This window comes from Planctomycetota bacterium, from assembly GCA_035574235.1.
In the GTDB taxonomy this organism is placed as follows: Bacteria; Planctomycetota; MHYJ01; order MHYJ01; family JACPRB01; genus DATLZA01.
In genome coordinates this window covers 1-41,319 of the sequence record DATLZA010000024.1, presented here as the reverse complement: position 1 = coordinate 41,319, position 41,319 = coordinate 1, and the positions used below count along the sequence as shown (strand labels likewise).

At 68.1% G+C, this 41,319-nt stretch carries 39 protein-coding genes; 27 read left to right on the top strand and 12 right to left on the bottom strand.

The genetic code is table 11. From position 1 onward, the window contains the following. The first annotated feature begins 10 nt into the window (after positions 1-10). Together VNO22_02110 and VNO22_02105 are read left to right on the top strand one after the other, a co-directional pair. On the top strand, positions 11-178 hold the full coding sequence (locus tag VNO22_02110; GenBank protein ID HXG60144.1) for a hydantoinase B/oxoprolinase family protein: 168 nt from the start codon (positions 11-13) through the stop codon (positions 176-178). A 35-nt stretch (positions 179-213) separates the two neighbouring features. Beyond that, positions 214-987 carry a hypothetical protein gene (locus tag VNO22_02105; GenBank protein ID HXG60143.1) on the top strand — a complete coding sequence of 258 codons (774 nt, stop codon included), beginning with the start codon at positions 214-216 and terminating at the stop codon, positions 985-987. 46 nt (positions 988-1,033) lie between these two features. On the opposite strand, the gene VNO22_02100 is transcribed toward VNO22_02105, so the two are convergent. The 3 genes from VNO22_02100 to VNO22_02090 are packed head-to-tail and all read right to left on the bottom strand — an operon-like array spanning position 1,034 to position 5,332. Continuing rightward, complete coding sequence (locus VNO22_02100) at positions 1,034-2,572, bottom strand: hypothetical protein (protein HXG60142.1); 1,539 nt, start codon at positions 2,570-2,572, stop codon at positions 1,034-1,036. A 56-nt stretch (positions 2,573-2,628) separates the two neighbouring features. Then, the gene (locus VNO22_02095) at positions 2,629-4,788 is read right to left on the bottom strand and encodes a sigma 54-interacting transcriptional regulator (protein ID HXG60141.1); all 2,160 of its coding nucleotides are present in this window, start codon (positions 4,786-4,788) and stop codon (positions 2,629-2,631) included. 28 nt (positions 4,789-4,816) lie between these two features. Continuing rightward, positions 4,817-5,332 carry a hypothetical protein gene (locus tag VNO22_02090; protein HXG60140.1) on the bottom strand — a complete coding sequence of 172 codons (516 nt, stop codon included), beginning with the start codon at positions 5,330-5,332 and terminating at the stop codon, positions 4,817-4,819. A 117-nt stretch (positions 5,333-5,449) separates the two neighbouring features. On the opposite strand from VNO22_02090, the gene VNO22_02085 reads away from it, so the two are divergent. After that, a complete protein-coding gene (locus VNO22_02085; protein HXG60139.1) occupies positions 5,450-6,289 on the top strand; it encodes a hypothetical protein in 840 nt (279 codons plus the stop codon). On the opposite strand, the gene VNO22_02080 is transcribed toward VNO22_02085, so the two are convergent. Next, positions 6,225-7,352 (bottom strand): cyclic nucleotide-binding domain-containing protein, encoded by a 1,128-nt coding sequence (locus tag VNO22_02080; GenBank protein HXG60138.1) that lies wholly within the window; start codon positions 7,350-7,352, stop codon positions 6,225-6,227. The two genes, VNO22_02085 and VNO22_02080, sit on opposite strands and share 65 nt — an antisense overlap. A 53-nt stretch (positions 7,353-7,405) precedes the next feature. After that, positions 7,406-9,553 (bottom strand): S41 family peptidase, encoded by a 2,148-nt coding sequence (locus tag VNO22_02075; GenBank protein HXG60137.1) that lies wholly within the window; start codon positions 9,551-9,553, stop codon positions 7,406-7,408. Between the two features lie 94 nt (positions 9,554-9,647). Between VNO22_02075 and rfbB the strand changes: the two genes are divergently transcribed. The 4 genes from rfbB (at position 9,648) to VNO22_02055 (ending at position 14,472) form a co-directional block, all read left to right on the top strand. After that, on the top strand, positions 9,648-10,655 hold the full coding sequence (rfbB, locus tag VNO22_02070; GenBank protein ID HXG60136.1) for a dTDP-glucose 4,6-dehydratase: 1,008 nt from the start codon (positions 9,648-9,650) through the stop codon (positions 10,653-10,655). A 28-nt stretch (positions 10,656-10,683) separates the two neighbouring features. Further along, positions 10,684-11,823, top strand: a complete 1,140-nt coding sequence (locus VNO22_02065) for a PilT/PilU family type 4a pilus ATPase (GenBank protein HXG60135.1) — start codon at positions 10,684-10,686, stop codon at positions 11,821-11,823. Positions 11,824-11,862: 39 nt separating this feature from the next. Continuing rightward, positions 11,863-12,435, top strand: coding sequence for a peroxiredoxin family protein (locus VNO22_02060; GenBank protein HXG60134.1), 573 nt, complete (start codon positions 11,863-11,865; stop codon positions 12,433-12,435). 87 nt (positions 12,436-12,522) lie between these two features. After that, positions 12,523-14,472 carry a polysaccharide biosynthesis tyrosine autokinase gene (locus tag VNO22_02055; GenBank protein ID HXG60133.1) on the top strand — a complete coding sequence of 650 codons (1,950 nt, stop codon included), beginning with the start codon at positions 12,523-12,525 and terminating at the stop codon, positions 14,470-14,472. Here VNO22_02055 and dtd read toward each other — a convergent pair. Genes dtd through VNO22_02040 form a run of 3 tightly spaced genes read right to left on the bottom strand, consistent with a single transcriptional unit; the run spans position 14,445 to position 16,249 of the window. Further along, entirely contained in the window at positions 14,445-14,918 is a 474-nt protein-coding gene (gene dtd, locus VNO22_02050) for a D-aminoacyl-tRNA deacylase (protein HXG60132.1), read from the bottom strand. The two genes, VNO22_02055 and dtd, sit on opposite strands and share 28 nt — an antisense overlap. A 21-nt stretch (positions 14,919-14,939) precedes the next feature. Further along, on the bottom strand, positions 14,940-15,119 hold the full coding sequence (gene rpmH / locus VNO22_02045; protein ID HXG60131.1) for a 50S ribosomal protein L34: 180 nt from the start codon (positions 15,117-15,119) through the stop codon (positions 14,940-14,942). 56 nt (positions 15,120-15,175) lie between these two features. After that, positions 15,176-16,249, bottom strand: coding sequence for a serine/threonine-protein kinase (locus VNO22_02040; GenBank protein ID HXG60130.1), 1,074 nt, complete (start codon positions 16,247-16,249; stop codon positions 15,176-15,178). Positions 16,250-16,319: 70 nt separating this feature from the next. Between VNO22_02040 and VNO22_02035 the strand changes: the two genes are divergently transcribed. The 7 genes from VNO22_02035 (at position 16,320) to VNO22_02005 (ending at position 22,524) form a co-directional block, all read left to right on the top strand. Beyond that, entirely contained in the window at positions 16,320-17,174 is an 855-nt protein-coding gene (locus tag VNO22_02035; protein ID HXG60129.1) for a sugar phosphate isomerase/epimerase family protein, read from the top strand. A 37-nt stretch (positions 17,175-17,211) separates the two neighbouring features. After that, positions 17,212-18,126, top strand: coding sequence for a thiamine-phosphate kinase (gene thiL, locus VNO22_02030; GenBank protein ID HXG60128.1), 915 nt, complete (start codon positions 17,212-17,214; stop codon positions 18,124-18,126). Beyond that, positions 18,123-18,584, top strand: a complete 462-nt coding sequence (gene tsaE, locus VNO22_02025; protein ID HXG60127.1) for a tRNA (adenosine(37)-N6)-threonylcarbamoyltransferase complex ATPase subunit type 1 TsaE — start codon at positions 18,123-18,125, stop codon at positions 18,582-18,584. The genes thiL and tsaE overlap by 4 nt, the downstream gene beginning before the upstream one ends. Before the next feature lie 11 nt (positions 18,585-18,595). Further along, positions 18,596-19,204 carry a sigma-70 family RNA polymerase sigma factor gene (locus VNO22_02020; protein ID HXG60126.1) on the top strand — a complete coding sequence of 203 codons (609 nt, stop codon included), beginning with the start codon at positions 18,596-18,598 and terminating at the stop codon, positions 19,202-19,204. Next, entirely contained in the window at positions 19,201-20,883 is a 1,683-nt protein-coding gene (locus tag VNO22_02015; GenBank protein ID HXG60125.1) for a hypothetical protein, read from the top strand. Before VNO22_02020 ends, VNO22_02015 begins: the two co-directional genes overlap by 4 nt. A gap of 237 nt (positions 20,884-21,120) precedes the next feature. Further along, positions 21,121-21,642 (top strand): redoxin domain-containing protein, encoded by a 522-nt coding sequence (locus VNO22_02010; protein ID HXG60124.1) that lies wholly within the window; start codon positions 21,121-21,123, stop codon positions 21,640-21,642. 153 nt (positions 21,643-21,795) lie between these two features. Next, entirely contained in the window at positions 21,796-22,524 is a 729-nt protein-coding gene (locus tag VNO22_02005) for a PAS domain-containing protein (GenBank protein ID HXG60123.1), read from the top strand. On the opposite strand, the gene VNO22_02000 is transcribed toward VNO22_02005, so the two are convergent. Beyond that, positions 22,525-23,349 (bottom strand): alpha/beta hydrolase, encoded by an 825-nt coding sequence (locus tag VNO22_02000; GenBank protein HXG60122.1) that lies wholly within the window; start codon positions 23,347-23,349, stop codon positions 22,525-22,527. A gap of 63 nt (positions 23,350-23,412) precedes the next feature. Here VNO22_02000 and rocF point away from each other — a divergent pair, with 63 nt between their 5' ends. After that, positions 23,413-24,321 (top strand): arginase, encoded by a 909-nt coding sequence (gene rocF, locus VNO22_01995; protein ID HXG60121.1) that lies wholly within the window; start codon positions 23,413-23,415, stop codon positions 24,319-24,321. Between the two features lie 10 nt (positions 24,322-24,331). Here the strand turns inward: rocF and VNO22_01990 are convergent, their stop codons facing one another. After that, positions 24,332-25,171: a tetratricopeptide repeat protein gene (locus VNO22_01990; GenBank protein HXG60120.1), complete on the bottom strand. Its 840-nt coding sequence runs from the start codon at positions 25,169-25,171 to the stop codon at positions 24,332-24,334. A 35-nt stretch (positions 25,172-25,206) separates the two neighbouring features. Here VNO22_01990 and VNO22_01985 point away from each other — a divergent pair, with 35 nt between their 5' ends. The 5 genes from VNO22_01985 to VNO22_01965 all read left to right on the top strand — a co-directional run bounded on the left by VNO22_01985 (position 25,207) and on the right by VNO22_01965 (position 29,126). Further along, positions 25,207-26,364 carry a ThiF family adenylyltransferase gene (locus tag VNO22_01985; GenBank protein HXG60119.1) on the top strand — a complete coding sequence of 386 codons (1,158 nt, stop codon included), beginning with the start codon at positions 25,207-25,209 and terminating at the stop codon, positions 26,362-26,364. Positions 26,365-26,442: 78 nt separating this feature from the next. Continuing rightward, on the top strand, positions 26,443-26,721 hold the full coding sequence (locus VNO22_01980; protein ID HXG60118.1) for an EsaB/YukD family protein: 279 nt from the start codon (positions 26,443-26,445) through the stop codon (positions 26,719-26,721). A 4-nt stretch (positions 26,722-26,725) separates the two neighbouring features. After that, positions 26,726-27,406 carry a ubiquitin-conjugating enzyme E2 gene (locus tag VNO22_01975; GenBank protein HXG60117.1) on the top strand — a complete coding sequence of 227 codons (681 nt, stop codon included), beginning with the start codon at positions 26,726-26,728 and terminating at the stop codon, positions 27,404-27,406. 6 nt (positions 27,407-27,412) lie between these two features. Continuing rightward, entirely contained in the window at positions 27,413-27,979 is a 567-nt protein-coding gene (locus tag VNO22_01970; protein ID HXG60116.1) for a hypothetical protein, read from the top strand. Positions 27,980-28,436: 457 nt separating this feature from the next. Beyond that, on the top strand, positions 28,437-29,126 hold the full coding sequence (locus VNO22_01965) for a hypothetical protein (GenBank protein HXG60115.1): 690 nt from the start codon (positions 28,437-28,439) through the stop codon (positions 29,124-29,126). A 6-nt stretch (positions 29,127-29,132) separates the two neighbouring features. Here VNO22_01965 and VNO22_01960 read toward each other — a convergent pair whose 3' ends face one another. Both VNO22_01960 and gspE read right to left on the bottom strand, forming a co-directional pair. Then, on the bottom strand, positions 29,133-30,212 hold the full coding sequence (locus tag VNO22_01960) for a type IV pilus twitching motility protein PilT (protein ID HXG60114.1): 1,080 nt from the start codon (positions 30,210-30,212) through the stop codon (positions 29,133-29,135). Between the two features lie 43 nt (positions 30,213-30,255). Beyond that, complete coding sequence (gene gspE, locus VNO22_01955; protein ID HXG60113.1) at positions 30,256-31,974, bottom strand: type II secretion system ATPase GspE; 1,719 nt, start codon at positions 31,972-31,974, stop codon at positions 30,256-30,258. Positions 31,975-32,072: 98 nt separating this feature from the next. Here gspE and VNO22_01950 point away from each other — a divergent pair, with 98 nt between their 5' ends. The 7 genes from VNO22_01950 to VNO22_01920 all read left to right on the top strand — a co-directional run. Beyond that, a complete protein-coding gene (locus tag VNO22_01950) occupies positions 32,073-32,573 on the top strand; it encodes a hypothetical protein (protein ID HXG60112.1) in 501 nt (166 codons plus the stop codon). A gap of 1 nt (position 32,574) precedes the next feature. After that, positions 32,575-35,316, top strand: coding sequence for a pyruvate, phosphate dikinase (gene ppdK / locus VNO22_01945; protein HXG60111.1), 2,742 nt, complete (start codon positions 32,575-32,577; stop codon positions 35,314-35,316). 72 nt (positions 35,317-35,388) lie between these two features. After that, a complete protein-coding gene (locus VNO22_01940) occupies positions 35,389-35,775 on the top strand; it encodes a hypothetical protein (GenBank protein HXG60110.1) in 387 nt (128 codons plus the stop codon). A 124-nt stretch (positions 35,776-35,899) separates the two neighbouring features. Continuing rightward, the gene (locus VNO22_01935; protein HXG60109.1) at positions 35,900-39,034 is read left to right on the top strand and encodes a PQQ-binding-like beta-propeller repeat protein; all 3,135 of its coding nucleotides are present in this window, start codon (positions 35,900-35,902) and stop codon (positions 39,032-39,034) included. A gap of 65 nt (positions 39,035-39,099) precedes the next feature. Next, entirely contained in the window at positions 39,100-40,212 is a 1,113-nt protein-coding gene (locus VNO22_01930) for a tetratricopeptide repeat protein (GenBank protein HXG60108.1), read from the top strand. 9 nt (positions 40,213-40,221) lie between these two features. After that, the gene (locus VNO22_01925) at positions 40,222-40,572 is read left to right on the top strand and encodes a roadblock/LC7 domain-containing protein (GenBank protein HXG60107.1); all 351 of its coding nucleotides are present in this window, start codon (positions 40,222-40,224) and stop codon (positions 40,570-40,572) included. Positions 40,573-40,642: 70 nt separating this feature from the next. Then, positions 40,643-41,319 (top strand): ADP-ribosylation factor-like protein (locus VNO22_01920; protein ID HXG60106.1); only part of this gene is annotated, 677 nt, incomplete at its 3' end.

Here is a 41,319-nt window from a genome sequence, read left to right as displayed (position 1 = left end):
GCCGGCGGAGGTGTCGATCCTTTCGGACCGGCGGCGGACGCGGCCGTGGGGGGAGCCGCCGGGGCGGCCGGGGCGGAATGAGCTCAACGGCCGTCCGTTGCCGGGGAAGGTTCAGTTCCGGGTGCGGCCGGGAGACCGGGTGCGGATCGAGACGCCGGGGGGCGGAGGACTGCGCTGACCGCGGGGCCGAACCGGGCCGTATAATTACCCGGGATGCGCGCGGCGATCGCTCTCGTTCTGGCGGCGCTCGTTCAGGAGGACCGGCCCGCTCTCTTCTTCGAGCGCGTGAAGTTCGACTCCGTGGAGGCGCGGAGCGAGGAGGCGCGGCGGGTCGTCGAGATCCTGACGCGGCGGGAGCATTGGCTGGCCGGCTTCCGCGTGGTGGAGGAGAAGCTCGGGCCTTTCCCGGAGGGGGTTTCCATCCGCGTGAGTTTCGACTGGGAGGGTCCGGAGTTCGCCCGCGCGGGGCTCGAGGGGCCCGGTCGAGGCCGGGTGCGCTTCAACCTGGCGCGGCTCGAGGAGTACGAGAAGCGGACCGACGAGCTGCGCCGTCTGAGGGAGGATCTCCGGCGGCAGGGCAAGGAGGGGGTCTTCCGGGTTCCTCCGGCGCGGCTGGACCGCATGATCCATCACGAGCTCGTGCACATTTTTCAGAGGAATCTGTCGGCCCCCGAGTGGTTCACCGAGGGAATGGCGCAGTGGGCGGCGGACGATCCGAACTGTCTTCACGCCTTCGCGGCGGCGGGCAAGGAGGTGGGGTCGATCGAAGCGGCGCCGGAGGATCCCATGGACGGTTATGCGCGGGGGCATCTCTTCTGGCTGTGGCTGGGCGACCGGGGCGCGGCCCGGCCGGTGGCGGCGGCCTCCGTGCTCCGCGGCGTCCCCTGGCGCAAGGCGATCGAGGAGGCGACCGGGCTGCCCTGGCTGACGGTCGTGGTCGCCGAGTCGGAGTGGAGCGCCCGCGAGATCGCCCGCTACCGGCGGTAGCGCCGCCGGACTCACGTTCCGGCCTCTCTCGGGGAGACGGGGAGGTCTATCTCCGGATGTGGACGAAGTCGCCGCCCGTTTCGTCCGCGATCTGTTTGAGGAAAGCGGGGTCGGGATTCTCGCCCGGCGGGGCGCCCGGAACGGCGTCGCCCACGCAGATCGTGTGGATCGTCACCTTGCGCAGGCGATTGACCTTGCGCAGCTCGGAGAGGATCCCGTCGGGCGTGAGGATGCGGCCGAAGGTCGGGGCGCCGTCGGTCATCAGAAAGAACGTGTCCGGGCCGGAGATGACGGTGGCGTAGTTGACCCGGCGGTCGATCTGGAGGAGGTCGGGGCGCTGGGGGTTCTCGATCGTCTGAAAGGCCAGTTCCAGGGCGTCCCAGATGTTGGTGCCGCCCGAAGGGACGAGCTTTTCGGCGTGCCGGAGGCACTCCAGTTTATTGACCCACGTGGCCGGAACGAGTTCCTGGCGCCACGGGTCGGGCCGGCCCTCGTACCAGACGACGTTGAAGTGGACGCGCGGGCTGAGGACGTAGATCGTGTTGAAGAACTCCTTGCGCAGGGCGTCCCATCGGGTGGCCACGGCGACGGCGTCCACGCGCTTCTTGAGGCGCGTGGCCTCCTCCCGCGCGGCGGTTTCCTGCGGGGGTTCCTTGGGGCCGCCCATCGCGTCCGGCGGCAGCTTGAAAACCCGCTGGGAGGGCTCGCTGCCGGGGGCGAGCATGGAGCCGCTGCGGTCGAGGATGAAGACGATGCGCGTCGACCGCGTCTTGAGCCCGTAGAATTCCGTGGCTTCGGCGACGGTGGAGCCGGCGGGGGCCTCCTGTCCGGCCTTCTTGGCGGCCCACGCCGCCTTCCAGGCGTTCGGATCGTCGTTTTCGATCTCGAGGCCGGTGATCTTGCGGAGGGTCCGGACGTACTGGTCCTTGAGGCGGCCCTCGTCCGCCCGGCAGCGGCCCAGTCCCTCGAGGAGGGGCTCGACGGCGCTCTCGGGAGCGATCTTCTCCAGCCCCTGGAGGGCCAGGAGCTTCACTTCCCAGGTGCGGTTTTCTCCCAGGACGCGCAGGAAGAGGGGGACGGACTCGTCGGCCGCGCGCTGGGCCAGGACGTCCAGGGCGGCCACCTGGATCTGAGGGACCTTGTCGTCGGCCAGCTCCGTGAGGTCCTTGAGGGCGCCGCGCTCGGCCAGGCCCCAGATGACGGCCAGGCGCAGGCGGAGCGACTCCTGCCGGCTGCGGGCCACGCGGGTCATTTCGGCCACGACGTCCTTGTGAGAAATTCTTTGGAGGGCGCGGATGGCCGCCTCCACGACTTCGCCGGCGACTTTTTCCTCGGTCTTGCCCTGGAGTCCCTCGCGGGCGAATTCCTGGCGCAGGAGGTTCGTCAGGAGCTGCCAGCAGACGCGGTCGTATTTTTCGGCGGTGGCGTTGCCGAGTTCGGAGGCGGCGCGCGCCCGTTCGACGGGATCCTTGCTGGCGGAGTACTTCTGGTAGGCCGCGAGGGCTTCGGCCCAGCGGCGGGCGTCCTGGCCGGCGGCCAGGGGGAGGAGTCCCAGCAGGGCGAGCGTTCGGACCATCGTCGGCACCCCGGTATTGGAGGTTCACTGATAATACGGAGGAAAGGCGGATTTCCCTTCAAGAATTAGACGCCGCCCGTGGGGCCCAGGCCGTAGGCTTCGATCTTGGCGTCGAGGGTGGGGCGCGAGATTCCGAGGAGCCTGGCCGCCTCGGCCTTCTTCCAGCCGCACTCCTGGAGCGTTCGGGCGATGACTTTGCGTTCGACTTCCTCGACGGCCTCGCGGACGGCGTCCTTGAGGCGGCCGGGGGAAGGGAGGCGGGCGGCGGGCCGGAAAAGCTCCTGGGAACGGATTTCCTCCTTGAGGGCGTCCACGGTGATGACGTCTTCGGACAGGGCGACGGCGCGGCGGATCTCGTTTTCGAGTTCCCGGACGTTGCCCGGCCAGGAATAGGCGCGCAGGTACCAGAAGGCCACCTCGTCGACGCGCTTGCGGGGCTGGCCGGTTTCCCGGGCGATCTTCTCGAGGAAGTGCTCGACGAGCAGGGGGATGTCCTCGCGCCGGTCGCGCAGCGGGGGGAGCGTGATCTTGACGACGTTGAGGCGGTAGTAGAGATCTTCGCGGAAGCGGCCGGCGCGGATGAGGTCGGCGAGATCCTTGTTGGAGGCGCTGATGAGGCGGACGTCCACCTTGAGGACGTCCTTTCCGCCCACGCGGCGGATCTCGCCTTCCTGGAGCGCGCGCAGGAGTTTTTTCTGCATGTCCAGGGACATGTCGCCGATCTCGTCGAGGAAAAGCGTGCCCCGGTGGGCCAGCTCGAAGAGTCCCGGCTTGGAGGCGACGGCTCCCGTGAAGGCGCCTTTCTCGTGGCCGAACAGCTCGCTTTCGAGGAGGGTGTCGGGGATGGCCGAGCAGTTTTCGCTGACGAACCGGCCCGCGCGGGCGCGCGGCGAATTGAAGTGGATGGCCCGGGCGACGAGCTCCTTGCCCGTGCCGCTTTCGCCGTGGATGAGGACGGGCTCGTCGGTGTCGATGACTTTGTCGAGGAGCGCGAAGACTTCCTTGAGGGCGCGGGACTGGCCCACGATCGTGCTGAAATCGTGGCGGAGGGGCACGTCGCGCCGGGAGGAGAGGAGGTCCTGCTTGACCTTCGAGAGCTCGACGTACTGCTTTTCGACCTTTTCCTTGAGGAGGGCGTTCAGGCGCGCGATTTCCTCGCCCTGGCGGCGCAGCTCCTCCTGGCGGCGCAGGTTTTCCTCGAAGAGCCGGGCGTTCTCGATGGCGATGGCGGCCTGGTCGGCGAAGCCCTGCAGGAGCGGCAGCTCGCTTTCCCGGAAGAGGCCCGTCTCGAACCGGTTATCGATGTAAACGCACCCGAGGACCGAGTCGCGGATCCGCAGGGGCACGCACAGCAGCGACCGGAGCTGAAGCTCGGTGACGCTGCCGGCGGCGGGCAGGCCCGGATCGCTGAGGGCGTCAGCCGACAGGAGCGGCCGTCCGGTGCGCAGGACCTCCTCGGCGACGGAGTGGCTGACCTTGAATTCGGGCTTGCGGATGGATTCGCGGTCGAAGTTGCGGGCGACCTTGATGACCAGGCTGTCCTGTTCCCGGAGGATGAGAAAGCCCCGCTCGGCCCCCGTCAGCTCGATCACGGAATCCATGATGAGCTCGAGAAGCTTCTTCAGGTTGTGTTCCGAGTTGAGGAGCTTGTTGATCTCGAGCATCCGGTAGAGGTTCTCGCGCTCGAGGAGCAGAGCCTCGTAGAGGGGCTCCCCGGCGTGTTCCTGGTAGAGCTGCTCGAGCGTCTCGCGGGCGGCGTCGAGGGCCTCGGTTCCTCCGCGGGCGGCGAGGTCGGCCAGGACGGCGCGGAGCTGGTCGAGCGCAAGCTCGGGTGCGGCCGTCCGGGGCGCGGCGGGGACGCGCTTCTGGAGGATCCGGCGCCCGCGGCGGCGGACCACGCGGAAGCGCGGGGGGCGGGAGGGTTCGCCCGCGGCGGATCCGTGCTCGAAGAGGATCGAGACGTCTCCCACGTAGATGCGGTCCCGATCCTCCAGGAGGTGGACGTTCACCTTGCGGCCGTTGACCTCGGTGCCCGCCTGGGTTTCGAGGTCGATCAGCTTGTAGCGTCCGTCGGGCTGGGGTTCGATGACGCAGTGCTCGGGTTCAACGGCGGGGTCGTCGACGACGACGGAGTTGTCCTCGGCGCGTCCGATGCGGACGACGCCGGCTTCGAACTCGAAGACCTGCTCCTGGCCGTCGGGGCCGGTGACGATGAGGCGCGGCATGCTCTCCCACCCCCCGGGCGCCGGGGCGCTACTCGATCAGGCGGCGGTCGTGGAGGAGCTTGAGGCACACGGTGCAGAGGGGAACGCGGCCGGGCTCCTCGCAGCGGACCTCCAGGATCGCGGGGGCGCCGGATTCGTGGTCGTAGTACTCTTCGCCGTCGAAGCGGCTGCAGATCCAGCAGGACAGCTCCTCCGCCGGCAGGTCCGCCGCCTCGAGGCCGGACACGGCCGCGCCCTCCGGCGAGTCTTCGACGCGCACCGACCGATTGGAGCGGACGGTTTCGTCGTCGCGCAGGGGGTGAGCGCCGTAGACGGCGTCGGCGAACCGCCGGATCGCCTCGAGATCGAGCGCCCAGGGGGAGTCCACGACGACGTGCAGGTAGACGCGTCCGGTCAGGGGGCAGGTGCCTCCCCGGACGTGCAGGGACGTGGAAGGCCCTCCTCCGTTGCGGTGGAGGAAGCGCTCGTAGGAGGCGTGGATCGAGCGGCGCATCTCGGTCGCCCCCTCGGGAGGGACTCCGAAGACCTCGAGGGAGATGCGCATGAACGCATTCTAGTCCCGCGTCGAACGGCGTGTCAATAGCGCGCCCCGGAGTTCGATTTTCGCGCGGAGGCGGCGCGGACGGCGTCTATAATTTCAAGGGGCGGAGAGGAGGGTTGAATGGGTCAGACGACCGCCCGCCGGCTCTTCGAGGATCCCGTCCGTTTCGCCTGCCTGTGCGCGTCCGCGGCGCTGGTCTTTCTTCCGGAAGTGCCCTTCGGGCTGACGCTTTTGGCGGTGGCCGCGGCGCAGCTTTCGGCGCTCTGGATTGCGGTGGGAGGCCGGGCGCCGGGCTGGTCGTGGCGGCGGGGGCGGGCGGTCCAGCCGGTCGTCTGGACGTCTTCGCTGGTGGCCGATTACGCGGGGCTGGGGGCTTCGATCCTCGTGGGGGCGCTCCTTCTGGCGCGTCATTTCGGAGGCGAGCACGTGACGCCGCCGTTGGGGCTTCTGGCGGCGGCGGTGGCGTTGCTTCCGGACGTACGGCCGTGCCGGAAGCTTCTGGACCGCGACGCCGCGGCCGCGGGCCGGCGCCTGCGGGAGGGGCCCTTCTTCCGCGATCCGGCGGCCTGGGCGGCGATTCTGGGGGCGTGGGCGGTGGCGGCTTTGGACGAAGCGTCGCTCCGGTTCGTTCTGGCGTCGCTGGGCCTTCTTCAGTTCAACGCGGTGCTCGTCTTCGTGGACAAGTACCTGCCGGAGATCGAGGCGCGGACGGGGGCGGCCCTCTGGTTCGGCCGCCAGGGGCGGAGGCTGTGGCTGTGCCTGGCGCCGCTGGCGCTCGTGCCGGTGAGGCTGGCGGCGGGCGGCGCCGCGGGATTCTGGGGCGCCGGAGCGATCGCGGCGGCGGTGATCCTGCCCGACGCGGCGGCGTGGCTCGCGGAGAAGATTCGCGCCGCGATCAGGGAGTGGCGGGAAGTTCAGGCGCCGGAGGCGCCGGGGCTTGTTCCGCCGGCGGGGGCGTAGCGGGTTCGGCTTCGCGGCGGACGGTCGTCCGGCGGCATTCGTCCACGCGGCGGAGTCCTTCGAGAAGCAGCCCCACCGTGTCCATCTGGATCTGCCGTCGGGGGTTTTCCTTCCGCACGGGCTCGAACCGGAACTGGCCGCGGGCCCAGCTCAGGAACTCGTAGAACGCGTCCTCGCCCGTCTTCTGGCCGAGCTGCACCTCGTGGACCTGGCCGTCGTGCATGTAGAGGGTCAGGCTCTGGTCGGCGTTCTGAACGAGGAGGAGCCCGGTCTGGTTGTTGACGTTCATGGCCTGGATGAGTTCGGCGGGGGAGATGAGATCCAGGCGGCCCAGGATGCCTTTCTTGAGCTCTTCGACGACCCACCGGCCCGTGCGGGCCAGGCGCCCGGCGAGGATCCGGGCGAGCGTGATGGCGATCTCGGGGGCCACCGAGAGGAGCGTCTGAAAGTTGGGCTTGGAGATGACGAGGATCGTGGCGTCTCCGCGGGCGCGGACGGTGGCCGAGGCGGGTTCTCCCGTGATGAGGGACATTTCGCCGAAGCACTCTCCGGGGGGGAGGACCGCCAGGACGCTCTCGGCGCCTCCCTCGTCCGTCTGCACGACTTCGCATTCTCCCTCGAGGACCACGTAGAAGGCTTCGCCGGGAGCCCCGCGGGTGATGATGGCGCGTCCGGCCGGGACGCGCGTTCCCTTGATGAGCTTGACGATGCGGGCGAGCTTGGCGACGTGGACTCCCGCGAAGAGCTTCATCTTCCGGATGCTCTCGAGAATGAAGTGGGCGGCGGCGGGGGAGAGCGTGGTGTCCGTCTCGCGGGGGGCGGGCTCGAAATTCCACCACGCCTTGCCCTCGGCGCAGCCCCCGCAGAAGGTGCGGGCGTAGGGCGCAGCGGCCTGGCCGGCGGCGACCTTCTCGGCGGGCTTCTGGAGCGAGGCCACCGCCGTGGCGCAGACGGGGAGCCCCTCCAGGCCGCTGACCGTGGGCGGGGCGAACTCCAGCCGGGCGCCCCGCCGGTAGAGCGGGCAGCCCCGCTCCTCCTCGCAGACGGCGATGACGCGGCTCATGTCCCGCAAGAGTATAGCACGCGCGGGAGCCGCGCCGCGGGCCGCCTCGGTCCTCAGTACTGCCGGTCCGCCGACGGAGCGGCGGCCCGGCGGGCGAAGGTGACGTACTCCTCGATCTTCGCGGCGTCCACCTGGCCCAGGCGGCAGGCTTCGAGGATGCCCCGCTGCAGCACCACGTCCGTCTGGAAATCGAGGTAGAGGGGCTTCCCCTCGTGGTCCTGGACGCGCTTGCGGATCTGCTCCCGCACGAGCTCGCGGATCTCGTCCTTGGACGCCTTGGTCTTGAGGGACTCGTAGAACGCGTCGAACCTGGGATAGAGGGAGAGATCGGCCCCGTCGCTCTCGGCGATTTTCTTGAAGAGCGACCAGTCTTCGATCTCCTTGAGATATTTGTCCAATTCGTCGCCCGCGCGGAGCCGCTCGAACTCGGCGTCCTTCCAGAAATCGCGCTCCGGCGGGGCGGCCTTGATGTCCGGATGAACGCCGCTGTCCTGATGCTTGTCCGCCTCGACGCTGCGGCCGCTGGGGAGGTACCACTTGGCGATCGTGACCTTGACGGCGGCCTTCTCGTCGGCGGTCTTGAGGGGCTTGAGGTCCTGGACGCTTCCCTTGCCGAAGGTCTTTTCGCCGACGAGCACGGCGCGCTTGTGGTCCTGGAGCGCGCCGGCCAGGATTTCGCTGGCGGAGGCGCTGCCCTCGTCCACGAGGACCACCAGGGGCGCATCCGTGAGCTTGGGCCCTTCGGCGACGCGGCGGTCCACCTCTTCGGACCGGCTGCGGGTGGAGACGATGAGCTTTCCCTTGTCCAGGAAGTACGAGGCGATCCGCAGGGCGGTGCGCAGGTAGCCGCCGGTGTTGCCCCGAAGGTCGAAGACGATGGCCTTGGCGCCGGCCATGCCCTTCAGGGCCTTCTCGACGAGCTCCACGTCCTTTTCTCCGAAGGTGGCCATGCGGATGTAGCCGATGTCGCCCGGCAGCATGCGGTGGACGGTGCTTTCCAGGCGGATCTCCTCGCGCGTGATCGTGTACTCGCGCTCCTTGGTCCAGCCGCGGCGCATGACCTTGATGCGGACGGGCGTGCCGGGTTTGCCCCGGAGGCGCCGCACCAGATCCCCCAGCTCCTTGCCCACGGTGGGCTCGCCTTCCACTTCCACGATCGTGTCGTTGGAGCGCAGGCCGGCCTTGTAGGCGGGGCCGGAGAAGATGGGTTCTTCGATCGTCAGCCAGGCGCGGCCGGCCTTGTCCTTGCGCATCGACACGCGGGCGCCGATGCCGCCGTAAAGCATCTCGAGCGCTTCCTTCTTGAGCTCCTCGATGGCCTGGGGATCCATGTACATCGTGTAGGGATCCAGGCTCGCGCAGGCGCCGCGGACGGCCGCCTCGATGAGCTTCTCGGCGTCGACCTTGGACTCGTTGTAGTAGTTGGCCTTGAGGACGTCGATGGCCTCCTCGAGAAGGCGGAAGTCGTACTTGGGAGCGCCGGCGGCCTGGCGGGCGCGGAGGCGCTCGAGATCGTCGGCCAGCTCTTTCTGCCGGAGGTAGGCGCGGGCGATGCGGCCCCGGTCCCCGGGCTCCTGGGCCAGCTCGGCCAGGGTCGCGCGGGCGTCCTCGAACCGGTTCATCTCCGCCAGCGCGAGGGCCGCCTCCTCCTTGACGGCGCGCTGCTCAGGGGGGGCGCCGTTGTGGAGGGCGCGCAGCTCGCGGACGGGCCGGATGCTGCCGGTCAGGTTCCAGACGGCGCGCCAGAGGGCCACGCGGGCGAGGGGATCTTCGGCCTGGGCGGCTTCGCGCTCGAACCGGGAGGCCACCGCCCGGCGTTCCTGCGCCGAAAGGTCCTTGTCCGCCGAAACGAGCGCCGCCGCCACGTCCGCCGCCGCGCGGCGCACGTCGGCGGACTTTCCGGCCATCAGGCGCGAGAGGGCGTCGAGGGCTTCCTCCTTGTGCTGGCGGACGTAGAGCACCTTGGCGGCCGCCAGGCGGACGTACCCGTCCGAACGGGTCAGTCCCTTGCGGACGGCGTCCACCGCCTCCCGGCCCAGCTCTTCGAGCTCCCGGACGGCGGGCCAGAGATCGACGCCGCGGGACGCCTCGATGCGGTCGAAGATCTTCTCCACCTGTCCGGAAAGATCCTGCGCCGGAACGAGGACGGCGCCCGACAGCAGCGCGGCGAAGGCGAGGGCGAACGCGGGAGCACGACGCATGGGGGAGGCTCCTAAATTCCTTTGTGTGCGATCTCCAGCACTATAATATAGACACGCGGCGGTGGGAAGCCGTTGGACCCATTTCCCTCCGGATATGCGCCTTCTCGTCACCGGCGGCTGCGGCTTCATCGGGTCGAACTTCATTCGCCTGGCGCTCTCCGAGCGGCCGGACGTCCGGGTGGTGAACCTGGACGCCCTGACCTACGCAGGGAACCCCGAGAATCTCCAGGGCCTGGACGGCCATCCCCGCTACCGGTTCGTCCACGGCTCGATCGTGGACGGGGACGTCGTGGACCGTCTGGCGGCGGAGGGCGTGGACGCGGTGGTGAACTTCGCCGCCGAGTCGCACGTGGACCGGAGCCTGTACGGGCCGGTGGAGTTCGTGCGGACGAACCTTCAGGGGACCGCCACGCTCCTGGAGGCGGCCCGGCGTCACGGCGTGCGGCGCTTCGTCCAGATCTCCACGGACGAGGTGTACGGATCGCTGCCGGCGGAGGGGCGCTTCACGGAGGAGACGCCGCTTCACCCGAACAATCCCTACGCTGCCACGAAGGCCGCGGCGGATCTCATGGTGGGAGCCTACGCGCACACGTTCGGGCTGCAGACCGTGATTACCCGCAGCTCCAACAACTACGGGCCCCGGCAGCATCCCGAGAAGCTCATTCCGCTCTGCGTCTCCAACGCGCTCGAGGATCGCGAGCTTCCCGTGTACGGCGACGGTCTTCAGGTGCGGGACTGGCTCCATGTGGAGGACCATTGCCGGGGGGTTCTGGCCGCGCTCGAACGCGGGCGGCCCGGCGAGGTCTACAATTTCGGGGGCGGCAACGAGCGGCCGAACCTGGAGGTCGTCCGGGCGATCCTGCGGCTGCTGGGCAAGCCGGAATCGCTCATCCGGTTCGTCAAGGACCGCCCGGGCCACGACCGGCGGTACGCGATCGACTTCTCCAAGGCGCGGCGGGACCTGGGATGGTCGCCGCGGGTGCCTTTCGAGGAGGGGCTGGCCGCGACGGTGGCGTGGTACCGGGACAATCCCGGCTGGGTGGCCCGGGCGCGCGGGGGCGAGTACCGGCGCTACTACGAGAAGCACTACGGCGCCCGCTGAAATTCTCCGAATTTCCCGGGAGGAAGGCATGACGGACGCGACTCCTTCGGGCGGCGGCGCGACCGCCGAGTTTTCGCGCGAGATCGAGCGCTTGATGGCCGCCGCGGCGCGCCACAAGGCCAGCGACCTCCATCTCAAGGCCGGTCAGAAGCCGCTCGTGCGGGTCAACACCGTCCTTCACGAGATGGGGGCGCGCGTCCTGTCCGGCGAGGAGATCCGCCGGCTGGCCTGGGAGATCATGACGGACATCCAGCGCGACCGCTTCGAGACCGAGCACGACCTCGATTTCGCCTACTCGGTGCCCGGCGTGGGGCGCTTCCGGATCAACGTCTTCTATGAGCGCGGGGCGGTGTCCGTCTCCATGCGCCGGGTGAACACCCAGATTCCGACCTTCGACGAGCTGAACCTCCCGCCCGAGACGCGCAAGGTGTGCGAGTTCCAGCAGGGGCTCGTCATCGTGGCCGGGCCCACGGGGTCCGGGAAATCCACGACCCTGGCGTGCGTGCTCGACCACATCAACGCCACCCAGCGGCTCAATATTCTCACGCTCGAGGACCCGATCGAATATCTCTTCCAGGACAAGAAGTCGTTCGTCCGGCAGCGGGAGATCGGCATCGACGTCCCCGACTTCCATCAGGGCCTCAAGTACGCCGTTCGGCAGGATCCCGACGTGATTCTCATCGGGGAGATGCGGGACTACGTGTCGTTCGACGCGGCGCTGATGGCGGCGGAGACGGGGCATCTCGTCTTCTCGACGATTCACGCCTCGAGCGCGCCGCAGTGCATCGGGCGGCTGCTCGATCTTTTCCCGACGGAGCGCCAGCCGCTCATCCGGCAATCCCTGGCCTTCAATCTCCGGGCGATTCTCTGCCAGAGACTGCTCCCCGCGGCGAAGGAGGGGGTGCGCGTGGTGCCCGCCGTGGAGATCCTGTTCAACAACGCGACCGCCCAGAAGCTCATCGCCACGGGCGAAGACAAGAAGCTGGCGGACCTCATCCGGGCCTCCCGCGAGGAGGGGATGCAGGACCTCAACATGTCGCTCGTGGATCTCATCAACGCGGGGCTGGTCTCCAAGAAGGTGGCGCTCCAGTACTCGCCGAATCCCGAACAGCTCAAGATGAACCTCCAGGGGATTTACCTGGGAGACGAGCGTAAGATATTGGGGTGAGGAGGCGCGATCCGGGGTTCCGTTCGGAGAGCCGACGTCATGAATAAAGCCGGCCGGATGGGGACGCTCCTGGGGACCCTGATCCTTCTTGCCGGGGCCGTTCAGGATTCGAGCCGCGGCGCGGGCGGGACGCCCGTGCGCGTAGGCCAGGAGGTTCCGGATTTTGAATTGACGGACGCCGCCGGCAAGGACTGGAAGTTGAGCGAGCTTCTGGCCGGCGGGACGAAGGGTCCGGTCGTTCTTTTCTTCTACTGCACGACGTGCGGGCCGTGCCGCCTGGAAGAGGCGGACATGGAAAAGTTTTACCGGGCGTTCCGGAGCAAGGCGCAGATCCGGGCGGTGGTCGGCAGCCGGGGGGAGACCGCCGCGCAGGCCACGCAGTTCAATCTGAAAAAGGGGCTCAGCTTTCCGTGCGTCGCCGACAAGACGGGCCGGGCCGCCGGGAGCTTCAACGCCCGGACGACGCTGACCCTCATTATCGACAAAGACCGCGTCCTGCGGTACCGAGGACCTCTCGTTCAGGACGGCCAGGCCTTCGCGCGCCGGGCCCTGGAGGCCGTTCTGGCGGGGCAAGAAGTGGCCGAGAAGGAGGTGGAGGACAAGACCTCCTGACTGTTCCAGCGTTAGCCGCCCCCGGGAGGGGCGCCGGAGGTTCCTTCAAGGCCGGGCGCCGTCCTGCCGATCTAGCAGGATAGGACTATGGCGCGCGCCTTTCTTTCGATGCTCGGCCGCCGCAAGGCGGCGTTTCTGGGAGCCCTGGCGGTTTTCCTGGCCGCCGCCGGCGTCGCGGCCGCCCTCCGGGGCCCGCGCCTTCACGAAGCCGAAGCGATTCTGACGCTGCGCGAGGAACGCCGCCTCGTGCGCGCTTCCGAGCTGGCCGCCGCGCTCGAAGGCGAGCCGCCGGCCTTCGATGCGGCGGACCTGCGGCGTCTGGGCGAACGTCTGACCGCCTCCATGAAACAGGGGGTTTCCCTTCGAATCGAGCCGGCGGGCGAGCGGCGATACCGGATCCGCGCCGCGGCGCCGTCGGCGGAAAGCGCGCTTCAGGCGGTTCAGGCGCTGAGCCGGATGGCGCGTGAGGAGGCCCGGGCCAGGGCCGCCGAGGCGCTGGACCGCGCGAAGGAGGCCGTCGAGCGCCGGCGCCGGGAGGTGCGCGGGCGGATCGAGACCGCCGAAGACGCTCAGGCGGTCGAGGAAGGTCCCGCCCGCGAGCGGGCGCGGCGCCGCCAGATCCTCGAAGCCTCCCTGGCCGAAATCGAGCGCGAGATCGAAGGGATCCGCTCGCGCCAGGACAAACTCCTTCTGCGCGCTCAGGAACTGGAGGCGGCCGAGCACCGCCTGCGGGAGGCTCTGCCGACGGGGCCGGAGGAAGACGGCCTGACCTCCCCCGTGCTGGAGCGCCTGCGGTCGGAGATCGATTCCATTCACGCTCAGATCGCGCTCAAGCGCCTGTCCCGTTCTCCCGACAGCCCCGAATACCGGCAGCTCGCCGCGCGCCTGGCGGAGCTGGAGGAGGAGAAGCGCGCGGAGCTGTACCGCGTCCGGGCGCGCACGATCGTCGCCCTGAGACAGGAGGCGTCCGACCTCGACCTGGCTCTGCGCCGTCTGGACGAGCGGAGGCTTCGCCGGATGCTGGAGCTGCGCGACCTGGAGGACGAGGAGCGGCGCGCGGAGCCCCGGCGGGCGGAGCTTGAGCATTTGAGGGCCCGCCTGACCGCGGCCGAAGATCTGGTCCGGCGGATCGAAACCGCGCGCGCCGCACGCGAGGGCGTTCAGGTCTCCGTGGAGCACGAGACGGCGGAGACCCGGGGGCGCGGCGGCGCGGCCGGAATTCTCCTCTGGGCGATCCCGGCGTCGCTTGCGGGGGCGGTGGGCGTGGGGTTCCTGGCGGACCGGTTCGATCGTCGCGTGCGCACGGACGCGGACGTCAAGCGGTATCTCAACCTGCCGGGTCTGGCCCAGATTCCGCCGGCCGGGCAGCCGCTCGTTCTCGGACTGCACCCGAAGGATCCGCTTTCGGAGATCTACAGCGCCGCCGCCGCGGTTCTGCGGGGGTATCTGGCGGAGCGGGAGTTCCGCACCGTGGGGGTCACGAGCGCCCGACCCGGGGAGGGCAAGACCACGGTCGCCGCCAACCTGGCCGTGGCGCTGGCGCGCAAGGGGCTTTCGGTCGCGCTCGTCGATGCGGACCTGCGCTCGCCGCGGCTGCATGAGATCTTCGGGATCGACAACAGCCAGGGGCTTTCGACCTACCTGCTGGGCGCGGACGAGCCGAATTTCTTCATGGCCGCCACCGACGTGGCGACGCTTTTTCTTCTTCCGTCGGGACCGACGGAGGACCTGCCCGGGGAACTTCTGGAGTCCTCCCGCATGGTCGATCTTCTGCGGGCCCTGCGGGAACGCTACGACGTCGTTCTCTGCGACGGGCCTCCGGTGCGGGGGGCGGGGGAGGCGGTGACGCTGGCGCGGCTGGTGGACACGAACGTGTGGGTCGTGCGGTCCGGCCTTTCGGACCGCCGCGCGCTCGGATGGACGCGCCATCTGCTCAGGAACGTGCGGGCGGACGTGGCGGGGGTGGCGCTGACGTTCGCCCGCGTCGGGGAAGGGGAGCGTTACTCCGTCTATCCCGCGTCTCCGGCGCGGGTCTGATCGGGCGGCACCCGGACGAGGAAGGTCGCCGGACCCTCGTTTTTCAGGCTCACGATCATCGAGGCGCCGAAGGTTCCGGTCCGCACCGGACGGCCGGTGTCGGCGGCGAGACGTTCGCAGAAGCGCCGGTAGAGGCGCTCCGATTCGGGCGGAGGCAGGGCGCGGTCGAAGCCGGGACGTTTTCCGCGCGAGAGATCCGCGCACAGGGTGAACTGGGATACGACGAGATAGTCTCCGCCGATGTCCTCGTTGGAAAGGTTCATTTTTCCGGCGGGGTCTTCGAAGAGGCGAAGTCCGGCGATCTTGCGGGCCAGGGCATCGGCCTGCGGGTCGCCGTCGCCGCGTTCGACGCCCAGGAAGATCAGGAGCCCTCTTCCGATCGCGCCGACGACGGCCCCCTCGACGGTGACGGACGCTTCGAGGACGCGCTGGAGGAGGGCGATCATGGCGGCCCGCCGGGAGGCCGCCTACCCGTGCACGCAGCCGCGGTGACGCCGGACGTTGGGTTCGTCGCTGACGGTGAGCTTCCAGCAGCCGCGACGGCGGCGGGCGGCCAGGACCTTGCGCCCGCCCTTGGTCTTCATGCGGGCGCGGAAACCATGCTTGTTCTTACGGCGCCGGTTGCGGCTCTTCCAGATGTATCCCATGGATTTTCCCGTCGTTCAGGGCGTCTCACCCTACCCGGGCGCCTCCGCGGTGTCAACTATTTCTTCGGAGGAGCCTTCGGATCGACCACGGTCGGCGCCTCCGCCAGCGCCCGGTCGGCTTCGGAGGCCTGGGAAACCGGCAGGATGCCGTGATCCTGGCGCTCCAAAGGGGCCACGTAGAGGTGGGGAAAGAGCTGGCGCATGTATTTTTCGAGCGTGACGATCGTGGGGCCGTAGCCCTTGTGGTACATGAAGTACTCGATGTCGTAGCCCATCTTTCCGGCATCCTGGTAGCGCCGCGTGAGGTTGCGCTCGAGCGCCTTGAGCATGATTTTCTCGAGGGGCTCAGGGATCTCGGGGTTGAGATCGCGCGGGCGGGGGATCTCCCGCACGACGACGTTTTCGAGGATCTGGGTCGTGTCGTCCGTGGCGCCGCCGAAGATGGACCGGCCGGTCAGCAGTTCGAACATCACGACGCCCAGGGAGAAGATGTCGCTGCGGGCGTCGGTGGGCATGTACTGAGCCTGTTCGGGAGACATGTACTGGGCCTTGCCCATGAGGACCTGGCCTTCCTGGTCCTTCATGAGGTTGCGGGCCTTGGCGATGCCGAAGTCGGTGATTTTGACCTCGCCTTCGGACGAGATCATGAGGTTTTTGGGCGAGATGTCGCGATGGACGACCCCGAGCGGCGTGCCGTGCTTATCCCGCTTGGAGTGGGCGTATTCGAGACCCCGGCAGACGCGCGAGACGATGAACGCCCCCAGATCGACGGGCACGCGGCGGCGGAGCTCGTGGTGGCGCTGCATGAACTCCTGGAGGTTCACCCCGTGGACGTACTCCATCGCGATGTAGTACGTGTTGCCGATCTTGCCCAGCTTGTAGATCTGCACGATGTTCTGGTGGACCAGATCGGCCACGAGCTTGGCTTCGCCGATGAAAAGGTCCACGAAGTCGCGGTCGCCGGAGTAGCGCTCCCGGATCGTCTTGATCGTGACGGTCTTTTCAAACCCTTCGGAGCCGTAGAGCACGGCCTCGTAAATCGAGCCCATGCCCCCTTCGGCGATCTTGCGGACGAAGCGGAACTGGTAGGTGTCCTTGAACTCGTGGGGGTGCGGAAGCTCTTTCCCCATGGAACCGGGGAATGATGACACACCCTGCGGGGCTTGTCAAGGCGGGGCGTCGCGGCTTATCATAGGCCGGATGAAGCTCGCCTTCAGTTCCAACGCCTTCCGCGGCTATTCCATCGAGGAAACCATCGGGATCCTGGCGGATCTCGGATACGAAGGGCTGGAACTCATGGCCGACCGGCCGCATGCCTGGCCCGAGGACCTGACGCCCGCCCGCCTGGACTCCATCCGCCGGGCGCTCGAGAAGCACCGCCTGAAGGTTTCCAACGTCAACGCCTTCATGATGTGCGCGTACAAGGACCCGAAGACGGGCCGCTCGGGGACGTTTCACTGGCCGAGCTGGATCGACCGCGATCCGGACGTGCGGGAGGCGCGGATCCGGCACACGGCGGCCTGCGTGGACGTGGCGGCGGCCGTCGGCGCCCGGACGATCTCGACCGAGCCCGGGGGGCCCCTGGAGGGGCGTTCGCGGGAAGAGGGCTATCGTCTCTTCTCGGAGGGGCTTCGGAGGGCCGCCGAGCGGGCGGTCGAGAAGGGCGTCACCGTCTGCGTGGAGCCCGAGCCGACGCTTCTGATCGAGCGGGGCCGCGAATACGAGGAGTTCGCGGACCGGTACGTGGACTATCCCGGGGTGGGCCTCAATTTCGACATCGGGCACTTCTACTGCGTGGGGGAGGATCCCGCGGAGCTCATCCGGGGCGTGGGCCGGAGGGCGCTTCACTTTCATCTCGAGGACATCGCCGCCGACCGCGTGCATTTCCATCTTCCGCCCGGCCGGGGGGCGCTCGACTATCGGGCCATCTTCGAGTCGCTCCGGGCGATCGGATATTCGGGCTGGGTGACGATCGAGCTTTATCCCTTCCAGGAAAACCCGATCGAGGTGGCGCGCCAGGCCGCCGCGTACATCCGCCCGTACCTTGCGGGATGACCCGGGCGGCGCTCGGGTCCGTCGGGAGGCCGCGGCGGTGAGCGAGCTGGAGCTTCTGCGCTGGATCCGGGCGCGCCTGCCGCGGCGCAACGGCCGCATCGTCGTGGACTCCGGAGACGACGCGGCGGTGCTCCGACTCGGGCGGGGACTTGCCGTCTTCAAGATCGACAGCGTCCTCGAAGGCGTTCACTTCGACCGTCGGACCGCGCGTCCGGAAGACATCGGCCACAAGGCGATGGCGCGTCCGCTGAGCGACGTGGCGGCCATGGGGGCGGTGCCGGCGTTCGCGCTGGCGGCGATGATGATTCCGCGAGAGATGGAGGAATCGGAGGTGCGGCGGGTGATCCTGGGGATGGAGCGGACGGCGCGACGGTTCGGGGTGGCGATCGTGGGAGGCGACGTGGCCTCGCACGCCGGGGGACTGGCCCTGAGCGTGGCGCTTCTGGGCGAGGTGCGGGGCGGGCCGCCGCTGCGGCGCTCGGGGGCCCGCCCGGGGGATGCGCTCGCCGTGACCGGGGCGCTCGGCGGGTCGCTTCTGGGCAAGCACCTGCGGTTCGTGCCGCGCGTGCGGGAGGCGCAGGAGATCCGGCGGCGCTTCCGCGTGCGGGCGATGATCGATCTTTCGGACGGGCTGCTTCGCGATCTGGGGCATCTGTGCGAGGCCGGCGGGGTCGGCGCCGCGCTCGAGGAGGCCCGGATTCCGATTTCGGCGGCCGCCCGGACGATGGCTCGGCGCGACGGTCGATCGCCGCTGGATCACGCGCTGGCGGACGGGGAGGATTACGAGCTTCTCTTCGCCCTGCCGGCGGAGGAAGGGCCGGCCCTCGAGCGGGCGCGTCTGGGCCGGGTGATCGGCCGGGTGGAGCGCCGGCCGGGCCTGCGTCTGGCGCGGCGGGACGGCCGGGAGGAGGTCCTGGAGGCGCGCGGCTGGGAGCACCGGTTCGGGTCATGATCGAACGGGAGACGCATTCGCCCGAGGAGACCGAGGAGCTGGGCCGCCGTCTGGGAGCGGCGTCCGGGCCGGGCGTCCGGATGGCGCTGGTGGGCGAACTGGGGGCGGGGAAGACTCGTTTCGTCAAAGGAGTGGCGCGGGGGCTGGGGGTGTCCGGCGAAGGCGGGGTGACGAGTCCCACCTTCGTTCTCCTGAACCTTTATGCGGCCCGGGTGCCGCTGGCCCATTTCGATCTTTACCGGCTGGAGGCGCCCGATCTGGCGGCCCTGGGCTTTTACGACGTGAGGGACGATGCCGTCGTCGTCCTGGAATGGGGGGACAAGGTGGACGAGGGCCTCCTGGGGGATCACCTGCGGGTGAGTTTCGAGGTGACGGGTCCCTCGTCGCGCCGCCTGCGGTTCGAGCCCCGGGGCCCGCGAAGCGCGGAGGTCCTGCGCGCGGCGAACCTTTCGGCCTGAGCGCCGTTTGTATGGAAGGTGACGGAGCCAAACTGAGCGACGCGGAGCTGGTGGCCGCCTTTCAGAAGGGAAAGCTGGCGGCCTTCCAGGCGCTCGTCGACCGTCATCAGCGCTCTCTGATAAATTTTTTCTATCACTTGACCTGGGACCGGCAGGCGGCGGAGGACTGCGCGCAGGAGGTCTTTCTGCGGCTGTACGCGCATCTGGACCGCTACGAGCCGCAGGCCAAGTTCACGACGTTTCTTTTCCGCGTGGCGCGGAATCTCTGGATCGACCGGATGCGGTCCGAGGCGGCGCACGGAGGCCGGCCGGTGTCGCTCGAAGCGGTGACGGCGCGCGACGGGGAGGGGGCGTCTCTCGCGGCGCGGCTTCCGGCGGAAGGTCCCACGCCGGTGGACGTGCTGTCCCGGAGGGAGGCGCAGGAGGCGCTTCGGCGGGCGCTGGATCGGCTGCCCGAGGAGCAGAAGGCGGTGGTGATCCTGAGCGAGCTTCAGGGAATGAAGTATCAGGAGATCGCGCAGATTCTCGATATTCCGGTGGGAACGGTGAAATCCCGGATGCACGCGGCGATGGAGCGGCTGAAGACTCTTCTGGCGGACGAGGCGGAGAAGCCGGCATGAAGTGCGACAAGTCCGCCGAGATCACCGCCTTTCTCAAAGGAGAGGTGCCGGAGGCCGATCGGGAAACGCTCCGGGCGCACTTCGAGGGGTGTTCCCTGTGCGGAAGGGAGCTCGAGAAGTTCGACCGGGTGCTGAAGGCCCTGGGGAAGCTGGAAACCGTCGAGCCCTCGCCCGGCTTTCGGTGGAGAGTTCGCGAGGCGTTCCTGCGGGCTCACCCGGAGTTTCTGGAAGCGCCGCGGAGGCCCGTTCCCCTGGGCTTCTGGGCGTCGCTGCGGCAGACGCTTTCCTACGTGCCGGCGTGGGCCATCTCGGTGGCGGCGCATGTGATCCTGATCGCGGTGGCGACGCTTTTGCTTTTCACGCCGCGGAGTCCGCGGGAGATCGAGGAGGAAGAGGCGCTCTACGCGCATCCGTACCGGTCGGAGCGCGACGCGCCCTCTTTTCAGGAAGGGCCGCCGAGGGGGCGGACGTCCGAGCGGTTCGCCCACATTCCCTCCCGGGATCCGGAAGAGGGAGAGTATACGCCTCCCTCGGGCGGCGAGCCGGTCGTTCGCCCGAAACCGCTTCCCCGCGCCAACCTCGAGAAGATCCTTCCGACGAGCGCCCTCTGGCGCCAGAGGCTGCCCAAGGACCGCCGGCTCCTGGCTTTTTTCGACGGCCGCTGCACGGAGTCCCAGCGCCGGGTGCTCCGGGAGGCCTACGGGGGCTCCGGGACGGAGGGAGCGATTCGGGCGGCGCTCGACTGGCTGGCGCGCCAGCAGGAGCCCGACGGCAGGTGGAGCGGGCCGACGCTGCGGGCCGATCCGGGGGGGGAGTATTCGTACTCGGTCGGACTGACGGGGCTGGCGCTTCTGGCGTTCCTGGGCGAGGGGCATACGACGCGCGCCGGAGACTACACGCGCGTGGTCCAGAAGGGACTGGATTTCCTCCTGGCCGAGCAGCGCGCGTCCGGCCTGATCGGTCCGGATGCGGGCAATTACATGTACAACCATGCCGTGGCGGCTCTGGCGGTGCTGGAAGCGGCGCTCATGACCCGCGACGAGGCGCTTCAGAGCGCGGCGACCATGGCGGTGTCGTTCACCCTGTCGGCCCAGAACGGGGAGGGCGGCTGGGGATATTCGGCGCGTTCGCCCAACAACGACACGTCGGTGGGAGGATGGCAGATCCTGCTTCTGCGCCTGGCGCTTCTCGGGGGCAACCAGGGGGTGATTCCGGCGCTTCTTCAGGCGCACGGGCAGGTGGCGCGGATGACGGACGCCGAGGGCCGCGTGGGGTATCGGAGCCGCCTGAACTTTCCGAACGGGTATCACGGAACGACGGCGGTGGGGATGCTTTCGCACCTCCTGTCCACGCACACGCCGGATCTGGAGCTTCTGGGACGGCAGGCGCAGGTGATCCTGGAGCGCCCGGCGATCCTGGGGACCGAGCCGGGGCGGTACATGCTCAACGACCTCTACTTCGGCTTTTTCGGATCGCTGGCGATGCATCAGCTCGGCGGGGACTCGTGGACCCGGTGGTGGAGTCCGCTGCGGGATCGGCTCCTGCGGAGCCAGGCGGCGGACGGCTCCTGGCCGGCAGCCTTCGATCGCTGGTGCGCCTTCGGCGGGCCGGTTTACACGACCGCGATGGGGGCGCTCATTCTCTCCACCCCCGTGCGGTATCCGCGGCTGTTCGAGTAAGGTTGCTCCGCCCGCCGATTCCCCGCCGCTCCGGGTTGATCTTCCGCGTATATAATATCGATCCTCAGGAAGGAGCAGGGACGTCGATGCAGCTTCGGATTCTTCCGTACAGCTGATTCCGGAAGTCGGGCGGGCGAGCCTGGAAGGCTGAAATTCCGACCCCCGCGGTGGGGGTCTTTTTGTTTTTTAAGGCCGCGCAGGCGGCGTGAGGAAGCAGACTTTGCAGGAGGGTTCGGTATGAAGCCGGCATTGGGCGTGGCTGCACTTCTGGCGCTTCTGGCGCCCCAGGGACTGGACGTCGGGGCCGCGGCTCCGGCGGTCGAGCTCAAGTCGCTCGACGGGAAGTCGTGCAATCTGGCGGAGCTGGCCAAGGAGAAGGTCGTCGTGATCGTTTCCTGGTCGGTGGACTGTCCGTCCGGCAAGCCCTGCATTCCGCGCGCCACGGAGGTCGCCAAGAAGTTCGCCGACAATCCCAAGGTGGCCTTCATCGCGGTGAGTTCGTACGGGGACAGTCCGGACAAGCTCCAGGCGTACGCCAAGGAGAACGGGATCGCCTACCCGATCGTTCATGACGGAGACAAGAAGATCGGCAAGGCTCTCGGGGCCAAGAAGGTGAACTCCGCGTACGTCTTCGCCGGGGGCAAGCTGTTCTGGAGGGGCGGGATCACCCGGAACGGAAAGGATCCGCTCGTCGAGGCGATCGAGGCCGCTCTCGGCGGGAAGCCGGCTCCGGAAGGGAACCGCAACTTCGCCGGCTGAGGGAACCCCGGCGTGTAAGGGCCCGTCGGGCTCGAACGGAATCCGAAAGGCCGCCCGTCAGGGCGGCTTTTCTTTTGGGATCGCACGCCGCGGGGCCGGTCCCACGCGAAACGGTTCTTTGCGTATAAGACATGTGCGAGGACGGTTGTGCGCGTGAAGAACCGAAAAGGGGCCGAGGCGTTTCTGGCGCTCGACCGGACGGGACAGATCCTGTGGGCGAACGCCGCCGCGCATCGCCTGGCCGGGGTTGTTCCCGGCGCGCTGATCGGGCGCAACTATCTGGAGTTTTGCCCTCCGCCGACGCACGCGGATCTTCTTCGGCTTCATGCGCGGAAACTCAAGGGGGAAACGGTGAAGTTTCTCCTGCCCCTGGAAGGCCGGACGGTGGAGGTAACGAGCGGCCCGGTGAAGATCGGAAGAAGGACCTATCTCTTCGTCGTCGCCCGCCGGAGGGCGGGTGGGGCGGGGGCGGACGCCGCCGTGCTGGGCCGGGCGGTGGTGGCGCAGGCGCTCGGAGGCCGGGAGGGACCGCTCGACCTCTCCCAGGCGCTGCTGGCGGCGCTGCGGGAAGAAGCGAGGCTCCTGCGGGGCAAGGTCCGGTTGCGTTTCCCGGATGAAGTGCCGGCGGTGCGGGGCCGGGCGGACGCCGTTCGCATGATCCTTCGATGTCTTCTTCTGGCGTTTGCTCGCCGGGCGGGCGGGGTATGCGTTCGGCTGGGGAAAGGGAAGGGGAACGTGTGGGTGGAATTCTCCGGGCCTCCGGGAGGACGCCGGGTGGAGTGCCGGGAACTCTCGGCGTGCCGGCCGCTCCTGGCTTCGCGGGAGGCGCGCGTCCGTCGCCTCCCGGGCGGAGGGATCCGGCTTTCGCTCCCGAGCGCCTAGTCAGCGTTCCAGCATTTCCAGAAACGCCGACAGGCGCGCCCGATACTCCCGGCGGCGGACGATCCAGAGATCGTTGTGCCCGGCGCCGTCGAACCACGCGTGTTCCTTGGGCTCCGCCGCCGCGGCGTAAAGCTCCTCCCCCATTCGAAAGGGGATGATCTCGTCGGAGCGGCTGTGGATGAAGAGCTTCGGACAGGCGATGCGGGCGACTTTGGAGCGGTTGTCGAACCGCGTCCGCATGAACCACCGGGCGGGAAAAAGCGGCATGACGCGGGACGCCATGTCGCGGGCGCTCGTGAAGGCGGACTGGAGGATGAGCCCCGCGGCGGGGACCTGCGCGGCCAGATCGCACGCCGGTCCGCCGCCGAGCGATTTTCCGAAGATCACGATGCGTTCGGGAGGCCGGCGCGTTCGAAGCCATTCGTAAGCCGCCCGCGCGTCCCGGTAGAGCCCCTCTTCGGAGGGCGTTCCCTCGCTGCGGCCGTAGCCGCGATAGTCCAACGCGAAGACGTCCGCCGGCAGCGACCGAAGGTCGGCTAGGAGATCCCGGCGGTCCTCGAGGTTGCCGGCGTTGCCGTGGAACCAGAGGATCGCGAAGCGCGCCTCCGGGTGCGTCACGAACCAGCCGTGGAGCCGCACGCCGTCGGAGGCCGCGAGGAAGATGTCCTCGCCGGGCGAGGGACCGACGTCGCCCCGGCGGGGGAAATAGATGAACGACTCTTCGAAGATCATGACGAAGCCGGCTCCGAGAACCAGGACGAGCCCCGCGGCCAGACCCGCGGACCGGAGGACACGGACGGCCGCGGGAGGTCTCGCTTTTTCCATCTCCGGGATGATACCCCGGAGTCCCGGGATTCCGGGAAGGGGGATCGATATAATAAGAGGGTGATCAAGAAGGCGGCCCTCATCGGGGTGCCCCTGGACCTGGGGGCCAACCGGCGCGGCGTGGACATGGGGCCGAGCGCGCTGCGGGTGACCGGGCTGGCCGAACGCATCCGCCGGCTCGGCTACGACGTCGTGGACACGGGCGACGTGGACGTGCCGCTTCCGGAGGAGTGCGAGATCGGCGACCCGCGCATGAAGTACGCCGAGGCGATCGCCAAGGTGTGCGAGGACGTCTGCGCGCGGGTCTACGGCGCGCTCCGGGACGGGCGCCTGCCGGTGACCCTGGGAGGCGATCATTCGCTGGCCATGGGGTCGATCGCGGGCGTCGCGCGCTTCTACCGGGAGCGCAACGAGCGCCTGGGGCTTCTCTGGTTCGACGCGCACGGCGACATGAACACGCCCGAATCCACCAACTCCGGCAACGTTCACGGGATGCCCCTGGCGCACGTCCTGGGCATGGGGGACGAGCGCCTGGCGTCCGTGGGCGGCGTGCGCCCGAAGGTGCACTACGCCAACGCCTGCCTCATCGGCGTGCGGGATCTCGACGACCGCGAGAAGAAGCTCATCGCCGAGAGCGGCGTGTACGTTTTCACGATGAAGGACATCGACCGCCACGGCGTCTCCCACGTGCTGGAGGAGGCCATCGAGCGCGCGTCGCGGGGCACGGCGGGGATCCACGTGAGCTTCGACATCGATTCGATCGACCCGAGCGTCGCCCTGGGCGTGGGGACGCCCAAGAAGGGGGGGCTGACCTATCGGGAGGCCCACCTCTGCCTGGAGATGGTGGCCGACGCGCGGCTGCTGACGTCCTTCGACATGGTGGAGATCAACCCGATTCTCGACGTGCGCAATTCGACGGCCGAGCTGGGAAGCGAGCTCATCCTGTCGGCCCTGGGCAAGCAGATTTTCTGACGGACGCCTGCTAGGGGGGCGCGTCGAGCTTGCGCAGGAGGCGGGCGGCGCGGTCCCGGCAGCGCGGCTCCCGCTCGGCGGCGGCCAGGAAGTCGCGGCGCGCGCCCTCCCGATCGCCCAACCCGGCGCGGGCCTGTCCCCGGAGAAGGAGCGGCTCGGCGGAGGTCGACAGCCTGCAGGCGCGGTCCGCGTGCCGGAACCCTTCGCGGTAGTCGAGCATGAGAAGAGCCACGCGGGCGGCTCCGGTGAGCGCCGCGGGATCGTCCGGCCGGCGCCGGAGCGCGGCGCGGTAGAGCTCCGCGGCGTCCTCCCATTGGTCGAGGAGCTCGCGGGTTCGGGCCAGCGCCAGGAGGAGGTCGGCGTCGCGGGCGTCGTGGTCGAGGGCCTCTTCGAGGAGCGCCGCGGCGCGGCGCAGCGCCGGGAGCGCGCTTTCGGGCGGGCGTCCCTCGGGGGAAAGCCCGGCTTCGGTCCGCCGGAGGATTTCGCCGGCCCGGCGCGCCAGGAGCGCGCGGAAGCTCGGTCCCGCCGGAACGCTTGAGGGGGCGGCGGAAGGGGGCGGCGCGGGGGGCGGGGAAACGCGGAGCCGTCCGCGGGCGGCGGCCCCGGCGATCAGGAGAATCGCGGCGGAGAGGAAGACCCAGGGGGCGATGCGCGGGCGGCGCGGGGGAGGCGGCGGCGGGGGCGGCGCGTCGCCGAGTTCCAGAAGCTGCGCGGGCCGCAGGTAGCCCAGATCGAGGAGGACCGCCAGAAGGGAGCGGCCGCCTTCCGCGAAGGAGAGGGCCTCGCGGAGCTGTTCCTCCGTCAGGAACCGCCGCCGGACGGCCTTGCGGGCCAGGTCCAGCTCGTCCATGCTTCGATTATACCAAGTGTGGTAGACTCGCCGGCATGGCGGAGGAACCGTTTCTCATCGACGAGTCCGACCGTTACGCGAGCCTGCGCCTGATTCCCTGGTGGCGCCAGGAACGGCTGCGCGAGGCGCGGATTCTGGTCGTGGGCGCGGGGGCGCTGGGAAGCGAGGTCCTGAAGAACCTGGCGCTTCTCGGGGTCGGCCGCCTTTACGTGATCGATCGGGACGTCGTCGAGGCGGCCAATCTCGCCCGGAGCGTTCTATACCGCGAGTCCGACCGCGGCCGGCCCAAGAGCGAGTGCGCCGCCCGGGCGGTGAAAGCGATCAATCCCGAGGTGCGCGTGCGGGGGATTCTCGGGGACGTGCGCACGGACGCGGGGCTGGGGCTCTTCGCCGCGATGGACGTGGTGATCGGGGGGCTGGACAACCGCGAGGCGCGGCTGTGGGTCAACCGTCAGTGCTGGAAGGCGGGGCGCCCCTGGGTGGACGGGGCGATTCAGGAACTCATGGGCGTGGTGAAGGTTTTCGTTCCGCCCGACGGGTCCTGTTACGAGTGCGCCATGACGGAACGGGACTATGCGCTCATCAACCTGCGGTACTCGTGTCCGATGCTCGGGCGCGGGGACGTGGCCGAGGGCAAGGTGCCGACCGCGCCCACGACGGCCTCGATCGTGGCGGGGCTTCAGGTTCAGGAGGCGCTCAAGATTCTGCACGGGCTTCCGGTGCGGGAGGGATCGGCGATCGTCTTCAATGGGGCGGCCAACACGTTCTACGTGACGCGTTTTCCTCGCCGCGCGGATTGCCTGTCGCACGAGACGTACGGGAACGTGGCGGACGTGCCCGTCAGCGCGGAGGATCCGGCGGAGGCGCTCCTCGAGGCCACGGGCGGGGAGAGGATCCTTCTCGACCGGGACCTTGTGGTTTCGATCGAATGCCCGTCGTGCGGCGCGCGGCGGGAGGTGGGCCGGCCGCGGGCGCGGGTTTCGGAACGCGAGGCGGGATCGTGTCCGCGGTGCGGAGGCCCGGCGCGGGCGCGGATCGTTCACGAGATCGAGCGGGGGGACCCGCGCGCCGCGCGCCCCTTGCGGGAATCGGGGGTGGCGCCCTTCGACGTCGTGCGGGTGGTCACGCGCGGGGGAGGCGGCGTATGGGCGCGCCTGGCGGCGGATCGCGAGGAGGCGTTGAGATGCGAGTGAAAGGGGGTTCGGCGTCCGGGGTCGTAACGCTACAATACAGGGGTCGTCTTAGGGGGTAGAAGCAGGAGGAGGCCGTCCATGCCCGAAGGCGAAGGGATCCAGGTCACCTTTCTCGACCAGACCGGAGCCAAGAGCGTCAAGGCCCGGATCTCGCCGACCGTCGAAGTCAAGCGCATCATCCCGAACATCATCACCAAGATGCAGCTTCCGGTCACGGCGCCGGACGGGACGCCCATGAGCTACAGTCTGGACCACAAGGAAGGGGGCAAGCGCCTTCTCGAGAATCAGACGCTTCCGCAGGCCGGGGTCAAGGACGGCGATCACCTGATCGTTTATCCGGAGATCGTGGCGGGGTAGGGGCATGGGCTTTTTCGACACGCCCCGGGGCCGGCGCCTCAGGACGGACGCCGAAGCGCTCCGGCGCCTGAAAGAGCAGTCCACGATTTTCGATTACCAGGCCTTCGGAGATCCTCCGGAGCGGTATCTGGTGACCTTCCGGGGGCGGGGGCTCATGCGGCGCAGCGAGTCCGAGCCGGTCGAGCCGGCGGACGTCCATCGGGTGGAGATCCGCCTGGGCATCGACTATCCGCGGAGCCGGCCGGATCTGCAATGGCTGACGAGCATTTATCATCCCAACATTTCCGCGGTGGGCGCGGTGTGTCTGGGGGGATATTCGACCCACTGGGTGCCGAGTCTGGGGCTGGCGGATCTCTGCGAGATGCTGTGGGACATGGTGCGGTACGCGAACTACGATTCCAAGAGCGCCTACAACTACGCGGCGGCGCGGTGGTGCGAGGCTCAGACGCAGTATGAGTTTCCTCTGGACGGGCGGCCTCTGAGGGACCGGCTGGCACGCACGGTGGGGGACAACGTCATCCGCTTGGAGGCGGCGCCTGCGCGCGAGGCGCCTCCGATCGGCCGCGCCGCGGCGGACGGCGAGGAGATTCTGGTGATCGACGAGAACACGCCGGTTCCGCCGCTGCCTTCCCGGCCGGTTCCTCGTCCGGCGCCGGGGCGGGACGATCTGCTCATCATCGAATAGCGGCTCATGTCGGCGGGGGACGAGGGGATCGAGGTTTCCGGAGGCCTGGAGTACGTCCAGCCCATCGAGAAGCTCATTCCCAGCCGGGACCCGTCGCGGCGCGTCGAGCCCAAAGGCGTCATCGAGGCGGGGGATTTGGGCATCTTCCTGACGGAGGCGATTCTCCGGGACGTCTGGTCGTGGTCGCTGAGCGACCTGCGGCACGAGCTGGGAGGGGTGTTCGTCGGGGATCTTTACGCGCACCAGGGGCTCCCGTATGTGGAGATCGGGGGGTACATTCGGGCCCGGCACTATCGAAACGGGCCGGCGAGTTTCCGGTTCACGCACGACTCGTGGAGCGCGATCACGCGGGAGAGGATTGACCGGTACGGGGAAAAGCTCCTGGTGGGCTGGCATCACACGCATCCGGGTTATGGGGTGTTCCTTTCGGGAATGGACCTTTTCATTCACCAGCACTTCTTCAACCTTCCCTGGATGTTCGCGCTCGTCGTGGACCCGTGCCAGGAGGAGCTGGGGTTTTTTCAGTGGAAGCGCGGGCGGGTGGTCCCTTGCGGCTTTTTCTTCGTCCGGTAGTGAGGGGGCGTGGAGCGACTCGCTACGACCAAAATGCGGTTTACATATGTAAAGGCAGCTTTACAGCCGTTGCTGAAGTCTTCTAATCGACGAGTGGGTTTGTATCTTAAGTCATTACTTTCAAATATCTTACGTAGGCGGTGAATTGTGCGTCAATCCAGTGTTTGGCCCGGCATTTGCTTATTAACTGGTGGTTCGGGCAGTTGGAGCAAGAAAAAATCTGGCTGGCTGGCGAAATTGTTAAATAGGCTCGCCCCTTTCGTCAGCCAGCTCTAATTTTTGACGCCCGGTTCCGCGCGTTGGGGACCGGGCGTTTTTTGTTTCCAGAAGGATTGATGGGGATCGGGCGTCTTGTAAATGTAGGGATCTTGGCCGAACCGTTCATGGGGCGACGCGGAATCGTGGACAGAGGGAAGTGCGCGCGTAGAATGGAGCCGGGCGCATTGGGGGACGGACGATGAAGCATCGAATCGGGGTGGTGGGGCTTTGGGCCGTGCTGGGTTGCGCGGGAGGCGCTTCGGATGGGGATCTTCCGCCGGCGGCCAAGGTCTTCGAGGAGCGCGAGCGCTCTCCGGCGCGGGAGGCCGGCTGGTGCCACCGTTGCAACCTCAGGGTTTATGAAGGCCACCGGTGCGGGTTGACGTACCCGTGCGTCCTCTGCGAGCGCGAGGCGGGGGCGCGTCATCTGCACGAAGTCGTCTGGCACTGCCCGAACGACGATACGCTCATGGCGGCCCGGCACGAGTGTCTGGATGCCCGCACGTGTCTGACGTGCCGGACGGACCGGCGATCGCTTCTGGGGCCGCGGGGCTGCGAGCGGTGTCACCGCATGGTTCCGCCGCAGACGGTCCGGGGCATCACGACCTATTGCGGTACGTGCAACCAGGAAGCCGGGGCCAATCACATCCACGGGAAGACCGTCTACTGCCGGACGTGCCTGCGGGAGGCGGGGGCGGGTCATCGCTGCGACGTCACGCGCCTGTGCCTGGAGCATGAGGTCGAGCACGCGCCCGATCACGTCCACGGCGTGACTCAGTACTGCCGCGAATGCCACCGGGACGCCGGGGTCGGCCACCGCCATGGCCGGACGGAATGGTGCTGGCGGTGCGAGGTCGAGGCCGAATGGCCGCACGGCCACCTGGAGTAGCGCGCGCTACTTCCGCGCGGCGTACGAGTACTCCTTGACCTTCTGTTCGAGGTCCGAGGGGTTCTGCGCCGCCATCATCATCGTCTGGTAGGTGATCTTCTTCTGGAGGAAGAGGTTGTAGAGGAAGTCGTCCAGAAGGATCATCCCCTGCTGGGCTCCGGTCTGGATCGCGCTGGTGATCTTGTGGGTCTGGTTTTCGCGGATCATGTGCTCGATGGCGGAGTTGATGATCATGATCTCGAAGGCGGCCACGACCCCGGAGCCGTCGGCGCGGGGCAGGAGCTGCTGGGAGATGACCGCCAGGAGCGCCTGGGAGAGCTGCGCGCGGATCTGTTCCTGCTGCTCGACGGGGAAGACGTCCACCATGCGGTTGATCGTGCGCGCCGCGCCCGTCGTGTGAAGCGTTCCGAAGACGAGGTGGCCCGTTTCGGCCGCCGTGATGGCCGCCTGGATCGTTTCGAGGTCGCGCATTTCGCCCACGAGCATGACGTCCGGGTCCATGCGCAGGCCGCGGCGCAGGGCCTCCGCGAAGGATCCGACGTCGTTTCCGAGCTCGCGCTGGGTGATGATCGACTTTTTGTGCTCGTGGTAGTACTCGATGGGATCCTCGATCGTGATGATGTGGCAGTCGTTTTCCTGGTTGATGAAGTCGATCATCGTAGCCAGGGTCGTGGTCTTGCCGCTGCCGGTGGGGCCGGTGACGAGGATGAGTCCGCGCGGGCGGAAGAGAAGGTTTTTCACCGACGGGGGAAGCCCGATCTCTTCGAAGCTCAAGAGCTTCGAGGGGATCAGCCGCAGGGAGATCCCCACGTTTCCGCGCTGCATGTAGACGGCGACCCGGAAGCGGGCTTTTTTCTCGTAGGCGAACCCGAAGTCGCCGCCCCCCTTCTCCTTGAGCTCTTGCTGGATGCGCTCCGGCGTGATCGCCTTCATGAAGGCAACCGTCTCGTCGGGCGTGAGCGGCGGGAGGTTGAGCGGCCGGAGGCTTCCGTTCAGGCGCACCGTCGGAGGCAGTCCCACGGTGAGGTGAAGGTCGCTGGCGCGCTTGTCGACGACGAGCTGAAGCAGTTTGTTGAGTTCGACCACGATATCCTCCTGGGAAGCCCGGGGGACGCGGCGCCCCGGCGGGTCAGTAGGTGATGTCCTCGCGATGGGTGATCGTCATGACCTCCTCGAGGGACGTGATTCCGTCGAGCACCTTGCGCACGCCGTCCTCCAGGAGGGTGACCATGCCGGAAAGGCGGGCCTGCTCCTTGATCTTCTGGACGGGTTCCTTGCGGAAGACCATCTCCCGCATCGTGGAATTCATCTCCATGAGCTCGAAGATGCCCTTGCGGCCGCGGTAGCCGGTATTCTTGCACTGGTCGCATCCCACCGGACGGCAGATTTTTCTGCCTTTGAGGTCTTCCGGGCGGATGCTCAGCGCCTGAAGGAGAACCGGATCGGGGTCGGGATCCGGCTCCTTGCATGCGGGGCAGAGGATTCGCACGAGCCTCTGGGCCATCACCGCCTGAATCGACGAGGCCACGAGGAAGGGCTTGACCCCCATGTCGATGAGGCGCGTGAGGGCCCCGGGGGCGTCGTTCGTGTGAAGCGTGGAAAAGACCAGGTGCCCCGTGAGCGCCGCCTGGATGGCGATCTCCGCCGTCTCCGCGTCGCGGATTTCGCCCACCAGGATGATGTTGGGAGCCTGCCGCAACATGGCCCTCAGGATCCGCTGGAAGGTCATCCCGATCGACGCCTTCACCTGGGCCTGGTTGATCCCGGCGATGTTGTACTCGACGGGGTTTTCCGCCGTGATGATCTTGACGTTGGGCTTGTTGAGCTCCTTGAGCGCGGCGTAGAGGGTCGTCGTTTTTCCGCTTCCGGTGGGGCCGGTGACGAGGATGATCCCGTTGGGCCGCTTGATGAGGCTCTGGAAACGCTTGTAGTCGGTCGCGTGGAACCCCAGCTCTTCCAGGCCCACCAGGCCCTTCTCCTTGTCCAGGAGCCGCATGACGATCGATTCGCCGTGCGTGGCCGGAAGCGCCGACACGCGGATGTCGAGATCGCGCCCTTCCACGCTGATCCGGATCCGCCCGTCCTGGGGCTTGCGTTTCTCGGCGATGTCCATGTCCGCCATGATCTTGATGCGCGACAGGATCGCCCCCTGAAGCCGCTTGGGCGGGGCCTGAACTTCCCGGCAGATGCCGTCGATCCGGTACCGGATGCGAAGGCGATCCTCCATGGGCTCGACGTGGATGTCGCTGGCGCGCTGCTTGACCGCCTCGGCGATCATGACCTGGACGAACTTGATGACGGGAGCGTCGTCGTCCCGGACGTCGTCGGCGGCCGACGACGTCTCGGCGCCCCGCACGCGGACCTCCGTGTTGGAGGCCTGCTCGATGGCGTCCGAGATGGCCGACGTCTCGCGGTTTCCGTAGAAGCGCTCGATCGACTGCTGGATCGCGTCCCGCGGGGCCAGGACGCACGTCACTTCTCGGTTGAGGATGAACTTGAGGTTCTCGAGCGTCATCAGATCCAGCGGATCCGAGATCGCGATCGTGACGGTCTTGCCGTTCGTCTTGACCGGGAAGATCGTGTGCTCCTGGCAGACGTTGCGGGGCACGGCCTTGACCGCCTCGGGGCTGGGCTTGAAGGCCGTCAGATCCACGAAGGGCAGGTCGTGCTGGCGCGCCAGGGCCTCGGTGATCTGGGCCGGAGTGGCCGCCTGCATTTCCACCAGGATCTCGCCCAGGCGCTTGCCCGACTCCTGCATCTGCTTGCGCAGCGCCGCCTTGATCTGGGCGGCGGAGACGACCTTCATCTCTTCGAGAATCTTGCCCAGGAGCTTGCGGGGCGGAGTCATGCGAAAAATTATGGCGCCGCCGGCCGGGATCGTCAATGGGAAACGGCCTTCGGCGGTTCGTTGACAGCCCCGCCCGCCGCGTCTACAATCACGCCCCCATGAGCGGGCTCTTTCTGGCGCTTCTGGCGGGCGGCTTTTTTCCGGCGCAGGATCGCCCCTTGCGGGAGCGCCTGCGGGATCCCGCGGAGGCGTTCCGCGTCTTCCAGGAGCTCGTCCGCGCGGGCGAGTTCGGCAAGGCCCACGAGCTTCTTTCCGGCGACGCGCGCCGGCGCCTGCCCTACGAGGCGTTCGTGACGGCGCTGACCGCCTACGAGACGTCCGGACGGCTTCTGGCGGCGCTGCGCGTGCACCGGGCCGACGCGGCGGCGGGACGGCTGCGCGTGTGCGCTCCGGAGTTCGGGTTCTCCCGCGACCTTCGGATCGCCCGCCTCATGACGATCTGGGTCCTGGATCTTTCGCCCGAGGATCTGGAGTACTTCAAGGACCGGGCTCTGGCGTGGCATCGGCATCAGGTGAAACGCGCCGACGGGTGGCACTTCGCCTACCCGCCGGACTGGGACTACGCGCCGCTCCGGCGCGCGTGCATTTGCGGAACGTGACATGAAGCAGATGATCTACTTCTTCGGCCACGGGAAGGCCGAAGGCCGCGGGGACATGAAGGACATCCTCGGCGGCAAGGGAGCGGGACTCGCCGAGATGAGCCGCGCGGGCATTCCCGTGCCCCCCGGTTTCACGATCTCCACCGAGGTCTGCACCGAGTTCTACCGCAACGGCAAGAAAGTCCCCAAGGCGCTGGATCCGCTCATGCGGAAATACCTGGCGCGGCTCGAGCAGGCGACCGGATGCCGCCTGGGGGATCCGAAGAAACCCCTCCTCGTCTCCGTGCGCTCGGGCGCGAAGTTCTCCATGCCCGGCATGATGGACACCATCCTCAACCTGGGCCTCAACGATGAAACCGTCGCCGGCCTGGCCCGGCAGACCAACAACGAGCGCTTCGCCTACGACTGCTACCGGCGCTTCATCATGATGTTCGCCGACGTGGTCTTCGGCGTCCCCAAGGGGGATTTCGAGAAGATCCTGCACCGCAAGAAAGAGGAACGCGGAGTCCGCAACGACGTGGATCTTTCCGCCCAGGATCTCAAGGAACTCTGCGAGGAGTTCAAGACCTTCTTCCGCGAGCGCGCCGGCCGGGAGTTTCCCCAGGACACCTGGGAGCAGCTCTGCCTGGCCCGGGACGCGGTCTTCAAGTCCTGGGAAAACCCCCGCGCCATCACCTACCGGCGCATGAACAAGATTCCGGACGATCTGGGAACGGCCGTCAACGTTCAGGCCATGGTCTTCGGAAACTCCGGAGACCGGTCGGGAACGGGCGTCGGCTTCACGCGCGATCCTTCGACGGGCGAGAACCGCTTCTACGGGGAGTTCCTCATCAACGCCCAGGGCGAGGACGTCGTGGCGGGCGTCCGGACGCCCCAGCCCATCTCCGCCCTCAAGGACACGCTTCCGAAGGTCTACGACCAGCTCGTCCAAATCACCAAGCGGCTGGAGAAGCATTACCGGGACGTCCAGGACTTCGAGTTCACCGTCCAGGACGAGAAGCTCTACATGCTTCAGACCCGCAGCGGCAAGCGGACGGGCCACGCGGCGGTGCGGATCGCGGTGGACATGGTGAAGGAGAAGCTGATCACCAAGGAGGAGGCGCTCCTTCGCGTCGATCCGCTCCAGCTCAATCAGCTCCTTCACCCGATCTTCGATCCCCAGCGGCGAAGGGAGCACCGCGTGCTGGCCAAGGGCCTGAACGCCTCGCCGGGCGCGGCGGCGGGCCGGGCCGTCTTCGACGCCGACCGGGCCGTGGAAATGGCTGCGAAAGGCGATCGGGTGCTTCTGGTCCGGGCCGAAACCTGCCCGGACGACATCGCCGGCATGGCGGCCGCCCAGGGAGTTCTGACCGCCACGGGCGGCATGACCAGTCACGCCGCCGTCGTCGGCCGGCAGATGGGAAAACCCTCCGTCGTCGGCTGCTCGGCCCTCAAGGTGGACGAGCACGGCCGCCGGTTCTCCGTGGGGGACCTCACGGTCCGGGAGGGCGACTACGTCTCGATCGACGGCACGACGGGCGAGGTGCTTCTGGGAGACGTCCCCACGCGCGAGAGCGACATTCTGCAGGTCCTGGCCGGGAAGATGGACCCGAAGGACTCCGAGATCTTCGGATACTTCGACACGTTCATGAAGTGGGCCGACGAAGTCCGGCGCCTTCGGGTGCGGGCCAACGCGGACGTCCCCCGCGACGCCCGCATGGCCGCGCTTCTGGGGGCGGAAGGGATCGGCCTGTGCCGCACGGAGCACATGTTCTTCGCCGAGGAGCGCCTCCCCGTGGTCGTGCGGATGATCCTGGCGACGACGGAGGAGGAGCGCAAGGCCGCGCTCCGCGAGCTCCTGCCGTTCCAGCGCGAGGACTTCAAGGGACTTTTCGAAACCCTCCGCGGGAAGCCCGTGACGATCCGGACCCTCGATCCCCCGCTTCACGAGTTCCTGCCCAAGCGCGAGGAGCTCATGGTCAAGATCGCCAAGGGCGAAAACGTCGCCGAGAACGAGCGGTTGCTGCGCCGCGTGAACGAGCTTCACGAGTTCAACCCCATGATGGGGCTGCGGGGCTGCCGGCTGGGGATCCTCTACCCGGAGATCACCGCCATGCAGGCGGAGGCGATCTTTGAGGCGGCCCTCGACGTGGGCGGGGACGTCGTCCCCGAAATCATGATTCCCCTGGTGGGGCACGTCAACGAGCTGCGGCATCAGAAGGAAGTCGTCGTCCGCACCGCCGAGGAGGTCTTCAAGCGGCGCGGCCGCCGGGTCAAGTACCTCGTGGGCACGATGATCGAAGTGCCCCGGGCGGCGGTCGTGGCCGACGAGATCGCCCAGGAGGCGGAATTCTTCTCGTTCGGCACGAACGACCTGACGCAGATGACGTTCGGCTTCTCGCGGGACGACGCCGGGAAGTTCCTGAGCGTGTACGTGGACCGCAAGATCCTGCCGGTGGATCCCTTCGTGACGCTCGATCCGGTCGGCGTGGGCGCCCTGGTTCGCGGGGCGGTCGAGAAGGGGAGGGCGACCCGTCCCAACCTCAAGGTGGGCATCTGCGGCGAACACGGAGGGGACCCCGACAGCGTCATTTTCTGCCACGGGGCGGGTCTGGATTACGTTTCGTGTTCCCCCTACCGCCTGCCGATCGCGCGCCTGGCGGCCGCGCAGGCGGTGTTGCGCGAACGCGAAGCCGGGGGCGGGAAGAAGGCGTCCCGGGGGAAACCGCGTCGCAGGACGGTTTCCGCGAGCGGACGCCGGTAGAAACGACCGGCCGGGAAGCGGAGCACCGGCCGATCCCCTGAGCGGAGAGAGGCGCGAAGGAGGATGAAGGCCATGGCGCCGTCCGTTTCGCCGCAAAGCCACGCGGCGGCCGCCCGCGTCTCGGAGGGCCGCAATTACCTGCGGCGGTGGATGCGCAACGACGTCCGCATCCCCGCGGATGTGGAGATCCTCGCCTCGGATGGAAAGGTCTTCACGCGGGGCACGGCGGTCATCCGCGACGTCAGCCTGAAGGGAGCCCGCCTGGGCCGCCTGCGCCTCCGGAAGCCTTTTCTTCCGATCCGCCCGTTCCGGATCCGCCTCGCTTTTCGGACGCCCCGCTACCGGGGCATCGGCGCCCTGTGCCGGCCCGTTCGCTTCGGGACCGGACCGGAGTTCGAGCTGGGCGTGGAGTTCGAAGACTTCTGGGCGGGCGCCGAGGCCGACCTTCGGTCGCCTTAGGGCCTTTCGGCTTTCCATCTTTTCGGGAACCCCTGCGCCGCCGGCGCCGCGCGGCCGATAAACTTTACGGTTCCGCCGGAGGGGCTTGGATTTCCCCTTCCGGGGGGGTACTCTTTAAAAAGCCATGTCCTTCAAGGGCGACCTCTCCACCATCGGCCTGGCCGAGGTCTTCCAGATGATCTCGATGAGCCAGAAGGAGGGGACCCTCATCGTCCAGGACGGCGAGAGCCGAAAGTGCATCTACTTCGGCCCTTCGGGGGTCAAGCTCACTTCGACCGGTCGCCGCAAGGGCATGCGGCTCGGAGACATGCTCGTGCGAGCCGGCAAGATCAGCGAGGACGCGCTCAACGAGGCCCTGGAAAGCACGCGCATCTCCAAGAAAAAGCTGGGAGAGGCGCTCGTGGAGAACGGCGCCCTCACGGCCGAGGAGATCGAACAGGTCGTCCGCGCCCAGATCGAAGAGGAAATCTACGACCTTTTCCTCTGGAAGAAGGCTTCGTTCGAATTCGTCGAGGGGCCCCCGTCGGAGAGTCTGACCGACCCCGAGATGCACGCCACGCAGCTCTCGTTCGACGTCAACGGCCTGCTCCTCGAGGCGGTGCGCCGCGCCGACGAGTGGAATCTCATCAACCAGAAGATTCCCTCGATGGATTCGATCTTCGTCTTCCTCTCCGACCGGGACCGGGCGGCGGAGGATGCGGTGGCGCCGGACGCCCTCAAGCGCGTCTACCGGCTCCTCGACGGCCGCCGTTCGGTGGCGGAGGTTGTGGAACAGACCGGCGTTTCGCGGTTCGAGGTGTGCAAGGGGCTGGTGGATCTCTTCGACCGCGGGCGGATCCGCCTTCTGACGGTCGAGGAGATGCTTCAGGCGGCCGCCCGGTGCCTGGCCGACGGGCAGCGGGAGAAGGGGCTCCGGCTCTACATGGCCGCGGCGGCGCAGGCCCCGGACGATCCCAAGGTGATCGCGGGCGTGGCCCGCGTGCTCGAAAATGAAGGCCTCTCCAAAGAGGCCGCGTCGACGTACGCGAAGGCCGGGCGGCTGGCCTTGCAGAAGGGGGATGTGGATCGGGCGCTCGATCTGCTCGGCCAGTCCCATCGCCTGGCGCCCGAGGACGGCGAAATCCGGTACCTGCTCTTCGAGGCCCACGCCGCGGCCGGAAACCTGGAGGAGGGCAAGCGGCTGGCCCGGGAGCTGGTGGGACAGGCGCTCATGGCGGCGACGGACTACGTGCGGGCGCGGGGGCTGGCGGACCGGATCGTGGCGGCCGACCCGGCGGACCTCGACTTCCGGATCCTGCGCGCGAAGGTCCTCCACCGGATGAATCTGCGGCGCGAGCTCGAGGAGGACCTCACCTACATCCGCAAGAACATGCCGGTGGATCCGCGGAAGGCGGAGGCGGTCGAGCGCGAGCTGGCCGAGATTCAGATGCGGCGGCCCTCGACGGTGCTTCCGCCCCCGGCGGCCCGGAAGCGCCGGCGCTGGGGCAAACCGGCGGCCGTTCTGGCGGTCCTTCTGGCGGCGGGCGCCGCGGCGCTCGGCGCCTGGATCGAGATCCGGGAGCGGCGCCGTCTGACCGAGATCCTGGCCGGCGCGGAGCCGCGGCTGGAGAGGCACGAGTACGACGAGGCGCGGCGGGAGGTGGAAGGGTTCCTGTCATCCGCCCGGAGTCCCTGGCAGCGCGCCCGGGCCGGGGAATTCCTGCAGCGGCTGGAGGCGCACCGGCGCGGATGGACTCAGGAGCGCAGCGCTCAGGAGGAGGAACGCCGCCGCCGGGACCAGGAGCGCATGCGCGAGCTGTCCGCCTGGATCGAAGAGGAGCGCCTGCGGAGTCCCGAGCTGGCCCTGAAACGCGCGCGCGAGCTGCGGGACTTGGCGGAGGCCAACCGCGACCGCGCCTTCCTTCTGCGCGCCGAGGAACTCGCCAGCGCCCTGGAGCGCTACCTGAGCGACTCCCTCCAGCTCAAGGTCAAGGCCGACGAGCTCGAAAAGGAAGGAAAGGTGCGCGAGGCGGCGCTGCTCATCGACAAGCTCATCACGGACTATCCCAATACCCCCGCGGCGCGCGAGGCGCGCTATCCCATCGAGATCGCGACCTTCCCGCCGGGCGTCCGCGTGACGCTGCGTCCTTCGGGGATGGTGCTGGGAGAGACCGGGGAGCAGCCCCTGCGCCACAGGATGAAATCCGGGGAGGTCGTGCGGTTTCTCTTCGAGCGGCCCGGGTACGTGAGCGTCGAGCGCGAGGTGCGGGACAAGACGGTCGGGCGCCTCAAGGTGGAGCTGACCGAGAAGAGCGAGGCGTGGGTGCTGCCGCTCGGGATTACCGTCTCGGGCGGCCTGGCGGTCCTCGGGGACACGCTCTACGCCGGCGCGCGCGACCGGCTTTTCGCGCTGCGCCTGCGTTCCCGGCCGGTGATCGAGTGGTACCAGTCCCTGGAGGGTTCCATCGAAGGGATGCCCGTGGCCGGAAGCGACCTTCTCTACGCGGGTACCAGCGGCCACGCGGTCTACGCCATCCGTCCGGCGCCGGCGGACGGCCGGCGGATCGCCTGGAGGTATCCCACGGGGGAACGCCTGTCGGGGGCGCCCGCCCTGTCGCCCGACGGCAAGATCCTCTACGTGTGCACGGCCGACCGGATGCTCCACGCGGTGGACGCGGCGACCGGGATGCCGCTCTGGAAGCGCGAGCTGCCGGGCGAGTGCCGGGGCGATCTGGTGCCGACGGCCGACGGGGCGATCGCCGCCTGCGACGACGGGACGATCCTGCGGCTGCGCGGGGGGGCGGATGGAGGGGACGTCTGGCGGGTGCGCGCCGAGACGGACTTCGAGGCGACGGGGGCGGGGGAGGGGGTCGTCTATGCGGCGACGTCGGCCCAAACGCTCTGGGCCGTGGAGGCGGCGGAAGGGCGGCTGCTCTGGAAGCGGGAGGTGCCCTCCCGGGTCTCGGCGCCCCTGGTGCGGGTGGGGGACTTGGTTTTCGCCGGCGGTCGCAACGGGCGGATGTATTTCCTGGACGCGGCGCGAGGGACGCTCGTGGGGAATTTCGAAACGGGCGGGCCGATTCTGGGAGGAGCGGCGGCCCACGGGACGGTGGTTCTCTTCGGCAGCGAGGACCAGTCCTTTTACGCGTTCGACGCCCTTTCGCGGAGCCTCCTCTGGAGGTACCGCGGGCGGGGGAAGATCCGCAGCACCCCTCGGGTTCATGGAAAGCATGTCTATTTCAGCGTGGAGGAGATCCTCTACGCCATCGAGCTGAACTGACCCGGACAAAATTTTGACACTCCCCGAAATCGTGGGGTAGACTCCTCAGGAGACCGGAGGGAAGGATGGGGCTGTTCGACACGAAACGCCGCCAGCTGGAGGGCCTGGAGCGGGAGGTTCTGGCCAACCCGACTCCTCACAACATGGTGTCCCTCGTGGAACGCTACATGGCGGCGGGCAACGAAGCCAAGGCTCTGGAGGTCGCCCGCCGGGCCGTGGAGAAGTTTCCGGACAGCGAGAAGTGCCAGACGACGTATCAGAACGTCCGGCGGCTGCAGCTGCAGTCGGAGATCCAGGAGCTCAACCGGATCCTGCGCAAGTCGCCTTCGAAGAGCCACTACGAACGCCTGGCGGACATCTACCACCGGGAGCTGGCCAACCGGACGAAGGCTTTCGAGGTGGCGCTCGAGGGGCTGGCCAAGTTTCCCACGAGCGACGGACTGCACATGATCTCCGGCCAGATCCGGATGGAGCGCTTCCATCAGGATTTCGTGGGCAACGATTTCGTGGAAGCCGTCCGGCACTTCGAGAAGGCGGCCTCGATCAACCCCGCCAACTACAAGGCGCAGGTGAGCCTGGCGCGCCTTTTCGCCGAGGCGGGGATGTACTACAAGGCCAAGCCGATCCTCGAGCAGGTGCTGCGGGTCAACCCGGGGGACGACACGGCGGAGAAGCTTCTGGCCTTTGTGTCCGAGAACCTGGCCAAGGCGGCCACGAACCTCGACGACGCGCTGGCGGAGATCGAATCGCGCCGCGCGCTTTCGCCGGAGGGGCAGGAGGTCGCCCGCCTCTTCGAGCCGCTCCCGCGGGCCGCCGCTCCGGTGGTCAGCCCCATGAAGATCGAGGGGTTCCTGGTCGGGTTCGAGTCGATGAACGGCTACAAGTGCGCGGCGGTCCTGACGCGGGACGGGGCGGTGGTGGCCTCCCACACGCGGGGGATGCTCTCCAAGGAGCGTTTCGCGCGGTTTCTGCAGGACGTGTATCTGTGCTCCGAGGACGCGTCCCGGAAGATGGACATCGGGACGTTCGTCAGCGGCGAGCTCGATACGTCGATCGGGCGCGTGGGGATCGCGGAGTGGAAGCAGTACATCGTGGGGATCCTGGCGGACCATCCGGCGAAGAAGGAGGACCTGGACGCCGCGATCGAGAAGTTCGTTTCGTTCCTCTCGGTGGGATAGGGGGCGCGCATGAGAGAGGTCCTCCTGAACCTCAACAAGGAGCTGGGCGTCAAAGGCTCCATGGTCGTCACGCGGGACGGCGTGGTCGTGGCTTCGGAGATCCCGCCGCCGCTCAACAGCGACCAGGTGGCCGCGATCGCCTCCAACACCATTCAGAGGGTCAATGCCTCGCTTCGGGAGCTGGGGGCGCAGAGCTTTTCGCGGTTTCTCTTCAATTCGACGTACGGGAAGATGATCTTCAGCGAGACGGGGGATGCGTATCTTGTGGTGGTGCTCGACAAGCAGATCAACATCGATTTCACGATGCTGGCGGTCGCGTCCGCGGCCCGGAAGATCCGCAACCTCGGCAGCATCGCCTAGGGTCGCGCCGGACGGCCGGCGCGTTGACAGGGGCAGGATGGCGGGGTAGAATTTTCGCGCACGGGAGCCCATGGTTCAGATCAACTTTGCGCGCCGCGAAGTCAACTGCAAGATCGTCTACTACGGGCCGGGCCTCTCCGGGAAAACCACGAACCTGGAGATCATCCACAAGAAGGTCCCCGACACCGCCCGCGGGAACCTGACCTCCATCGCCACGGAGCAGGACCGGACGCTCTTTTTCGACTTCATGCCGCTGGACCTGGGCCAGGTGGCCGGGATGAAGACGAAACTCTTCCTCTACACGGTTCCCGGCCAGGTCTATTACGACTCCACGCGCAAGCTGGTGCTCCAGGGGGCCGACGGCGTGGCCTTCATCGCCGACAGCGACCCCAACCGGATGAACGACAACATCGAATCGTTCAAGAACCTGGAGAAGAACCTCAAGGAATACGGGGTGGACATCCGGAAGATCCCGCTGGTCATTCAGTACAACAAGCGGGATTTGCCGGGCGCGCTCAGCGTGGCGGAGCTCAACGCCAAGATCAACTGGGTGGGCGCGCCCGTGTTCGAGGCGGTGGCCGTCAAAGGCGAGGGGGTCATGCAGACCCTGAAGGCGATCTCCAAGCTCGTGGTGGACCGCCTCAACGAGGAGTACGCGCCCGTGAAGACGGCGGTGGCGGGTTCGCCGCCCACGCCGGCGCCGGCGCCCGCGGTCCCGCGCCCGGCGGCGGCGCCTCCGGCGCCCCG

Coding starts and splice junctions, on each gene's coding strand:
- VNO22_02105 (HXG60143.1), top strand. CDS start 214: ATGCGCGCGGCGATCGCTCTCGTTCTGGCGGCGCTCGTTCAGGAGGAC.
- VNO22_02095 (HXG60141.1), bottom strand. CDS start 4,788: ATGCCGCGCCTCATCGTCACCGGCCCCGACGGCCAGGAGCAGGTCTTC.
- VNO22_02090 (HXG60140.1), bottom strand. CDS start 5,332: ATGCGCATCTCCCTCGAGGTCTTCGGAGTCCCTCCCGAGGGGGCGACC.
- VNO22_02085 (HXG60139.1), top strand. CDS start 5,450: ATGGGTCAGACGACCGCCCGCCGGCTCTTCGAGGATCCCGTCCGTTTC.
- VNO22_02080 (HXG60138.1), bottom strand. CDS start 7,352: ATGAGCCGCGTCATCGCCGTCTGCGAGGAGGAGCGGGGCTGCCCGCTC.
- VNO22_02075 (HXG60137.1), bottom strand. CDS start 9,553: ATGCGTCGTGCTCCCGCGTTCGCCCTCGCCTTCGCCGCGCTGCTGTCG.
- rfbB (HXG60136.1), top strand. CDS start 9,648: ATGCGCCTTCTCGTCACCGGCGGCTGCGGCTTCATCGGGTCGAACTTC.
- VNO22_02065 (HXG60135.1), top strand. CDS start 10,684: ATGACGGACGCGACTCCTTCGGGCGGCGGCGCGACCGCCGAGTTTTCG.
- VNO22_02060 (HXG60134.1), top strand. CDS start 11,863: ATGAATAAAGCCGGCCGGATGGGGACGCTCCTGGGGACCCTGATCCTT.
- VNO22_02055 (HXG60133.1), top strand. CDS start 12,523: ATGGCGCGCGCCTTTCTTTCGATGCTCGGCCGCCGCAAGGCGGCGTTT.
- dtd (HXG60132.1), bottom strand. CDS start 14,918: ATGATCGCCCTCCTCCAGCGCGTCCTCGAAGCGTCCGTCACCGTCGAG.
- rpmH (HXG60131.1), bottom strand. CDS start 15,119: ATGGGATACATCTGGAAGAGCCGCAACCGGCGCCGTAAGAACAAGCAT.
- VNO22_02040 (HXG60130.1), bottom strand. CDS start 16,249: ATGGGGAAAGAGCTTCCGCACCCCCACGAGTTCAAGGACACCTACCAG.
- VNO22_02035 (HXG60129.1), top strand. CDS start 16,320: ATGAAGCTCGCCTTCAGTTCCAACGCCTTCCGCGGCTATTCCATCGAG.
- tsaE (HXG60127.1), top strand. CDS start 18,123: ATGATCGAACGGGAGACGCATTCGCCCGAGGAGACCGAGGAGCTGGGC.
- VNO22_02020 (HXG60126.1), top strand. CDS start 18,596: ATGGAAGGTGACGGAGCCAAACTGAGCGACGCGGAGCTGGTGGCCGCC.
- VNO22_02015 (HXG60125.1), top strand. CDS start 19,201: ATGAAGTGCGACAAGTCCGCCGAGATCACCGCCTTTCTCAAAGGAGAG.
- VNO22_02010 (HXG60124.1), top strand. CDS start 21,121: ATGAAGCCGGCATTGGGCGTGGCTGCACTTCTGGCGCTTCTGGCGCCC.
- VNO22_02000 (HXG60122.1), bottom strand. CDS start 23,349: ATGGAAAAAGCGAGACCTCCCGCGGCCGTCCGTGTCCTCCGGTCCGCG.
- VNO22_01990 (HXG60120.1), bottom strand. CDS start 25,171: ATGGACGAGCTGGACCTGGCCCGCAAGGCCGTCCGGCGGCGGTTCCTG.
- VNO22_01985 (HXG60119.1), top strand. CDS start 25,207: ATGGCGGAGGAACCGTTTCTCATCGACGAGTCCGACCGTTACGCGAGC.
- VNO22_01980 (HXG60118.1), top strand. CDS start 26,443: ATGCCCGAAGGCGAAGGGATCCAGGTCACCTTTCTCGACCAGACCGGA.
- VNO22_01975 (HXG60117.1), top strand. CDS start 26,726: ATGGGCTTTTTCGACACGCCCCGGGGCCGGCGCCTCAGGACGGACGCC.
- VNO22_01970 (HXG60116.1), top strand. CDS start 27,413: ATGTCGGCGGGGGACGAGGGGATCGAGGTTTCCGGAGGCCTGGAGTAC.
- VNO22_01965 (HXG60115.1), top strand. CDS start 28,437: ATGAAGCATCGAATCGGGGTGGTGGGGCTTTGGGCCGTGCTGGGTTGC.
- gspE (HXG60113.1), bottom strand. CDS start 31,974: ATGACTCCGCCCCGCAAGCTCCTGGGCAAGATTCTCGAAGAGATGAAG.
- VNO22_01950 (HXG60112.1), top strand. CDS start 32,073: ATGAGCGGGCTCTTTCTGGCGCTTCTGGCGGGCGGCTTTTTTCCGGCG.
- ppdK (HXG60111.1), top strand. CDS start 32,575: ATGAAGCAGATGATCTACTTCTTCGGCCACGGGAAGGCCGAAGGCCGC.
- VNO22_01940 (HXG60110.1), top strand. CDS start 35,389: ATGGCGCCGTCCGTTTCGCCGCAAAGCCACGCGGCGGCCGCCCGCGTC.
- VNO22_01935 (HXG60109.1), top strand. CDS start 35,900: ATGTCCTTCAAGGGCGACCTCTCCACCATCGGCCTGGCCGAGGTCTTC.
- VNO22_01930 (HXG60108.1), top strand. CDS start 39,100: ATGGGGCTGTTCGACACGAAACGCCGCCAGCTGGAGGGCCTGGAGCGG.
- VNO22_01925 (HXG60107.1), top strand. CDS start 40,222: ATGAGAGAGGTCCTCCTGAACCTCAACAAGGAGCTGGGCGTCAAAGGC.